Below are 57,671 nucleotides of genomic sequence, written 5' to 3'. Positions count from 1 at the left end.
CGGTGACGTTCAGGCTGCGCGCGGCGGCCAGTACGGCGGCGCGGCCCTCGGTGAAGCCGTCCAGCGGCGTCAGGTACTCGGTCAGCGCCTTGTAGACGATCCGGTCGGCGAGGGTTTTGCCGAGGTCCTCGCGCAGGTCCCACAGAGCGCCCGAGAAGATCGTGGAGTTGAGGTGGACGCCGCCGTTGTCGACGGCGAAGGACACGCCGAGGAAGGACTTCGAGGTGGTCCGCCCGTCGTTGAGGTCACGCGTGGCGCACTCGCGCGCGGGCTTGTTCCGGCACAGTGTCTCGCCCAGCAGCCCGGAGTCGGGACTGTCCATGGGGATGCCGTAGGTGTCCGTCTCGACGGCGTTGCCGAAGTAGTCGGCGACGGCCTCGTTCAGGGCGCCCGACTGGCCCGCGTAGACCAGGTCGGCGGAGTGCTCCACGACGCCGTGGGTCATCTCGTGCCCGACGACGTCCAGACCGGCGGAGAGCGTGCGGTACTCCGCGTCGCCGCCGCCGTAGACCATCTTGGTGCCGTCCCAGAAGGCGTTGATGTACGGCTGTCCGAGCTGCGTCACGCCCACCAGCGAGTTGACGGTCATGCCCCGGCCGTCCAGGCTGTCGCGCCCGTGCCGCTCGCGGTAGTAGTCGTAGACCTTGCCGGCCGACCAGTGCGCGTCGACCGCGCCCGCCTCGGTGGCGTCCGGCCCGAAGGCCGGGGCCGGCGAGCCGAATTCCAGGATGTCGTACGGCCAGGTCCCGGCGACGTCGCTGACGTCCTTGCCGCGCGCGTCCCAGGTGGACAGCGTGTTCTTGGTGCTGTCCGCCATACGGGTGTGGTCCCGCATCACGTACGCCTTACGGGACTCCTCGTACGCCAGGGGCAGTTCGACGGTCTTCCCGTCGTACTTGACCCCGGACCCTTTGACGCCCGGCTCCTCGGCCGCCGCGCGGCCTGCGCCCGACCGGGTACGTCCGCTCTCCGGCGCGCGGGCCGCCGTGCCGTTCCCCGGCGTGCGGAACGTCTTGATGCCGCTGTACTGGAGCACCGGGTAACCGGCGCGGGCGTCGACGTAGACCTCGTGCAGCACCGGCACGCCGGTGACCGGGTGGGTGCCCCGTACGGTCACGTGCCGGGTGAGCAGGCCCGCGCCCCTCGGGATGACGACCAGCCCGCGGTCGGTGCCGGTCAGCGGCTGCGCATCCTCCCGGGGCAGCCGGTCGGCCAGCAGCTGGTCGGTGGCCGCGTCGACGGCCCGCTCGACCGCCGGCGCCTCGTCCACCTCGGGTTCGACGCCGGTCGTCAGCCCCGTGAAGTACTTGCCGGAGGTGCCGGTGACGATCCGCTCGCCGCCCTGGCGTTCCATCCGTACCACGTACTGCCCGCCCAGGACGTCCACGCCCCGGTGCTTCTGCTGGAGCCGTACCGTCTCGTGGCCGCCGGCGGCCACGGTCCCCACCGGCCGCAGGTCACGCCCCGGATCGCCGATGTGGTACCGGCTCTCCTTCGCCGCGAGGTGCCCGCGCGCCGCGTCGGCCGCGCTGTCCGTACCCTTCGCCGCTTCCCGGACGCCCTCCACCAGCGCCGGCGTGGCGGTGCGCTGCCCCGGCACCACCTCACCGGGGCCGGGCGGCGCCGCCGCGGGCGCGGCTCCGGCGGGCACCGCCGAAACCACCAGTGCGGCGGCGCCCAGCAGCGCCGCCGCACTGGTGAAACCTTTCCGCACACCGGCCGCCGCACGCGGCCCGCGTAACCCGCCCGGGCCGTCCGGGCCGTCCGGGCCGTCCGGACCGATCGAACTGTCCGGTCTCTCCCGTCCCGCTCTCCCGTCGTACGCTCCGCGCTCGCGCAAGGCGGCTCCTTCCGTTCCGTGCCACACGCCTGGCACCTGTCACCGGGGTGAACGGGGACATGCAAGCGGCCGCCTGTCCACCCCGACAACGGACCCGGCAAGTCGGTGGACGACTTCCGGACGCGGGGTGGGCGGAGCGGGACGGGCGTGGCCGTGCGGGGAGGGGTCCGGTCCCCGGGAGGAAGGACGCGTCAGTCGACGGTGATCTTGAATGTGGAGGTGGTGTTGCGGATGTTCTGCGCGTTGTCGCGGAGCGTCAGGCGGTGGAAGACGGCCTGGCCCACGGCCGGCCCGCCGGCCGCTTCGTTGGCCCAGATGCCGAAGCCGGACCGGTCGTTGTACTCGTCGCCGCTCTTCCTCGCGCCGGAGACGGTCACGTCGGACAGTTCGGTGTCCTGCACCGGGTTCTGCGGCTGCTGTCCCACGTGGTTCGTCTGGAACATGATGCCGTGGTACGTCGGGTCGGTGATCGTGGCGCCCTTCACCCGGATCGCCCGGAAGGGCTTCGACGCCGAGTAGAGCCAGATGCCGGGGAAGGTCTGGCCGTTCCAGAAGTGGCCGCCCGCGCGCTCGATGCCGAGGTTCTCGAACGTGGACTGTCCGGGCCCGAAGCCGTTCATCGGGATGCCGAAGTCCAGGGAGGAGATGGTCACCCCGGAGTAGACCAGGGTGTCCACGACGCGGATGTTGCGGAAGGTGTTGAGCTGCCCGCCGTACACGGCCAGGCCGGCGGCCCGCCAGGTGAGCTTGGCGGTGAGGTTCTCGTAGACGTTGTGCGTCTGTTCGCCGCCGCCCGAGTCGAGCGCGGAGAACAGCGCGAAGGAGTCGTCACCGGTGGCCCGCGCCTCGTTGTTGCTGACCAGGTTGTCGCTGGAGCCGTTGGTCATGTTCAGGCCGTCGGCGAAGGTGTTGCGGACACGGTTGTTCCGGATCGTCGTGCGGTCGGTGTTGGCGCCCCAGTAGAGGCAGACCATGTGCTCGGCCCAGATGTTCTCGATGGTGATGCCGGAAATGTTCTGGAAGTCGAAGACCTTGCCGGGGCCGTCGATGCGCGAGGTGTAGTTGCCGAAGTACGCGAACCCGGCGAACGTCGAGCCGCCGGCGCCGTCGGCGGCGCGGAAGCCCACGTCGGTGTTCTGCTGGCCGGCCGGGGCGTGGAAGCGGGTGAACCACGGCCCGGCGCCGATCACCTTCACCGGCTTCAGGTAGACCTGGAACTTGCTGGACGTCCGGTAGTCGCCCGGCGGCAGATAGACGCCCTTGATCTTTCCGGTGGTGTCCATCCGGGCCCGGTCCAGCGCGTTCTGCACATCCTGGTGGCCGAAACCGGCCGGCTCCACGAACGCCTGCCGGTCCGGGTTGGGCGCCGCGGCCGTCTTCTCGAAGTCGACGAAGTCGATGGCGTACGTGGAGGGGTTGTCGGCGTCCTTCTGGAGCCGGATCTTGCTGCCCGCCGGAACGGTGCGGCCGAGGTCGAGCTGCGCCTCGTCGTAGATGTGCCGGGCCGGGCCCGCGCCCGGGTCGTTCACCGGGGCCGCCTCCGGGCCGTACAGCCAGGCGTACTTCGACGTGAGGTCGAAGGGCTTCGTCTTCTGGCCGTTCACATAGACGTCGAGTTTCGCGTTCGTCCCGCCGCCACCCGGTGCGTCCGGAATGGAGAAGCGGGTGACCAGGGTGTTGGTCTCCACCGGGGTGGTGAACTCCACGTACTGCCCGGTCTGCTTCAGGGTCACGGCCTTGCGCCCCGACGCCTCGCCCGCCAGGTCGCCGATCCTGCGGTTCGGGCCGACCACCTGCGCGCCGCCGCCGGTGGCCCCGGACTCCGCCTCGACGGTGGTGTACGGCATGGTCGCGCCCGTCGTGGCCCTGGCCCCGGCGCGCCGGGGCTGCGGTGCGGGCTTCGCGGGCGACGGGGTGAAGGCCGCGCGGGACGAGCCCTGGCCCGCCGCGAGGGTCCGGGTGGCCGTACGCCCGTCGGGGGACTGGTTGCCCGCCGCGTCCCGGGCCCGCACGGTGTAGGTGGTCCGGTGCGTGGTGCCGCCGGGCGCGGTGGTGTCCTCCCAGTGCGTCGCCGTCGTGGGCAGTCCGGTACGCAGCCGGCCGTCGGCGTAGACGTCGTACCCGGACGCGCCCGGTACCTGCTCCCAGCGCAGCGTCGCGCCGTCCAGCCGGACGTTCCGTGGCGCCTCGGGAGGCGCCGTGTCGCCCGATGCCGCGGGGAACAGGGAGAGTTCGCCGACCCGCTGTGCTCCGGCCACCCGGACGTACCGTACCGGCGCGCCGTCCAGGCGCAGGGTGACGTTGCCCTGGCGGGCCCGGAAGTCGGACAGTTCGACGAAGTCGCCGCCGTTGACCGAGCCCTGGAGCTGGACCTGTTGGGCCTTGCCGGGCAGCGCGAGCTCGACCCGGTCCAGGCGGCGGGTCGCGCCGAGGTCGGCCTGCACCCAGTGGGCGGCGCTGCCCTTCGCGTAGGTGTCCGGGTCGCCGTCGTGGGCGCGGGCTGCCCCGTCGCCGCTGAGACGCGCCGTGAGAGGGCCGGTGCCGGAACCGGCCGGTCCGGTGGCGGCTTCGGCGGAGAACGCCTGCCAGCTGGTCGCCAGCAGGCCGCTGCTGAGCACGGCGGCCAGTACGGGCCGCCAGGCCCTTCTGCGTACGGGGGTGGTGGGTTGCGTGGTGCCCATGACGTTCCCTTCTGTGGAGAGAGGGCGGCGGCCGGGCCCGGGTCAGGCCCGCAGCCGGACCGCCGTGTCCTGCGGCAGCGTGCCCAGTGGTGTCAGCGGGCCGTAAGCCGGCAGGAGTTCGGCGTGCGGAGGGAGCGTGATGCCGGCCGTACCTAGGCTGACCAGGCACGGCACGCTGCCGCCGGCCGGCAGCACCGGGGTCGGAAGGGCGCGATATCGCGTCCGTGCTCTGCGAATTGTCGACAGTGCTTTGACCGGCTCGTTACTCACGCTGCCGACGCTTCCGGCGGTCGCCCGGCGGTCGTCCGGGCTACCGTGCGGCGCGCGGCCCCGTCGATCCCCGTACGATCAGCTCCGGTTCGAGCAGGATCTCGTCACGGACCACCTCCCGGCCGTCGATCTGCGCCGTCAGCAGCTGGACCGCGGTACGGCCCAGCGCGTCGATCGGCTGCTGCCGCACCGTCGACAGCGGCGGCTCCGTCAGGGTCATCAGCGGCGAGTCGTCGTACCTCACCACCGATACGTCCTGCGGCACCCGCAGCCCGCGCCGGCGCGCGGCCCGCACCGCGCCCAGCGCGATGATGCCGGTCACCCCGGTGCCCAGCAGGCGGGAGGCCGCCGCGTGGCCGCCCTCCATCGAGTACATGCCGCGCACCACGTGCTCCGGCGGCGGCCCGGGGCCGCCTGCGGCCCGTGCCACCGCCTGCCCGGCGGCGGGCTTGCGCCGCGAGGGCACGTGGTCGGGCGGGCCGAGCGCCAGGCCGATCCGTTCGTGCCCGAGCGAGGTGAGGTGGCGCCACGCCTGCTCCACCGCGACCGCGTCGTCGGTGGAGACGCAGGGGAAGCCGAGGGCCGGGATCGGCGCGTTGACCAGCACCGCGGGCAAATGCCCGGCGTGCAGCAGCCGGTAGTGGTCGTGCGGCGCGTCCGCCTGCGCGTACAGCCCGCCCGCGAACACCACGCCGGAGACCTGCTGCTGGAGCAGGAGGTCGACGTGGTCCGTCTCCTGGATGCCGCCCGGTGTCTGGGCGCAGAGGACGGGGGTCAGCCCGCGCCGGGCGAGCGCGCGCGAGGACGAGCGGGCCCGAGGGCAGGCGCGGCGGCGCGAGAGCGCACCGGTGCCCGTCGGACCCGCCCCGCCGCGGCCGTCGCCGTCACGTCAGGACGGCCGGCCGCGGCCGGTTCAGCGGACGAACTTCCAGCTGACGTTCGGGACCATGTCGGTGCCCGCGGGCACCAGCTTGCGGAAGGCGGCCTGGCTGAGGTCGATGTGGGTCGGGGCGCAGGACGGGCACTTGTCCTTGACCGGCACGGTGATGGTCCTGCCGTTGTACGACACCTGCACCTTGATGCCGGCACAGAGCGGGTCGTTGTTCGGGTTGGGCGAGGTCCAGTAGGAGGCCGAGACCGCGACCAGGTCCTGCGAGGTGGCGTCGATGGGCGTGCCGCAGGCGCCGTAGCCCCTGTCGTTGTAGTAGGTCATCTTGCCGTTCATGGTCTGGCCGATCGGCACGGCGTGGGCCGTGCCCGTGCCGAGGGCGATGCCGGTGACGGCTATCACACCGCAGACCGTGGTCTTCCAGCGTCTGGATGCGCGCATGATGTCTCCTCATCCGAGTGGGACCGGGTAGGTGCCGGGAGAGGTCCCGGGCAGCTGCCGTTGCCGGGCGGCGGTGCGCCCGGCGCTGCGCAACGGCAGGGAGCGGCCGACGCGTTGCCGTCGTCGGCGCGCGCTCGGTGCACCGGCGCTCGGGCTTCAGGGGCGGCGGCTCACGGAGCACTCCCGAGCACATGAGTGTCACGGACCGCGGCTGCCTCACAACCCCCAATGGACTCAGATGTCCTGAAGTCGCGCAAAATGTACGCCGTGTTGGCCCGGAACGGACGGTTGGCATCCGCTGCCGGGGCCGGGCGCGCGGGTCTGGTCCCCGGGTGGAGAAGGGGTCGGGGGTAAGTGGCTCAGGCCGGGTGCGCGTGTGACTCGTACGATGATGCCGGATCTGATCGTGAATTTTCGGGAGGGACCGGATCGTGCCGAGTGGGACCGGTGGAGGACGCGGGCGGCTGCGGGGAGCGTACGGCGTCGACGCCCCGTACGCGCTGTTCGGCCTCGGCTGCGGAGCGGTGGGGGCGGTGCTGGCGGGGCTCGGCACGCTCTCGGGGCCCGGAATCGGGGTGGCCTGGCTGCCGTTCCTGTGTGCGCTCGTGATGGCGGTCGCCTTCGTGCTGTACGCGCATGCCACCCGGCGGGGCAAGTTCACCGTCTGGGAGGGGCTGCTGGACGGGTTGGAGCTGCGCGGGAACGAGCGGCTGCTGGACCTCGGTTGCGGGCGTGGCGCCGTGCTGCTGGCGGGCGCCCGCCGGGTGCCGGAGGGCCGGGCGGTCGGGGTGGACCTGTGGCGTGGCGTCGATCAGACGGGCAACGCGGCGAGCGCCACGGAACGCAACGCGCGGGCCGAGAACGTCCAGGGCCGGGTGGAGCTGCGCACCGGCGACCTGCGGGACCTGCCCTTCGGCGACGGCGAGTTCGACGTGGTGCTGTCCAGCCTGGCCATCCACAACGTCAAGGACGCCGAAGGACGGCGCCGGGCGGTGGCCGAGGCGGTCCGCGTCCTGCGCCCCGGCGGCCGGCTGGTGATCGCCGACATCGGCGGCTCCGTGCCCTTCTACCGCGACGTCCTGGACGGGCTGCCGGTCAGCGGGGTCGGCGTCCGCTCGGCGGGCTGGCGTATGTGGTGGGGCGGGCCGTGGATGCGCACGCGCGTGGTCACCGCGACCGGCTGACCGGCCACGCGTCCCTGAGGAAGCGGGCCGGCCGGCCGGGCCGTGCGGCACCGGCTCTCAGCCCGAGAGGGCGACGTCGGTCACATGCCGGCCCAGGAGGTCGTGCAGCAGGGCGGTGGCGGGCAGGGCGTGGTGCAGGTAGACGTGCTCACGGCGGTGTTCGATGACGGCGAGCATCTTGCGGAGGGTGGCCGTGGCGTCGTCGCGGTGGCCGGCGTGATGCTGGGCCTGGGCGAGCAGGCCGAGGTGCAGGGGGAGCCGCAAATGGGAGCGTGAGGGACGGAGTTCGGCGAGGCTGGCCTGCATCTGGGCGACGCCCTCGTCGTCGTGGCCCAGGTGGGTCAGGGACCAGCCCTCGGTCAGGCGCAGCATCGCCTTCCAGTACAGCAGCCCGTGTTCCCCGGCCAGCCGCGCCCCTTCGGCCGAGGAGGCCCGCGCGGTCTCGGCGTCGCCTTCCCAGGCGGCGAGGACCGCGTCCACGTACAGCGCGAAGGACCGGTCGGACGGCCTGCTCTCGTACGCCGTCAGGCCCTGCAGCTGGCTCCGGCGGGCGCGGGCCGTGTCCCGGTCGCCCAGGATCCAGTGGGTGAAGGCGTCGTAGGACCGGCAGGAGACGCGCGGGTCGTGCTGGAACGTACGGGCCAGGGTGCGGCCCTCCCGGGCGCACCGGTCCGCCAGTCCGACGCTCCGCTCCAGTTCCGCGAGCGCCTCCGGCAGCCGGCCGCGTACGTGCAGCGCGACGCCCTTGCCGTACGCCGCGCCCAGCAGGGCCACCGGGTGGCGCGTACGGCTGCCGATGTCCCGCAGCAGCCGGGAGAACCGCCGCGACTCGTCGTACCGGCCGGTGACCAGGAACGCCGAGCACAGCGCCCACAGCACCGAGGGGTCCTCGGGGGCCCGGGTGACCGTCCCGAGGGCGCGGCCCCGGGTCAGCGCCGCTTCCGCCTCGGCGTCACCGTACCCGCGGACGATGGCGAGCGACTGCCCGAGCTGGATGTACAGCCGCTGCTCCAGCGCGCGGGCGGACGCGTCGTCGCGGGGCAGCAGGCCCGCGAGGTGCACGGCCCGGCGCAGCCACGTCTCGACCTTCTCGTACGCCAGGTGCTGCTCGGCCTGCTCGGCGGCGCGTAACAGCCGGGGGAGGGCCTGCCGGGCGGGCAGCGCGTCCTGCGCGTGCCAGGTGTGGTGGGCCAGGCGCTCGAACTCCTCGTCGCCCACCTGGGCACCGCCGCGCGTGCACAGCGATTCGGCCACCCGGGCGTGCAGCCGGTGGCGTTCGTCGCGCGCGAGCACGTCGATCAGCGTCTCGCGGACCAGCGCGTGCACGAAGTGCAGCCGCCCGGGATGGTGCGGGTCCTCGCCGAGCAGCCCCGCCCGGATCGCCTCCGCCAGGGAGGATGCCACCGGCTCGTCCTCGGTGGCGGTGCAGTGCAGCAGGTCCGTGTCGATCTCGGTGCCGATGACGGCACACAGCCGCAGCACCCGCAGGGCGGGCTCCGGCAGGGTGGCGAACCGCTGGCGCAGCGCCTCCCGTACTCCGGTCGGCACCTGCGCCCGCAGGACGTCGGTGGCGTCCGCGTCGTGCAGGCGCCGCGCGTCGCCGAGCAGCGACAGCAACTGCATGACGAAGTACGGGTTGCCCTTGCTGCGCTCGTGCAGCGCGTCCACGACGTCCGCGCCGACCCCGCGCCCGGCCTGCGCCTCCACCAGGGACGCGACGGCACCGCGGGACAGCCCGCCGAGCCGCAGCGTCTCGGTCCTGGGGCCCCGCAGGATGTCGGCCAGCACCCGGCGGATCGTGGCGTCGGAGTCGGCCTCGAAGTCCCGGGCGGTGAGCACGATGCTGATCCGGTGCCCGTGGCGGCGGGTGCCGAGCAGCCGCAGCAGGTCGAGGGAGGCGGCGTCGGCCCAGTGCAGATCCTCCAGGAGCAGGACCAGCGGCCGCTCGGCGGCCAGCGCGAGCAGTACCTCGCACACCGCGTCGTGGGTCAGGAACCGGGCCTGTGCCCAGTCGTCCTCGTGCGCCTGCCCGCCGGACCCGGCCGACCGCTCGGGCATCACCGGGGCGAGCAGTGTGTCGAAGGGCGCGGTGGCGGTGCGGAAGGCGTCCGGCCGGGTGGCCGACAGGTGGCGCAGCACCTGGGTCCACAGCCAGTACGGCGGTACGCCCTCACCGGGGAAGCAGTGGCTCCAGACCACGTCGAGCGCTTCTCCGGCGGTTTCCAGCGCCGGCGCCAGCTCCATCAGCAGCCGGGTCTTGCCGACCCCGGCGGCGCCGAGTACGCAGGCCAGGTACCCGTGGCCGGTGATCGCGCCGGCTGACGACGTGGTCAGGCGGTGCAGCTCCTGGTCCCGGCCGGTGAACGGCCAGGGCGGCCCCGCCCCTTCCGGCCCGGCGCCCGGGTGCTCCGGGGCGGTTGCCGGGCGGGCGGGCAGCCGGCCGACGCCGTGCAGGCGCCGCGGCCCGGTCGCCCGTGCGCCTCTCGCCGGTCCCTGCACCGGCAGACCCCGGTCCGCGTTCCGCGCGGACCGGCGGTTCCTCACGGCACGGGCGGGCGCGGCGGCTTCCTGCGGATGCGCGGCCGCGTCCGGCGCGGGGTGCTGCGCCGGAAAGTCCGCTCCCCGTGGCGGGCCGCCCTGCTTCGCGGTGGAGGCGGCCGGGCCTTCGGGGGCCGGCGCGGCCGCGAGGCGGGCCGCCGGACCGCCGTCGTCCAGCTCCTGCCGGAGGATGGCGGTGTGCACCCGCTGGAGTTCGGCGGCGGTGTCCACGCCGAACTCCTCCACCAGGTGGCAGCGCGTCCGCTCGTACACCTCCAGCGCCTCGGCCTGCCGTCCCAGCCGGGACAGCGCCGTCATCAGATGCCCGACGAGGCGTTCGCGGGCCGGGTTGCGGCGTACCTCCAGGCCCAGTTCGGCCGCCACCTCCTCGGCGGCGCCGAGCGCGAGCCGGGCCTCCGCGCAGGACTCCAGGGCGGTGAGCCGGACCTGCTCCAGGCGGGCGGTCTCGTCGGAGAGCGGCGGCTGGGCGCCGAACTCCGTGTAGGGCGCGCCGCGCCACAACTCCAGGGCTTCTGTGAGCCGGTCGCGGGCACCGCGCGGGTCGCGCCGGTCCAGGAGCTGCCGGCCGTCGGCGACCATCCGCTCGAAGCGGAACGCGTCGACCTGCTCCGGGTCGAGCTGGAGCACGTATCCGGGCGCCTGGTAGCGCAGGACGGACGAGGTGCCCTGGCCTGCTGCCGGGGCGAGCACCCGGCGCAGGTGGGAGAGGTGGCTCTGGAGGGTGGCGACGGGGTGCCGCGGCGGCCCTTCGCACCAGAGCTCCTCGACGAGCAGTTCGGTGGGGACGACTCTGCCGAGGCGGACGAGGAGCAGGGCGAGCAGGGCCCGCCGCCGTGGCGGGCCGAGGGGGAGGTCGGCACCGCCGAGCCGGGCCGACATCGGGCCCAGGACGCGCAGTACGGGCTCGGGGGCGGGCCGGGGCGCGGCGGTGCCCGGGGGCTCCGGCAGGGGGGTGGGGGGCGGGGTGTGGGGTGTGCACATGTCGGTCCCAATCGTTCTCACGCCGGCGGCTGTGCAGGGGACGTGCCGGACCGTAACCGGATCCATCCGGAAAGTGATCATGGCATATGTGGCGAGGCGTTCAAAGATCGGCAACCAGCCATAGGCAATCGTCCGGCAAGCGGAACGACAAGAAAGCGGAAAGCCACTGCGGGGTGGCCGGCAGGCGTCCGCCAGCGGCCGGACCAGGGGGTCGCAAGGGGAGTGGCACACGATGGCGCCGGCCGCCCGCCGGTCCGGCCGGCGACCGTCGCCGGACCCGGGAGGGCGCGTCGCACCGGACCGAAGCAACCACCTCGCGAACAGGGACGACATGCTCACAGAAGGCCACGACAGCAGCGCCGGGCGCCGTCCGGCGCACCGCGGTACGGACCGCACCGGCTCCCCGGCCGCCCGCCGGCCCGCGACCGCCTGAGGGGTGCCGTGCGCTCAGCGATCCTCTTCCCCGGCCAGGGGGCGCAGTTCCGCGGTATGGGTGCGGACGTCTTCGGACGGTATCCCGGTCTCACCCGGTTCGCCTGCGACCTCCTGGAATACGACCTCGTCGCACTGTGCCGCGACGACCCGGACGGACTGCTTTCGCAGACGCGGTACACCCAGCCCGCCCTGTACACCGTCAACGCGCTGCACACCTTCGAACGCACCCGGCGCGAGGACCGGCCGGCCGACTGCTGTCTCGGGCACAGTCTCGGTGAATACAACGCCCTTCTGGCGGCGGGCGTATTCGATTTCGAGACGGGTCTCAGGCTCGTCAAGAAGCGTGGCGAACTCATGGCCGCGGCGAGCGGCGGCGGAATGACCGCCGTTCTGCACACGACCGCCTCCCGGCTGGCCGAGATCATGGCGCAGGACGGCATCGACGGCGTCGACGTGGCGGGGTACAACACCGACGAGCAGATCGTCGTGGCCGGTCCCGCCGGACCGCTGAGCTCCCTCCATGCCGCGCTGCAACGCAGGAAGGTCCGCTTCGCGCCGCTCCGGGTCAGCGCGCCCTTCCATTCCCGTTACATGGCGTCCGCCCGCGCCGAATTCGAGGAGTACCTCCGGAAATTCACCTTCGCCGACCCGGACGTGGACGTCATCGCCAACGTCACCGGAAGGCCGTACGAAAAGGGCGCCGTCGTTTCCACGCTCAGCGCGCAACTGGTCGAACCGGTGCGCTGGACGGACAGTGTCCGCCACCTCCTTTCCGCCGACCCCGAAACGGTCTGCGAAGAGGTGGGCGGAAAGTCACTGCTGCGCATGGTGGAAAAGATCCGGACCGCCGCCACCCCGCCCTCTCTCCCCGACCCCAGGACCTGAGTCATGAACAGAACGCAGAAGATCCAGCAATTCATCGAAGAGCGCTTCCTCGTCGAGTTCGGCGGTGAGGTGACGGCCGAGACGGACCTCTTCAAGGCGGGAGTCATCGACTCCTTCGGCTACATCCAGCTCATGTCCTTCATCGAGGACGAGTTCGCGCTGCGGATCTCCGACGACGACCTGCTCGCGAACGTCTTCGTCTCGCTCGCGGACCTCGACGCCTTCGTCGCGGGGGTGGCCGAAAAGAGCGCCCGGGCGGGCGCCGGACAAGGAGGCGTACCGTGTGCGGACTAGCCGGCTTCATCGCCCCGGCGCTCCCGGCCGACGACGTGCCCGGGGTCATCACCGCGATGCTGGGACACATCCGGCACCGCGGCCCGGACGAGGCCGGGTACTACCTCGACGACGGCGTCACGATGGGAGCCGTACGCCTGTCGATCGTCGGGCTCGCCACCGGCGCGCAGCCCATGGCGGATCCCGACGAGCGGTACTGGATCTGCTTCAACGGTGAACTGTACAACCACATCGAACTGCGGGAGGAGCTGCGCCGGCTCGGCCGGCCGTTTCGCACCGACTCCGACACCGAAGTGGCGCTCCAGGCCTGGATCCAGTGGGGCGAGGCGTGCCTGCCGCGCTTCAACGGGGCCTTCGCCCTCGCGATCCGGGACGCGCACTCGGGCGACCTCGTCCTCGCGCGTGACCGGTACGGCAAGCGCCCGCTGTTCTACACCGACCACGGTGGCGCCTTCCTCTTCGCGTCCGAGATGAAGGCGTTCCGCGCGTTCCCCGGCTTCGGTTTCGCCCTCGACCCGCGCGAGCTGGCCTCCGTCTACGCCCTGTGGACCCCGCTGCCCGACCGCACCCCGTTCCGGGGCATCCGCCAGCTCCCGGTCGGCGGCGTGCTGACCGTCCGCGGGGACCGCCGCAGCCTGCGCACGTACGAGGAACTGCGGGTCGACGCCCCGGCGTTCACCGGCACGGAGGCCGAGGCCGCCGCCCACGTCCGGGAGGCGCTGCGCACCAGCGTCGGACTGCGCCTGCGCAGCGACGTCGAGGTCGGCGTCTACCTCAGCGGCGGCCTCGACTCGTCCATCGTCACCAAGCTGGCCACCGACCTCTCGCCGCACCAGGTGCGCACCTTCTCCGTCCAGTTCGAGGAGGCGTCGTTCGACGAGTCGGACAGCCAGCGGGTGGTGGCCGATCACCTCGGGACACGGCACTCCGCCATCTCCGTCACCGGCGCGGACATCGCCGAGGGGTTCGAGGCGGCGGTGTACCACGCCGAAGTCCCTGCCTTCCGCACCGCCTTCGTGCCGATGTATCTGCTGTCGCGCCACGTACGGGACGCCGGGATCAAGACGGTCCTCAGCGGCGAGGGGGCGGACGAGGCGTTCCTCGGCTATTCGCTCTTCCGCGAGACGCTGCTGCGCGCCTCCTGGGACGACCTGGACGAGGACGAGCGGCAGCGCCGGCTCGCGGGCCTCTACCCGGAGCTGGAGCATTTCGGCCCCGCGCACCGCAAACACCTCACCGGCCTGTTCCGCCAGTTCTCCACCGAAAGCCTGCCGGGCCTCTTCTCCCACGAACTCCGTTACCAGAACGGCCGTTTCGCCGTACGGCTCCTGAAGGAACGCGACGAACCGTTCGCGGACCTCCTCGCCATGGTGCGCTCGGACCCCCGGTACGCGGCCCTGTCGCCGGTGCAGAAGGCGCAGTGGCTCGAATACAAGACGCTGCTGGCCGGCTACCTCCTGTCGACGCAGGGGGAACGCATGAGCCTGGCCCACAGTGTCGAGAACCGCTGCCCGTTCCTCGACCCGGCCGTCGTCCGCGCGGCCGCCTCGGTGAATCTGCGCTTCGACGACGGATTCGAGGAGAAGGCGATCCTCAAGAAGGCGTTCCGCGGCGAACTGCCGGAATCGAGCCTGACCCGGCCCAAACAGCCCTATCGCGCGCCGGGGGCCGCCGTCTTCAAGAAGCAGCGCCCCGACTATCTCGACCTGCTGCTCTCCGACGCGGAGCTGGACAGGCTCGACTGCGTCGATCCCGTCTTCGCGAGAAAACTCGTCAACAAGATCATGACCACCCCTGACGAGCAGATCAGCACCAAAGAGGACCAGGCGTTCGTCTACCTGCTCTCGACCGCCGTCCTCAACCAGCAGTTCGTCCTCGACCGGGAAAGGTATATGGGAACCCCATCCGAAGCCGCGCTCAACCTGCGTACGACCGTGGACCACCGCCGGGCGCGGCTGAGCGCCGGAGGAACCCGATGAGCGACCCGCAGTCCCCGCACCCGGACGACGTGGCGGTCATCGGCCTCGCCCTCCGCTTTCCCGGCGCCGAGAACCTTCCGGAGCTGTTCGGCCATCTCGTCGAGGGACGGTCACTGATATCCGAGGTACCGCCCGAACGCTGGTCCAAGGAGCGCTATTTCGGCGAGCCGAAGAGCGGCACCGACCGCACGAGCAGCGTCTGGGGCGGCTTCATCGAGCACGCCGACCGCTTCGACGCGTCGTTCTTCGGCATCTCGCCGCGGGAAGCCGAGAGCATGGACCCGCAGCAGCGGTTCGCGCTGGAACTCTCCTGGCAGGCGATCGAGGACGCCGGATACCGGGCGAGTGCCTTCGCGGGCACCCGGACCGGTGTCTTCATGGGCGTCTGCCACGCCGACTACGCGGAACTCATGGAGCGCGAGAAGGCGCCCACCGACGTGTACTTCCCCACCGGTACCGCGTATTCCGTCATCGCCAACCGCGTCTCGTACTTCTTCGACTTCCAGGGCCCGAGCATCACCAACGACACCGCGTGCTCCAGCTCGCTGGTCTCGGTCTACGAAGCGGTCTCCGCGCTGCGCAACGGTGAGTGCGGCCTCGCCCTGGCCGGCGGCGTCAACCTGGTCTGGTCGCCGAAGCACTTCGTCGCCTTCAGCCAGGCCGGCATGCTCTCGCGCACCGGCCGTTCGCGCGCCTTCGACCAGGACGCCGACGGGTACGTACGGGGCGAGGGCGGCGCGGTCCTCGTGCTGAAGCCGCTCGCCCGGGCGCTGGCGGACGGCGACCAGGTGCACGCCGTGATCAAGGGCATCGCCACCAACCACGGCGGGCGCACCAGCTCCCTGACCGTCACCAACCCGGCCGCGCAGGCGGACCTCGTCGAAGGGCTCTACACGAGCGCCGGCATCCGCCCCGACTCGGTGACGTACATCGAGGCCCACGGGCCGGGCACCCCGGTCGGCGACCCGATCGAAGTGGTCGCGCTCAAGCGGGCGTTCCGCGCCCTGCATGCCGCGCACGGCACCGAGCCGCGGCCGGAGAGCTGCGGCATCGGGTCGGTCAAGACCAACATCGGGCACCTCGAAGGGGCCGCGGGCGTCGCCGGGATGGTCAAGGTGATCGGCGCCCTCGCCTGCCGGACGCTGCCCGCGACGGTCAACTTCACCCGGCAGAACAAGCTGGTCAAGCTCGACGGCAGCCCGTTCCGCATCGTGCGCGGCACCCAGCCCTGGGACGCGCCGCCGCCCGCGCCCGACGGCGGCGCGGCGCCGCGCCGCGCGGGTGTCAGCTCCTTCGGCTTCGGGGGCACCAACGCGCACGTGGTGCTGGAGGAACACCTGCCCGCGGCCGACGACGCGCCGGACGCCGAACCCGGCGGCCCGCACCTCGTACCGCTCTCCGCGAAGACCCCCGACCGGCTGCGCGCCGTCGCCCGCGCCCTCCTCGGCCACCTGCGCGCGCAGGAGGAGGAAGACGAGGACGGCCCCACCGCCGGGCTGCGCCCCGCACAGCGGCTCGCCGACATCGCGTACACCCTGCAGACCGGCCGCGAACCGATGGCCGCACGCGTCGCGTTCCTGGTGAGCGACCGCGCCGAACTGGCCGCGTCCCTCGACGCCTTCCTGGACGGCACGCTCGCCGACTCCGCCGTGCACACCGGCGCCGGGACGGCGGCCGACGAGGCGACCGCGCTCCTGGAGACCGCGACGCGCTGGGCCGAAGGCGGCCCGGACGAGGACTGGGCGGCGGAGTACGCCACGCGGGACGAGAACGCCCGCCCGCGACGCGTACGGCTGCCCGTCTACCCGTTCGCCCGCGAACGCCACTGGTTCCGCGTCCCCACGGAGGACGGCGCGCCGGACACGGGGGCAGGCCCGGCGCTGCACCCGCTCCTCCACCGCAACACCTCCAGCCTCTTCGAGCAGCGCTACACCTCCGCCTTCACCGGCGACGAGCCCTTCCTCGCCTCCCACCAGGTACGCGGCGCCCGCGTGCTGCCCGCCGCCGCGTACCTGGAGATGCTCCGGGCCGGGGTGGCGGCGGCCGTCGGACACGGCGCCGGCCCGGGTCCGGCGGTCCGCCTGCGCGACATCGCGTGGCTGCGCCCGCTGGTCGTGGCCGACGCCCCCGCCGAGGTGCAGGTGGGACTCTTCCCCGGGGAGGACGCCGACGGCACCGTCTCGCTCACCGTGTACACGGGCCCCTCGGCACACGACCCGTCGGCCGTCGTCCACTGCTGGGGCACCGCCGAGACGGACGCCCCCGAGGAGCCGCCGGCCCTCGACCTCGACGCGCTGCGCGCGGCCTGCCCCACCCCGCACGACCCCGCGGACGCGTACGCCGCACTGCGCGCACAGGGCCTCCAGTACGGCCCCGCGATGCGCGGCATGACCGAACTCCGGCTGGGTGACACGGAACTGCTCGTCCGGATCGAACAGCCGCGCCCCGGCGACGAGGGCACCGGACACGTCCTGCCGCCCAGCGTGCTGGACGCGGCCCTCCAGGCCACCCTGGTCCTGATGGCGCACACCGCGCCCGGCCCGGCCGCAGGCCCGGCGCTGCCCTTCACGCTGGACCAGGTGGACATCCACCGGCCCTGCGCTTCCGGCACCTGGGCCTGGATACGGCGCAGCGGCGACAGCGGCTCCGACACCTTCGACATCGACCTGTGCGACGCCGAGGGCGTCGTCGGCGCCCGCCTGCGGGGACTGGTGCAGCGCACCGCGCCGGCCGACGACGTGTCCGCCCGGCCCGGCGCCCCCACCGCCGACGGCTCGGCGCCGCGTGTCGTCGCGGGCACCTGCCGCTGGGCGGACGCGCCGCCCGCCACGGACGGGCCCGGCACCACCACGGACGGGCCCGGCACCACCACGGTGCACGGCTTCCTCGCGGGGCGGGCCGCCGGCCACGCCGCAGCGGTCGCGACCGCCGCCGGAAGCCCCGTGACCGCACTGCCCGCCGTCACCGCCGACCGGGTCGCCGACGGCGTGGACGCCGTACTCGGCCTCCTCGTCGAACAGCTGCGGGACGTACTCGGCGCCCGTCCGGACCGGCCGCACCGCTTCGTCGTCCTCGTGGACGACCGGGTGCCCCGGCACTTCCACGCGCCGCTCACCGGCCTCTTCCGGACCGCCGCCCTGGAGAACCCGCTCGTCGGCGGGCGCCTGGTACGCGTCGCCGGACTCGACACCGCCACACCCGAGCGCATCGCCCGCCTCCTCGCCGAAGAAGGCGCCGACCCGTACGGCGCCTGCGAACTCCGGCGCACCGAGGAGGGCACCCGCCAGGAATGGCGGCCCGAGGACGTCGCGCTCGGCGAGGGGCCGCGCGTGCCGCCGCTGAAGGAAGGCGGCGTCTATTGGGTGACCGGCGGCCTCGGCGGGCTCGGGCAGCACCTGGCGCGGTACTTCGCGCGCCGCCCCGGCGTCACCGTCGTACTGAGCGGCAGGACGGAACTCCCGGAGACGGACGACACCACCCTCGCCGCACTCCGCGAAGCCGGTGTCGACGCGCACTACGTGGCCGCCGACATCGCCCGCAAGGACGACGTGGAGCGCGCCGTCCGCACCATCACCGGCGAGCACGGCCGGCTCGACGGCGTCGTGCACGCCGCGGGCGTCCTGCGCGACGCGTACCTGCTGCACAAGGACGCCGCCGACGTTCCCCTGGTGACGGCGCCCAAGGTGCGCGGCGCGCTGCACCTCGACGCCGCGACCCGCGACCTCGCGCTCGACTTCTTCGTCGTCTTCTCCTCCGTGGCGGGCGTGTACGGGAACTCCGGACAGGCCGACTACGCCGCGGCCAACGCCTTCCTGGACGCCTTCGCGCAGCACCGGCAGGCCCTCGTCGGCGTCGGGGAACGCTCCGGCCGCACCGCCGCCGTGAGCTGGCCCCTGTGGGCCGACGGCGGCATGACGGCCGACGCCGTGACGCGCGCGACGATGCGGGCGGAACGCGGCTGGGAACCCCTGCCGACCGAGGACGGGCTGCGTGTCCTGGGACGTGTCCTGGACGACGACGCCCCGAGTCACGTCGTCGTCGCCTTCGGTGCGGACGCCACCGTCGGCCTTGAGCGCCGCCTGCCCGCGGCCGAGGCGGCACCGGTCACGTCCGGTGAGCCCGTGACCGGCCCGGAGCTGGACGAGGGCGTACTTCTGGAGCGCACGGCCGACCTGCTCAGGCACCACCTGAGCGAGGTGCTCCACCACGACCCCGCCGCGATGGACCCGGCGGTCAACCTCGTCGAGTACGGGATCGACTCGCTCAGCATCCTGGAGATGACCGCGCGCCTCGAAGCGCTCTTCGGACAGCTGCCGAAAACGATCTTCTTCGAGTACCTCACGATCGAAGGCGTCGCCGGGTACTTCGCCGGGACGCACCGCGACAAGCTGCTGGCCGTACTGAAAGCGGCGGACGGCCCGGAGGCCGGAGACGGCACGCAGGCGACAGCGGCCGCCGCACCGCCCGCCCCGCGCGCCCGCTTCACGCGCCCCGCACCGGCCCGGCCCGCCGCGCCCGCCCGCGACGGTCGCGACGGTCGCGACGGCGGTGCGGCCCGCGACGACCGCCACGACATCGCCGTCATCGGCATCTCGGGCACCTACCCGGGCGCGGACTCGCTCGACGAGCTGTGGACGCTCCTCGAAGAAGGCCGCCACACCTTCGAAGAAGTCCCGCGCGACCGCTGGGACCACGACGCGATCTACAGCCCCGACCGCGAGGTCCCCGGCAAGAGCGCCATCCGCACCGGCACGTTCCTGCGCGACATCGACCGGTTCGACCCGCGCTACTTCCGCATCTCCAAGCGCGACGCGGAACTGATGTCCCCGGAGGTGCGCCTCTTTCTCCAGACCGGCGTGGAAGCCCTGGAGGACGCGGGGTACTCCCGTGAGACCCTCCAGCGGCAGTACGACGGTGACGTGGGCGTGCTCGTCGGCGCCATGAGCAACCACTACGGGCTGCACGGCTTCCAGAACAGCCTGCTGCGCGGCTCGCCCGCCAGCGGCAGCTACACCGGGACGCTGCCCAACATGCTGTCGTACTTCTACGGGTTCACCGGCCCGTCGATCTTCCTCGACACGATGTGCTCCGGCTCGTCCACCTGTGTGCACCAGGCCGTCCAGATGCTGCGCGCCGGCGAGTGCCGGATGGCCGTGGCCGGCGGCGTCAACCTGCTGCTGCACCCCTACAACCTCGTCACCTCCTCGCACGAGCACTTCACCACCGCCACCTCCGACGTGATCCGCAGCTTCGGGCTCGGCGCGGACGGCACGATCCTCGGCGAGGGCGTCGGCGCCGTCGTCCTCAAACCGCTCACCGAGGCCGAACGCGACGGCGACCACGTGTACGGCGTCATCAAGGGCACCGCCCTGTCCAACGCGGGCGCCCGCAACGGCTTCACCGTCCCCAGCCCGCACGCCCAGGCCCGCGCGATCGACAAGGCGGTCCAGGACGCGGGGATCGACGCCCGCACGGTCAGCTATGTCGAAGGGCACGGCTCGGGGACGTCGCTCGGCGACCCCATCGAGGTCAAGGCGCTGACCACCGCCTTCCGCAAGCACACGGAGGACTCCGGGTTCTGCGCCCTCGGCTCGGTGAAGTCCAACATGGGGCACCTGCTGCACGCGGCCGGCATGGTCGGCCTGGCGAAGGTGCTCCTCCAACTGGACAAGCGCACCCTCGTCCCGTCGCTGCACAGCGCGGAACTCAACCCCGACATCGACTTCTCCGGCACGCCCTTCCGCGTGCAGCGCGAACTCGCGCCCTGGGAACCGGCCGTCACCGAGGACGGCGGACGCACCGTCGTGCACCCGCGGCGCGCCGGACTCACCTCCATCGGCGCGGGCGGCATGAACTCGCACATCATCATCGAGGAGCACGTCCCGGACCCCGCCGCGCGCCCGTACGACACCACCGACGGCCGCGACGAACTCCTCGTCTTCTCCGCGATGACCGACAGCGCGCTGGAGTCGTCCCTCGTCCGCTTCCGTACGTATCTGGAGCAGGCCGACCCGGCCGATCTGCCGTCGATCGCCCACACCCTGCGCGTCGGCAAGAACGAACTGCCGCGCCGCTGGGCCTTCTTCGCCAAGGACGTCCAAGGAGCGCTGCGGGCCGTCGAACGCCGGCTCGCGGGGGACGACGACCTCGACGCGGCCCTGGCGAGCGACGACCCGCGCGCCGCGGAGGCCCGCGAACTGGCCGTGACCTGGACCGGCGGCAAGAGCGTCGACTGGGCCCGGCTGACCGGGACGCGCAGGCTGCGGCGCGTCCCGCTGCCCGCCTACCCGTTCGAGCGGGTGCGGTGCTGGGTGCCGCAGGAGGACGGCGCGCCGTCCGTCCTCGCGCCGCTCGCCCTGCGCGACAAGCTCCACCCGTTCCTCGGCCGCAACGAGTCCGATCTCGACGGCCTGCGGTACGGCCTCGACGTGCACCTGGACGACCTCGGCGACTACGGCTACCAGCGGGACAAGGAACCCCGCGTCGTCCCCACCTTCGCCCTCGACCTGGCGCTCGCCGCGGCGAAGGTCTCCGGCTTCGCGGCCGACCCCGTGGTACGCGGCCTGCGGATGCCCGCCCCGGTCGCCTGGGACACCACCGAGCGGCTGGTCACGACGGTGATCGAACCCCCGGGCGAAGGCGCGGCGACCGGCGCGGTGTTCGCGCAGGACGCCTCCGGCGCCCGTACGCTCGTCGCGGCCTTCGAGGCGTACGACGCACAGGAGGCGGGCCCGCCCGAGCGCGGCGCGTCCCCCGCCGGCCTGCGCGGCAGCGCGGTCCGTGTGCTCGACGCGGACGAGGTCCGGGCGGAGTTCGCCGACGGCGGGCTCGTCCACCCGGCGCTGCTCTCCGGGGTCACGGGCGCGTACTGGCTGCCCGACGGACGGCTCGTCCTGGACGTCACCGCGCCGGAACTGCGGCGCGACACCGTACGGCGCAACGTCACCCTCGCCCCGCACGTCCTCACGGCCGTCACCCAGGGCCTGCGGCTGGACGCGAAGCACCGCGGCCTGCCGGACTGGCGGGAGACACGGCCGCACCGGATCGCGGAAGTGCGCGTCCTCGGCGCGGCGGGCGACGGCGAGGCGGCGCACGTCGTCCTCGTACCGGACCCCGCTCCGGCCGGCGACGGGCCGTTCGAGGGAACGATCCGGCTGCTGGACGGCAGCGGCGCGGTGCTGGCGGAGTGCGGGGGCGTCAGCTGCGCGGACGACGGCGGCGCACGTGACGACGTACCGCACGCACCGCGCGAGCGGCAGCGTGTTCCACGCGCGAACCCCGGGGCTCCCGGCGACGGCCTCACCGCCTTCGTCGTCGCCGGGCTGCGGACCCTGGCGTCCGGCATCCTCAAGTACGAGCCGGCCGAACTCGACGCCCACACCGGCTTCGACGCCTTCGGCTTCGACTCGATCTCCTTCGTCACCTTCGCCCGGCTCATCGGCGAACGGTTCGGCGCCGAGGTGACGCCCGCCGCGTTCTTCGACGTGAACACCTTCGACGCGCTGGCCCGCCACCTCGTCGCGGAGTACGGGGAGCCCGTGCGGGCCGCGTACGAGCGGTCGGGGAGCACGGCGGAGAGGACCGCCCCGGCGGCCACCGTCACCCCTGAGCCGACGGCTTCGGTACGGACCGCACCGGCTCCCGCCCCCGCGTCGCCCGCGGACTTCCCGCAGCCCGTCGCCGTCATCGGCGCCGCGGGCCGCTTCCCCGGCGCGCCCGACCTCGACACCTACTGGGCCAACCTCGTCGCGGGCCGGGACTCGGTCACCGCCTTCCCCCTGGACCGCTACGACGCCACGTACCGGCGCATCGCCGAGGCCGCCGACTTCCCCCGGCACGCCGGCGTCCTGGACGACGTGGACGCCTTTGACGCGGAGTTCTTCCGCGTCTACCCGCGCGAGGCGGAGCTGATGGACCCGCAGCACCGCCTCGCCCTCGAAACGGTCTGGAGCGCACTGGAGGACAGCGCGTACACACCCTCCGACCTGCCACGGAACACCGGCCTGTTCCTCGGCGTCTCGGGCACCGACTACGCGACGCTGCTCACGACGTACGGGGTGGAGCCGGACGCGTTCACCTCGACGGGCAACGCCCACTCGATGCTCGCCAACCGCATCTCGTACGTGCTGGACCTGCGCGGGCCCAGCGAGCCGGTCGACACCGCCTGCTCCAGCTCGCTGGTCGCCGTCCACCGGGCCGTCGAGGCCATCCGGTCGGGCGCCTGCGAGGCGGCCGTGGCCGGCGGGGTCAACCTGCTGCTCAGCGTGGACACCTTCGTCAGCGCGCACCGCGCCGGGATGCTGAGCCCGGACGGCCGGTGCAAGACCTTCGCGAGCGACGCGGACGGGTACGTGCGCGGCGAAGGCGTCGGCGCCGTGGTGCTCAAGCCGCTGGCCGCGGCCGAACGGGACGGGGACGCGATCCTCGCGGTGCTGCGCGGCAGCGCGGAGAACCACGGCGGCCGGGCCAACTCGCTGACCGCCCCGAACGCCGACGCCCAGGCCGAACTGGTCACCACGGCGCTGCGCGGCACCGACCCCGACACCGTCGGCTACATCGAGGCGCACGGCACGGGCACCGCACTGGGCGACCCCGTCGAGGTACGGGCCCTGCAGACCGCGTTCCGCAGGCTCGGCGCCACCGGCCGGGCCGCCTGCGGACTCGGATCGGTCAAGACGAACATCGGACACCTGGAGGCGGCCGCCGGTATCGCGGGGCTCCTGAAGACCGTCCTCGCGATGCGGCACGGCGTGCTCCCGGCGACGCTGCACTGCCGCGAGATCAACCCGTACATCGAACTCGACGGCGGCCCGTTCCGGATCGTGCGCGAGAACGAGCCGTGGCCGCGCCCGCGCACGGCGGACGGCCGGCCCGCGCCCCGGCGCGCGGGCGTGAGCAGCTTCGGCTTCGGCGGCGCCAACTGCCATGTCGTGGTGGAGGAATACGTGCAGGACGATGCCGGTACCGAGGCCCCGGAGGCCAGCGAGACAGTGGACGCCACCGACACCACCGACACCACCGACGTGATCGTGCCCCTCTCGGCACGGACGCCGCAGCAGCTGACCGAGGCGGCGGGAAACCTCCTCGCGTACCTCGAAGGCCCCGACCCGGCCGGCCTCCGCTCGGTCGCCTGGACCCTCCAGGCGGGACGCCAGGCGATGGCCGAGCGGGTGGGCTGGGTGGTCCGCTCGCGCGGCGAACTCATCGGCAAGCTGCGCACCTTCGTCAGCAGCGGGGAACGGCCGGAGGGCGAGGCGGCGCGCAGTCAGGTGCTGGCGCGCTGGACCGAAGGTGCGGCCGTCGACTGGCGCGCGCTGTACGGGCCGCGCGTACCGAAGCGGGCCCACCTGCCCACGTATCCGTTCGCCCGCGGGCGCTACTGGATACCCGGAACCCGTTCCGAGGCAGCTGCTGAGGTGGCTGCCCCTGAGGTGGCGTCCTCTGAGGTGGCACCCGACGACAGCCCCGTGATCGGTACGACACTGCTGACGCCGCGGTGGACCCCACGTCCGGCCCCGTCGAGCACCGACGCCGGCGGTGCCGCCGACCACCGCGTCGTGATCCTGTGCGGCGCGCTCACCTCCGCGCGCGGTGCGGTCGAGCGGAGCGTGCCCGGTGTGCGCTGCTTGACCGTCGAGTCGGCCAAGCAGCGCTTGGACAGCCGCTTCAGGGACGTGTCACAGCAGGTCTTCGCGATGGTCCGGGACATCGCCGCCGACGCGCCCGGAGGCCGCACCACCCTCGTCCAGGTCGTGACACCGGCGGACGGCGACGAGGCGGTCAACCTGGCGCTCGCCGGGCTGCTCCGTACTGCCTCCCTCGAAATCCCGGCTCTGAGAGGCCAGTTGATCGCCTTCCGTGGCGTCCGTACGGATGACGCCGTGGCCGCCGCCGTCGTCGCGGACGCCCGGGAAACGGACGCCGGCCTGGTCCGCCACGAGGGCGCCGAGCGCTCCGTACGGACCTGGCACCCGGCAGCGCCCCCGGCGGACGCAGCGGACCTGCCGTGGCGCGCGGGCGGCGGATACCTGATCACCGGCGGCGCGGGCGGTATCGGCGCGGCCGTGGCCCGCCGCATCGCGCGGGACGTCGAACACCCGGTGCTCGTCCTCGTCGGCAGGTCGCCGCAGGACGACCGCATCGAAGCGCTCCTGGGCGAACTGCGCGCCGCCGGTGCCGCCGCCCGCTACGAGAGCGCGGACGTCTCGCGCTGGGAGGAGGTACGCCACCTCCTCACCCGGGTCCGGGAGCACGCCGGAGAACTGTCCGGGGTCGTGCACGCCGCCGGCGTCCTGCGCGACGCCTCGCTCACCGGCAAGACGGCCGAGGACTGGGAGGAGGTGCTCGCACCGAAGACCGACGGTCTGGTCCACCTCGACCGGGCCACCCGGCACGACCCGCTCGACTTCTTCCTCACCTTCTCCTCGGGCGCCGCGGTCACCGGCAACCCGGGCCAGGCGGACTACGCCACGGCCAACGCCTTCCTCGACGCGTTCGCCGCGCTCCGCGACGCGCGGGTCGCGGTGGGGGAGCGGGCGGGCCGCACCCTGTCGGTCGCCTGGCCGCTGTGGAAGGACGGCGGGATGACCGTCGACGCGGGCACGCTCGCCCACCTGTGGCGCAGCCGCGGCCTGGCGCCCATGGAGACGGCCGACGGACTCGCGGCGCTCACCCGCGCCTGGCGCCTGGGCGCGGAGCAGGTGTGGGTGTACCACGGTGACGCGGCACGGGTGCCGGAGACTTCGGGCCGTACCGCCGCCGCGCAGGCGCCGGCACGGGCCGGAGCAGCGGCAACGGCCCCGGTGGACGGGCGCCTCGCGCGCGAGACCCTGCGCCTGCTGGTCGCGCTCTTCGCCCGGGTCACCAAACTCCCCGCGCGGGCCGTGGACGCCGACGGGGAACTGGGCGCGATGGGCCTCGACTCGATCCTGATCGTCCAGTTGAACAAGGAGCTGGCCGCCGTGTTCGCGGACGTACCGACGACGCTCTTCTACGAGTTCCCGACCCTGCGGGCGATCGCCGGACACCTGGCGGCCGAGCACCCGGAGACGGCCCGCGCCTGGGCCGGTGCGCCGGCGACGGCCGGCCCGGAGCCGTCCGGTGAGGCGGTGACGGACCGTACTCCCGCGCCGTACGCCGCCCCTGCGCCCAGCTCCGCCGCCCCCGCGCCCAGCTCCGCCACCCCCGCGTCCCGCTCCGCCGCCCCCGCGGACCGCGAACCCATCGCGATCATCGGTATGAGCGGCCGCTACCCGCAGGCCGCCGACCTCGCCGCCTTCTGGGAGAACCTGAAGGCCGGGCGGGACTGCGTCGGGGAGATCCCCGCCGACCGCTGGGCGCTGGACGGTTTCTTCGAGCCGGACCGCGAGAAGGCGGTCGCCACCGGACGCAGCTACAGCAAGTGGGGCGGCTTCCTGGACGACTTCGCCGCGTTCGACCCGCTGCACTTCCGGATCGCACCGCGGGACGCCTACGCCATGGACCCGCAGGAGCGGCTGTTCCTCCAGGCGGCGTGGCAGGTGTTCGAGGACGCCGGGTACTCCCGCGAGGAGATCGCGCGCCGGCACGGCAGGCGCGTCGGCGTGTTCGCCGGGGTCACCAAGACCGGCCACGGGCGGCACGGCGCGGGACGCCTCCCCTCGGGGGAGACCGTCGTCCCCGCGCTGTCCTTCGCCTCGCTCAGCGCCCGCACGTCGTACGTCCTGGACCTGTGCGGGCCGAGCCTGACCATCGACACCATGTGCTCGGCGTCGCTCACCGCGATCCACGAGGCGTGCGAACACCTCCACCAGGGGGCCTGCGAGATGGCCGTCGCCGGTGGCGTGAACCTGTACCTCCACCCGCTCGACTACGTCGAACTGTGCCGTTCCACGATGCTGTCCACCGACGCCCGCTGCCGGAGCTTCGGCAGCGGCGGCGACGGCTTCGTCCCCGGCGAAGGCGTCGGCTGCGTCCTGCTCAAGCCGCTCTCGCGCGCCCTCGCCGACGGTGACCACATCCGCGCGGTCGTCCGGGGCACCAGCATCAACCACGGCGGCCGGTCCAACGGCTACACGGTGCCCAGCCCCCGCGCCCAGGCGGAACTGCTGCGCGACGCCCTGGAGCGCGCCGGTGTCACGGCGCGGGACGTGAGCTGCGTCGAGGCGCACGGCACCGGTACGGAACTGGGCGACCCGATCGAGATCAAGGGCCTGACCAGCGCCTTCGAACAGGACACGGCGGACCGGCAGTTCTGCGCGATCGGCTCGGTGAAGTCGGCGATCGGCCACCTGGAGGCCGCGGCGGGCATCGCCGGGCTCACCAAGGCCGTGCTCCAGCTCCAGCACCGGCAGCTCGTGCCGAGCCTGCACGCCGAGGAGCCCAACCCGAACATCGCCTTCGAGAAGACGCCGTTCTTCGTACAGCGCGAGCTGACACCGTGGGAGACGGCCGGAGGGCCGCGGATCGCGGCGGTCTCCTCGTTCGGCGCGGGCGGCTCGAACGCCCACGTCGTCGTGGAGGAGTTCGGCGAGCGGTACGGCGCCGGGCCCGCACCGGCCACGGCCGCCGGCCGCGACCAGCTCTTCGTCCTGTCGGCCCGCACCCCCGAGCACCTGCGCCGCTCCGCCGAACGCCTGGTGGCCCACCTCGGCAGCGACAGTGCTACGGACACCGACCCGGCCGCCCTCGCCTTCACCCTCCAGACGGGGCGCGAGGCCATGACCGAACGCCTCGCGGTGGTCGCGTCCTCGGTACGGGACCTGCGCGGCGCCCTGCTGGCCCACCTCGACGGCGCGGACACGGTGCCGGGCGTCCACCGGGGCACCGCCGGGAGCGCCCAAGGCGCCTTCGCGGAGCTGGCCGCCGACGACGACCTCCAGGAACTGCTGATCGAACGCTGGGTACGGGCCGGGAAGCTGGACCGGCTGGCCGCGCTCTGGACCGGCGGGGTACCGCTCGACTGGCGCGTACTGCACGGGCCGGACACACCCCGGCGGGTCGCGTTGCCGACGTACCCGTTCACGCGGGACCGCTACTGGATCGCGGATCTCGACCCGGTGCGCGAGGAGGCCGCACCGGGCGGCCTGCCCGCCGTGCCGCCGCCGGCCTCCGAGCCGGTGATCGCTGAGCCGTCGGGATCCGCAGCATCCCTGGAGCCCTCGGCATCGCTGGAGCCCTCGGAATCCCCGGTGCCTTCGGAGCCCTTGGACGAGCGGGTCGCCCGCGTGGTGCGGGACAAGCTGGCGCGGGCCCTCGCCATGGGCGAGGACGAGATCGACGGCGCGCTCGCCTTCGCCGACTACGGCGTCGACTCCATCCTCGGCGTCCGCCTCGTCCACGAACTCAACGAAGCACTCGCCCTCGACCTGTCGACCAGCGTCATCTACGACCACAGCTCGGCCGACCGCCTCACCGCCCACCTGCTGACCGACCACCGGGACGCCATCACGTTCACCGACACGCCGGTACCGGCCGCCGCCACCCCGGTACCCGCCCCCGCTCCCACACCCGCCCCCGCATCCACAACCGTCCCCGCACCCGCCACCATGACCCGCCCCCGGCCCGGCCGCTCCGGACCCGCCGACTCCCGGCCCCCCGTCGCCGTCGTGGGCATGAGCGGACGCTTCGCCGGCTCCGACACGCTGGACGAGCTCTGGCAGCACCTGGTCGACGGCGACGAGCTCGTCACCGAGGCCACCCGCTGGGACCTGGCCGGCCCCGACCCGGCCGACGCGGCGCGCCGCTGCACCCGGGGCGGCTTCCTCGACCGTATCGACGCGTTCGACCCGCTGTTCTTCAACATCTCGGGCGTCGAGGCCGCCACCATGGACCCGCAGCAGCGGCTCCTGCTGGAGGAGTCGTGGAAGGCCCTGGAGGACGCCGGTTACGCCGGCCGGCAGCTCAGCGAGCGCCGCTGCGGTGTCTACGTCGGCTGCTGGAACGGCGATTACGCCGAACTGATCGGCGCGGACGCCCCCGCCCAGGCGTTCTGGGGCAACACCGCCTCCTTCATCCCGAGCCGGGTCTCGTACTTCCTCAACCTCAAGGGCCCGGCCGTCGCCGTCGACACGTCGTGCTCCAGCTCGCTCGTCGCTCTCGACCTCGCGTGCAAGGACCTCTGGTCGGGCGAGACCGAGTTGGCCCTGGCGGGCGGTGTCTTCGTCCAGTCCACACCGCGTCTGTACGAGCTGGCCGGGCGCGCCAACATGCTCTCGCCGACCGGGCGCTGCCACACCTTCGACCACCGCGCCGACGGCTTCGTGCCGGGCGAGGGCGTCGGTGTGCTGGTCCTCAAGCGGCTCGACGACGCGCTGGCCGACGGTGACCACGTGCACGGGGTGATCCGCGGCTGCGGCACCAACCACGACGGCGCGACCAACGGCATCACCGCCCCGAGTTCCGTCTCGCAGGAGAGCCTGCTGCGCGAGGTGTACGAAGGCTTCGGCGTCGACGCCGGGCACATCCAGCTCGTGGAGGCGCACGGCACCGGCACCAAGCTCGGCGACCCCATCGAGTTCGGCGCGCTGACCCGGGCGTTCCGGGCGAGCACCGACAAGACCGGCTACTGCGCGCTCGGTTCGCTCAAGACCAACCTCGGGCACACCCAGTTCGCGGCGGGCGTGGCCGGAGTACTGAAGATCCTGCTCGCGCTGCGGCACCGGCAGATCCCCGCCTCGCTGCACTTCGAGAAGGCGAACGAGGCCGTACCGCTGGACGGCAGCCCCTTCTACCTCAGCACCCGCACCCACGCGTGGCAGGCGCTGCCCGGCGTCCCGCGCCTCGGCGCCGTCAGCTCCTTCGGGGCCAGCGGCACCAACGCCCATGTCCTCGTCGAGGAGGCACCGCCGGTACCGCGCTCCCGGCCGCGTCCGCGGACCCCGGGCCACCTCGTGGTGCTGTCCGCACACTCCCGCGACCAGCTGGCCGAGCAGCTGACGCGCCTGGCGGCGCACTGCCGTCGCGAGCCGTCGCCGGACCTCGGCGACCTCGCCCACACGCTCGTCGTCGGCCGGGAGCACTTCGCGCACCGCTTCGCCTGCGTGGTACGGGACCGTGCCGAACTGCTGCGGGTCCTGGACGAAGGACTCGACGGGCCGCACGCGTTCACGGGAGGCCCCGGCGCTTCCGGTAACGGCGCGGTGCGTCTCAGCAGCAGCACCGAGGGTGCGCCGGGCCGTACGGACGAGGAGATTCTGGCCGGTCTGAAGTCCCTCGCCGAGCACTACGTACGGGGCCAGGACCTCGACCCCGGCGCGCTGTTCACGCCCGGCGCCTACCTGCGCGTGCCCCTGCCGACGTATCCGTTCGCCAAGGAGAGCCACTGGGCGACGGACACCCCGCCCGCCCGGGCCGAAGCGTTCCGGCCCGCGCCGGCGCGGCCTGCCGTTGCACAGCCCGCCGAGCCCGCGCCGGGCTCCCTCACGGCGGGCACGCCGTCGCCCGTGCCCGGCACGGCCGGCGCGGTGCGCACCGTGACCGTCCTGACCGGCGAGGAACCCCTCCTCCGCGACCACTCGGTGGGCGGCCGGCGGGTCCTGCCCGGCGTCGCCCACCTGGAGATGGCCCGCGAGACGGCCCGGCACGCACTCGGCGCCGACGCCGCGACACCGCTGTGCATACGGGACATCACCTGGGTCCAGCCGCTCGTCGCCGACGGCACGCCCACCGAGGCCGAAGTCCTCGTCACCCCGGTGGACGAGCACACCGTCTCCTTCCGCGTCACCTCCGGGACCGCCGGCCCCGCCGTCTGCTCCGAAGGACGCGTCAGCCGCTCCGACACACCGCGCCCGCCCCGTACCGACCTCGCGGCGCTCCGCGCGCTGTGCCCGACCCCGGTGACCCCCGAGCGCATCAGCGCGGCGCTGGTGGCGATGGGCATCACCCACGGCCCGTCGCTGCGCGCGGTCCGCGCGGCCTACGCGGGCGACGGCGTGGTCCTCGCCGAACTGCGCATGCCCGACGCCGCCGACCGGCCCGCCACGCCGTACGTCCTGCACCCGGCATTGATGGACTCGGCCGTGCAGGCGTCGATCGCCCTGCAACTGGCCGGGGGAGAGGCGTCCCGCGAAACGGTGGTGCCGTTCGCGCTGGAGCGGTTGGAACTCTTCGCGCCCTGCGCGGACTCCATGTGGGCCGTCGTCCGCGTCGCCGACGACGGCGCGGCGAGCGCCCTCAGCAAGCTCGACATCGACCTGCTCGACGCCGACGGGGCGGTGTGCGTCCGGATGACCGGCTACACCTCGCGCCGGGTGAAGGAGCCGCTGCCGTCCCTGTTCGCGCCCGTGTGGGAGCCGCTGCCGGGTACGGAGACGGACGGCGGCGAGGAGACGGCCGTCCCGTCCCGCACCGACCGGGTCCTGGTCGTCGGCGGTACGGCCGCCGAGCGCGCCGCGGTGGCCGTCCGGCACCCGCGTGCCACGGCCTGGCCCCTGGCCCCGTCCGCGCCGCTCGACGAGGTCACCTCGTTCCTCGCCGCCGCCGGGCCCGTCGGCCACCTCCTGTGGCTCGCCCCCGGCACCGCGCCCGCACTCACCGACGCGCCCGCCGTCGTGGCCGCCCAGGAGGACGGCGTCGTCGCGGCCTTCCGCATGATCAAGGCCCTGCTCCGTACCGACCACGACGCCCGGCCGCTCGGCATCACCCTCGTCACCCGGCGCGGCCTGGCCACCCACGCGGCCGAGGACATCCGCCCGGCCCACGCGGGCCTGCACGGCCTGTTCGGCTCGCTCGGCCGCGAGTACACCAACTGGACGGTCCGGCGCGTCGACCTGGACGAACCCGACGGCACCCCGGAGGAGCCGGACGCCTGGCTCGCCTCCGTCGCCGCGCTCCCGGCCCACTCCGGAGGCGACACCTGGGCACGGCGCGCGGGTCAGTGGCTCGTCCGCCGCTGGGCCCCGTGCGACGCCGGCCCCGCGCCGGCCGCCCCGTACCGCGAAGGCGGCGTGTACGTCGTGATCGGCGGCGCCGGGGGCGTGGGCACCGCGTGGACCCAGCACCTGGTCGAACGGTACGGCGCCCACGTCATCTGGATCGGCCGCAGCCCGCACGACGCGTCGGTGGACGCCAAACTGCGGACCGTCAGCGGCCGTGGCGACGTGCGCTACATCTCCGCCGACGCCGCCGACCCCGTGGCGCTGCGCCGCGCCCACGCCGAGATCAAGGCCCGCCACCCGCACATCCACGGCGTCGTGCAGGCGGCCCTCGTCCTGCGCGACCAGAGCTTCGCCAAGATGGACGAGGCCGCCCTGCGGACGAGCCTGGCCGCCAAGGTCGGCGTGAGCGCGGCCATGGCCGAGGTGTTCCACGGCGAGCCCCTGGACTTCGCGGTGTTCTTCTCCTCGGTCCAGTCCTTCACGACCGCGGCGGGACAGGGCAACTACGCGGCCGGCTGCACCTTCGCCGACGCGTACGCCCACCAGCTCTCCCGGCAGTGGACCTGCCCGGTCAAGGTGCTGAACTGGGGCTGGTGGGGCAGCCTGGGCAGCGCGTCCTCCGACTACCACCGGCGGCGCATGACCGGCTGGGGTTTCGCCTCGATCGAGCCGCCCGAGGCCATGGACGCGCTCGGCACCCTCCTCGGCGGCCCGCAGCCGCAGCTCAGCTTCACCAAGCTGACCCGGTCCGACGCCCTGGAGGCCGTCGACCCCACCCTCCGCACCACGGTCTACGGACGGTCCCCGGCGGCCCGCGTGACCGTCGGCGCGGCGGACGACCTGGCGGGTGACGCCGCGAACCTGCGCGCGGTGGCCGACTGGCGGCGCACCGCACGCGACCCGCTGCTCGGCCGCATGCTCCGCGGTCACCTCGAAGCGCTCGGCGCCGTCGGCCCGGACACCCCGCCCCCCGGCGGCGTCACCCGCGACGACGCCCGCCGGATCGCCCGGCAGGCCGGCCTCCTCGACCGCTACACGACCTGGCTCGAACACGCCCTGCGCGTCCTGCCCGACACCGCCCCGCCGCTCACCACGCTCTTCCGCGAGTGGGACGACCGTCGCGCCGCCTGGTCCGCCGACCCCGACAAGAAGGCCGAACTGGAACTGGTCGACGCCACCCTGCGGGCCCTGCCCGACATCCTGACCGGCCGCACCCGCCCCACCGACATCCTCTTCCCGCGCGGCTCCGTCGAACTGGTCGAGGGCTGCTACCGGGACAACCGGGTCGCCGACACCTACAACCGCGCACTGGCCGGCGCCGCCGTGGACATCGTCGCCCAACGGCTGCGCCAGAACCCGGACGCGCGCCTGCGCATCCTGGAGATCGGCGCGGGCACCGGCGGTACGAGCGTCGGCCTGTTCGCCGCGCTGCGCCCGTACCGGGACCACATCGAGACGTACACCTACACCGACCTGTCCAAGGCGTTCCTCAACCACGCACGGACCGCCTACGGACCCGACGCGCCCTACCTCTCCTGCACCCGCTTCGACGCCGAACAGCCCCTGTCCGGACAGGGCATCGAAGCCGGCAGCTACGACCTGGTCGTCGCCGCCAACGTGCTGCACGCCACCCGCGACACCCGCAACACCCTGCGCAACGCCAAGGCCGCCCTGCGCGACGGCGGCTGGCTCCTGCTGAACGAACTGGTGGCGTTCGACGTCTTCAGCCACCTCACCTTCGGCCTGCTGGAAGGCTGGTGGCTGTTCGAGGACGCCCCGCTGCGCATCCCCGGATCGCCCGCCCTGTCGCCCGAGAGCTGGCGCGACGTGCTGCACAGCGAAGGCTTCCCGGAGGTCGTCTTCGTCCTGCCGCAGGCCCGGGAGCTGGGGCAGCAGATCATCGCCGCGGAGAGCGACGGGATCGCCCGGCAGCGGGTGGTGGGGGCGGAGCGCCGTTCGGCGGCGCCGGTGGCTGCCGTGACACCGGCGGCATCCGTGACGGAGACGGCTCGTACGGTGGACCGGGCAGCGCCCGAGACCGCGCCCCAGCCCGAGCTCGTCCGTACGGAGTCCGTCCGTGAGGAGCCGGCCCGTACGGAACCCGTCCGTGAGGAGCCGGCCCGTACGGAACCGGCCCTCCCCGCCGCGGCAGCTCCCGCCCCCACCGGGGCCGACCGCGCCGCGGTCCTGGCCGCCTACCTCCGCGACAAGGCCGCCGAGACCCTCGGCGTTCCCGCCGAGCGCATCGACGCCGCCCAGCCGCTCAGCACGTACGGCATGGACTCGATCCTCGTCCTGCAACTGACCAACGCGCTCCGCGAGGACCTCGGCGAGGTCTCCTCCACGCTGCTGTTCGACGCCGAGTCCGTGGACCAGCTGTGCGCCCACTTCCTGACCGCCTCGGCCGACCGCGTGGACGCGCTGGTCGCCGGGCTGCGGCCGGAACCGGCGGCGGAGGAGACGACCACCGGGCCCGCGCCCTCCGCCACCGCGCCCGCCCCCGCCGCCCGGGAAGCGGCCCACGCCACCCCGGAAGCGGCCCCCGCCGCGCATTCCGTCAGCGCCCTCTTCCAGGCGGCCTCGCGGGACGGCAGCCTCAAGCAGGGCAGCGAACTGCTGACCGCGGCGGCCCGGCTCCGGCCTCGGTTCACCTCCGCCGAGGCCGGCCACGAGCCGGAGATCCTGCGGCTGGCGGACGGCGTGGAGCGGCCCGCGCTGGTCTGCCTGCCGTCCCTCATCGCCCCCACGGGCCCGTACCAGTACGTCAAGTTCGCCGCCGCGCTCCGCGGCCGGCGTGCGGTGTGGACCGCCGGGCAGCCCGGCTACGGGACCGGTGACGCGCTGCCGCAGACCCTGGCGGACGCGGCGGCGGCACAGGCCGACGCCCTGCTGCGGCGGTTCGCGGGACAGCCGTTCGCCCTCGCGGCGTACTCCTCCGGCGCCTGGCCGGCCCATGAGGTCGTACGGCGCCTGGAGGCGGCGGGCGCCCCGCCGGCCGCACTGGTCCTGCTCGACTCGCCCGGCTCGACCGGCGGAGCGGACCTGACCGGCGAGTCCCTGTGCCACCGGATGGCCGGGATCTCGCGCCTGCTGCTCGACCGGTTCCCCCAACTGCCGCTGGACGGCGACCAGCTCACCGCGATGGCCTGGTACGCGGAGCTGCTGGACGGCTGGCGGCCGGGCCCGGTGACCACACCGACCCTCTTCGTGGCCGCGCGGACCCCCGTGGACCAGCTGCTCGGAGACGGCCGCAGGCCCGCCTGGCTGCTGGAGCACGCCCGCGTGGAGGTGGCCGGCGACCACTTCTCGATGCTCGACGAGCACGCGGAGACGACCGCGCTCGCCGTCCACCAGTGGCTCACCGCGCACCTGTGACGCCACCGCACGGCACGCCGGGACGGCCCTGCCCGCAGGGCCGTCCCCGGCACCCGCACGACGCACCACCCGTACCCGGACGTGAGGCACACATGGCAGACATGGCAGACACCGCAGACAGCGCAGGCACGCTCGGCGGCGGCAGCGCCGCCCCGGCGCGGCTCGTGGTCGGCATCACGGGAGCGACCGGCGCCGTGCTCGGCGTACGGCTGCTGGAGCGGCTGCGCGCGCACGGCGGCGTGGAGACCCACCTGGTGATCAGCCGATGGGCGCGCAGCACCATCGAGTGGGAGACCGCGATGAGCGTGCGCGAGGTCGGCGCGCTCGCCGATGTGGTGCACAGCCCGGAGGACCAGGGCGCGGCGATCTCCTCCGGTTCGTTCCGTGTGGACGGCATGGTGATCGCCCCGTGCAGCATGAAGTCGCTGGCCGCGATCCGCATGGGCTACGCCGACGGCCTGATCGCCCGCGCCGCCGACGTCACCCTCAAGGAGCGCCGCAAGCTGGTGCTGGTGCCGCGGGAGGCACCGCTGAGCGAGATCCATCTGGACAACATGCTCACGCTGGCCCGGATGGGCGCGGTGATGCTGCCGCCGGTGCCCGCCTTCTACCAGCACCCGGCCACGGTCGAGGACATCGTGGACCACACCGTGACCCGGGTGCTCGACCAGTTCGGCATCGACACGCCCAAGGCGTACCGCTGGAACGGGATGTACGCGGCGCGGCGGCAGGCCCGCGACGCGGAGGAGCACCGCGCGGCCGCGGTGCCCGCCCCCGGCCTCACCTGACCACCGTCACCACTGCTGTCCTCCCCGCCCCGCCGTGCACGGTTCCGTCCCGCCCCGCCTCCACCCCACCGACAAAGGATGAGCACCCGCCCATGAAGCACCTCACCAGCCTCCGCGCCTACCTGGAAGCCCTGGCCGAACTCGACGACCTGCGCGTGATCGACGACGAGGTGGACCCCGTACTGGAGATCGGCGCGATCGCCCGCTACGCCACCGAGCACCGGGCCCCGGCCCAGCTGCTCTCCCGCATCCGCGGCTGCCGGCCCGGCTTCCGGGTCCTCACCGCGCCCGCCGCTCTGAGCAGCCGCCCGGGAGCGCCCTACGCACGGCTCGCGCTGGCCCTGGGCCTCGACCCGGACACGTCACCGCGGAAGCTGATGGACGGTCTGGTCGCCACGCAGTCGGCACCTCCCGTACCGCCCGTCGTACGGGACTCCGGCCCGTGCCAGGAGAACGTCCTGCTCGGCTCCGACATCGACCTGACCCGGCTGCCGTTCCCGCTGCTCCACCAGGGCGACGGCGGCCGGTACGCCAACACCGTCGGCACGTTCGTGCTGCGCAGTCCGGACCGCAAGTGGACCAACTGGGGCATCGCGCGCGCCATGCTGCACGACGCGCGCCGCATCGTCGCCTTCACCGGCTCGCCGCAGCACATCGGCGTCATCGACGACATGTGGCGGGCGCGCGGCGAGCGGACGCCCTTCGCGCTGGTCCTGGGCGCCGAGCCGGCCGTCCCGCTGGTGTCGACCATGTCCCTGCCCGAGCACGTCGACGAAGTCGCCTACCTGGGCGCCTACTTCGGCGAGCCGATCGAGGTCGTACGGTGCAAGACCGTCGACCTCGAAGTGCCCGCCACCGCCGAGATCGTCATCGAGGGATACATCGACCACGACGAACTCCTGCCGGAGGGCCCGATGGGGGAGTTCGCGGGCTACGTCCCCGAGGGGAGCTGGTCACTGCCCGCCTACCACGTCACCGCGGTCACCCACCGCGACGACCCCGTCATGCCGGTGGTGTGCGCGGGCAAGCCGGTGGACGAGGACCACACCCTGATCGGTCTGACCCACTCGGCCCGCTGGACCCACTACCTGCGCGAGGCCGGCATCCCGGTGGCCGCCGCCTGGATGATCCCGGAGACCGCCGTGCACGTGCTGGCCGTCACCGTCGACCCGGACTGGCGCGAGCGGACGTCGTTCACGTCGTCGCAGGAGCTGTGCCGGGCGGTCGGCGAGGCCGTCGACGCCTTCCCGCACGGCGGCTGGTGGGTCACCCGGATCATGGTCCTGGACAGCGACATCGACCCGACGGACGTCCGTGACGTGCTGTGGGGCTTCGCGACCCGCTCGCACCCCACCGACGGCATCCACGTACTGCCGGACACCGCGATCATGCACCTGATGGTCTGCTACCACGAGAAGGAACGGGCCACCGGCACCGGCCCGACCGTCGTCTTCGACTGCGTCCGCGAGGACGAACTGAACAGCACGGCCTTCGCCGACAACTACCCGGCCGACGTGCAGCGCCGCACCTTCGAACTCCTGGCGGGCGCCCGGCCGCTGTGAGCCCCCGGCGGGCGGACACCGGCCGGCCGCCCGCGCCACCGCGCGCCCGGGGCGCCTACCGCTCCCCGGGCGCCGGGCCCGGCCGCTCCGTACCGCTGCCGGTTCCGGCGTCGCCCGCCCCGCCACCGCGGCACCACCCTTCGAGCACGGTCAGCATCCCGTCCGCGGCGAAGAACGCCCCGGGCAGGGCCACCCGCCGCACGACCGAGCAGGACACGTCGCCTTCGTGCCACTGCTCACCGGTCACCCCCGCCGCCATGGCGGTGTATCCGCGCAGCAGTACGGCCAGTTCACCGGCCCGGTTCCACGGCCGGGCGCGCGGGTCCCCGCCCAGCGCGGCCGCCGCGGAGAGGCCGGACAGGGCCGTCAGCACCTCGTGGTCCAGGGAGCGCGGGTAGACCTGCCCGACGCAGCGGGCGACACGCGAGAAGCCGAGGTGCCGCGCGATACGCCGTTCGACACGGTCCAGCGCGGCGCGGTCGCCGCCGAGCAGGTCGAGCATGTCCTGGGCGGTGCCGACCGGGCCCTTGACGCCCCGCAGCGGATACCCCGCGGCCAGTGTCCGCAGCCCCAGGGCAGCCCGGCGCAGGCCGTGCGCGACGGGCGCGGCGCGGCCCCGGCGGTGCAGCAGTTCCGCGACGGCCGTGGCCCGGCCGGACAGGTGCTCCAGCGACAGCCGTATCCGTACCTGCGTGATGTTGTCGGTGATGTCGCAGGACGTCAGGCCCTTGTGGATGTGCTGATGACCGGCGAGCGCGTTGAACTCCTCCACCCGGGCCTTGAGGTCGTGCCGCGTCCGGCGCTCCCGCTCCGTGATGGAGGCCAGATCCACCCGGTCCACCACCCGCGCGTACGCGGCGGTCACACCGGGCGGTACGGACACCCCCTCCGCCGCCTGCGCCCGCAGCACCGCCAGCCACAACTGCCGCTCCAGCACCACCTTGCGTTCGGCCGACCAGAGGTCCACCAGCGCCGGGGAAGCCCAGTCGCGGGCCAGGACGTCGTCCGGCAGGCACCCGCCGAGACCGCCGGCCGGCTCAGCCGCCGGCGCGGGGGAGCGGCGGGGGCAGGAAGCCGCTGGAGCGGAAGAAGGCGAGGTAGCGGTCGAGGAGGGCGGCGTCGGTGGGCGGGCAGCGCAGTCCGCTGTCCCGCAGGCCCCGGTCGGTGTTGGCGCGTCCGAGCCGTGGGAAGACGTCATCGAGGTACATCTCCTTCACGCTGATGTCGGACTTGTTGCTGCGGTCCACACAGAGCGAGACGAACGGGGCCGTGGGGCTGCCGGGGTTTTCCGCGACGTGCCGTACCAGCTCCGCCACCCAGGCGTCGTACGGCAGCGCGCGGATGCCGTAGCCCGCCGCCCGCATCCGGTCCACCATGTCGGCGAGGCGGGCCGGCCGCGGGTTGGTGAGGTGGTAGGCGCGGCCGTCGGCCGGTTCGTGGGTCGCCAGGTGCACCACGGCGGCGGCCACATGGTCGACCGGCACGAAGTCCAGCGGCAGCGGCACGTCCGGCGCCACGCCCGTCTCCGCGATGACGCGGAACAGCGAGCTGATGGCCGTCTCGGTGTTGCAGATCCCGGTGTGCTCCTCGCCGGTGACCTCGTACGGGCGGTGCACCGCCACCGGCAGCCCCGCCTCCGCGGCCTCCGCGAGCAGCCGCTCGGCCACCCACTTGCTCTCCGCGTACCCCATCGACAGATGGTCGGCGTGGGCCGGCCGGGTGTCCTCGTCCACCTCCCGCACCCCGGCGGTGCCGAAGCCCGCCAGCACCGCGACGGTGGACAGGAAGTGCAGCGGGACGCGCCGCCCGGCGGCCAGCCGGACCAGTTCCCGGGTGCCGCCGACGTTGGCAGCGCGCAGCGCGGCGTACGGGTGCAGGAAGCTGACGTGCGCCCCGGCGTGCAGGATCAGGTCGGCGGTCTCGCCCAGCCGCCCGAACCGCTCTTCCGACAGCCCCAGGCGCGGGACGGTCAGATCGGCCGGGAAGCAGGTCAGACGCTGCTCGTACGGGGACAGGTCCAGGCCGTACCGGGCGGCGTTGGAACACACCCGGCGCCGCGCGTGCGCCGCGTCCCGGGCCCGTACGGGGCACAGCAGCTCGGCACCGGTGACCCGGGCGAGCCGGTCGAGCAGGAACGCGCCTATGTAGCCGGTGGCGCCGGTGACCAGGACGCGCGCCGGGTCACGCGGGCGGGGGACGGGGCCCTGCACCGGCGGAAACCGCAGCCCGAGACGCGCCTCCCGCAGGAAGTCCGCCTCCGAAGCGGGCGCGGAGCCGGTCCGGCGGCCGGCCCGGCTGTCCCGCAGCGCCCGGTCCACCGCCGTCGCGTACGCGCCGAGTGTCGGTGCCCGCAGCAGGCTGCGTACGAGACAGGTGCCGTGTGCCGCGTCCATGTGCAGCGCGGTCATGGTCCTGGTGGTCACCTCGGCGACGAGCAGCGAGTCGCCGCCGAGGGCGAAGAAGTCGTCGTCGGGGGCGGGCCGGACGCGCAGGACGTGCTCCCAGACGCCGGCGAGCACGGTCAGCAGGCCGGAGCCGCCCCCGGCCGTGTCGCCTCCGGCAGCCTCGGAAGCCGGCTCGCCGAGGGGAAGTTGCCCGTTTGCGTTCGTGTCGCCGTTCCCTGTTGCACCCGTTTGCCCGGCAGGCTCCGTCGCCGGGGCGAGCAGGGCGCGCCGGTCGACCTTGCCCGCGCCGGTCACCGGGAAGCGGTCCAGGACGTGGACGAGTGCCGGTACGGCGGGCGCGGGCAGCCAGGAACCCAGGTAGGCACGCACCTGGTCGGCCGGGACCGCCGCGCCGGGGCGGGCCGGCGTCACGAAGGCCACCGGCTGGGCCTGCGCCCCCTCCCCGTCGAGTTCCACGACGGCCTCCCCGACCGCCTCGTGCGCGCGCAGCCGCGCCTCGACCTCGTCCAGTTCCACGCGGAAACCGCGCAGTTTGACCTGCCGGTCACGGCGTCCCCGGTACTCCAGCGTGCCGTCAGGACGCCACCGGGCGCGGTCCCCCGTGCGGTACAGGCGCCCGCCGGGACGGGCACCGAACGGGTCGTCGAGGAAGCGTTCGGCGGTCAGCGCCGGGTCGTTGAGGTACCCGATGGCGATGCCGTCGCCCCCGACCAGCAGCTCGCCCTCCTCGCCCGGGCCGGCGGGAGTGCCGTCGTCGCGGAGCACATGACAGGTCGAGTTGGGAAAGGGACGCCCGATGGGCACGGCGGCCGCGTCGGCGGGCAGGTCCCGTACGACGTACGCGCTGGAAACGACGCTGTTCTCGGTGGGGCCGTAGAAGTTGACCAGGGTGATCCCGGGACAGGCGGACAGCACGCGGCGGCACAGCCGCGGATCGAGCGCCTCGCCGCCCGCCGAGACGAACCGCAGGCTCCGCAGCGCCTCCGGCCGGGTGCGCGCCACATGGTGCAGCACCCCCGCGGTCAGAAAGGCCACCGCCACGTCCTCTTCTTGCAGCAGCCGCTCCAGCGCGCCCACGGACAGCAGTTGCTCCCGCTCGGCGACGACGAGGCAGGCGCCGGACAGCAGCGCCGTCCAGATCTCGATCGTCGAGGCGTCCGAGGAGCAGCTGTACGCGTGCAGCACCCGCTCGCCGGGCGCCGGCGGCGACAGCCAGGGGCCGGAGGCGGCCAGCCGCACGACGCCGCGGTGCGGGACGGCCACCGGCTTCGGGCGGCCGGTCGAGCCGGAGGTGAACATGACGTAGGCGCAGTCCTCCGGGGCGACGGTCACGCCTGGCGGCGCGGGGGCACCGGCCCGCGGGGCGGGGATTCCGGCCGGGACGTCCGCTTCCGGGTCCAGGGCGGCGAGGCGGCCGTCCACACAGGCCCGCAGCCTGCGCACCCGGCTCGTGCTGCCCGGCAGCGCGACGGCCACCCGTACGTCCGCCTCCTCGGCCATGGCACGCAACCGCGCGGGTGGATAGGCGTCGTCCAACGGCACGTACGCCGCACCGCACTTGACGACGGAGAGGAACGCCACCAGCGCCTCGGGGCACCGGCCGCCGAGCACACCGACCGTGCTGCCGGGACGCACCCCGGCGGACAGCAGCCGCCGGGCGAGGGCGTCGGAGTACCGGCTCAGCTCGCCGAAGGTCAGGGTGCGGTCGCCGTGCCGGACGGCGGGCGCCCCGGGGGCGGCCAGCGCCCGCTCCTCGAACAGCTCGTGCAGGCAGCGGTCGCGGGGGTACGGCGTGGCCGTGTCGTTCCAGGTCGCGTGCCGGTCCGGCCGGCCGGGCACCTGGGAGGGTCGCAGCATGGTCAATACCTCGGAACGGTCGGAGTGCCACGGGCGGAGCGTCCGGACGGCCGGGGCGCGCGGTTCCGGGCGGAACCGGGTGGCCCAGGGTCGGCTGACGGGAGTGGGAGAGGGGGCGGAGGCGGCGGTGCGGCACCGCGCGGGCCGCACCCGGACGGTCACGCCGCCGGTGGACCGGTCGGCCTCGTGGCCGGTCCGCACCGGGCCGGACGCCCGGGTCGGCGTGTCCCCGTGCACCCGAAAAAGCGGGTGCACTAGGCAGTTACCCAGCAATCCGCCGCCGCTGTTCACTCTTGCGGATGACGTGGAACGTTCCGGTGAGCAAAGATGAGCCGCGTCGTGAGCGGTGTACCACCCCTCGTACCGCGATGCGCCCCACGGCGGGGGAGGCGCGACCCGGACGAGGGGTTTGCGAACGGTCCCGGATGCGAAGAAATCGTGGCGAACGTGTTCATGTACGGGAGGACGGACCGGCGTCGGCCCCTCGGGAACCGGCCGGCGGCCCCCGGCCCGCCCGCGCTCAGCCGGGCACCGGCACCGCTACGGCAACCGGCTTCGGAACACGCCACGGAACGGGACCCGCACCGATACCGCGGCCGGTCCCGCCGAACCCGCCGCGGCCCCGCACGCCGCCCCCCGCCCCTCGTACCGCTGCCCCTCGTACCGCTCCGTGGAGGCCCCGTATGCCTGATGAGGAGACACCGGCGTCGCCGTGCCCCGGCCCGCCGTCCGTCGGCCGTCCTTCCCGGCCGCCCGACGACACGGACGGGCGGGCACCGTCCCGTGACCCGCGGGCCTTGTGGCCCGCACTCGGCGCGGCACGGGAGGCGCGCCGCTGCGCACTGCTCGCCCCGCTGGCGCGCACGGCAGGACCGCCACCGCACCGGCAGCACATCACCTGGGTGGGAGACCTCCAGCAGGGCGACGGCGGCAAGGGCGCCATGACGGACCGGCTGGCCCCGGCCCACCAGCTCGTCGTCCGGGTGCAGGGCGGGGACAACGCCGGACACACCACGGTCTTCACGAGCGCCGCGAACGAGGTGCGCACCCTCAAGAACCATCTGCTGCCGTCCGGTGTGCGCCATCCCGGCGTGCTCGCCGTCATCGCCAACGGGGTCCTGGTCAACCCGCAGACCCTGGCCGGCGAGATCGCGTCGTCCGCCGCGTACGCACCGGCGCTGCGCCGACGGCTGGTGGTCAGCGACCGGGCCCATCTCGTCCTGCCGCTGCACCGGCTCGTCGACGGCCGGCAGGAGAGCGGCGGCGGACGCTGCTCGGACGTGATCGGCACGACCCGGCGCGGCATCGGCCCGGCCAACGTCAGCAAGGCCAACCGCATCGGCATCCGGGTGCGCGACCTGCGGGACCCGGACCTGCTGCGGCGCCGGATCGAGCAGAACGTGCGCTTCTTCGGCCTGCCGTCCGGCCATGCCGACGCCGACCTGGCCTGGCTGGAGACGTATCGGGATCCGCTGCTGTCCGCGGCGGCGGACACCGTCGCGCTGCTCGGCGAGGCGGCCGAAGCGGGCTACTCGGTCCTGCTGGAAGGGGCGCAGGGACCGGTCCTCGACGTGGAGCACGGCACGTACCCGTACGTGACGACCTCGCCCACCGCCTTCTACTCCGTCACCAGCGGCACCGGCCTGGACGGCTCGCTCGTCGGCCACCGGGTCGGCGTGCTGAAGGCGTACCAGACCATGGTCGGCAACGGCCCGTTCGTCACCGAGGACGCCGGCGGACTCGGTGACCGGCTGCGCCGGACCGGGGAGGAGTTCGGCACCACCACGGGCCGCTCCCGGCGCTGCGGCTGGCTGGACCTCGCGCACGCGCGGTGGGCGGCCGGCCTCAACCGCTACACGAGCGTGGTGGTGACCAAGCTCGACATCCTGGACGGCTTCGACCGTATCGGCGTCTGCGTGGGGTACGTCCTGCCGGACGGCGGGTACGGCGAGTTCGTCCCCGACAACGCCTACCTGGAGCGGTGCCGCCCGCTGTACTGCTGGCTGCCCGGCTGGCGCCGCAGCACGCGCGGCCTGACGCGCCACGACCAGCTCCCGCCCGAAGCCCGCGGCTTCCTGCGGTACGTCGCCGACTTCCTGGGCGTCGAAGTGGCCGCGGCCGGTACCGGACCGGCCGAGCGGGACCTGCTCGTCGACCCCGCCGCCCGCCTGGCCGGCCTGCTGCCGTCGCACGCGGCGGCCGGGCCGCCGCGGGCGGCCCGTGCCGAAGGAGAGACGAGGGCCACTTCATGACACCGGACACCGAACACGGCCATGAGCCCACCGCACGGCCGGACACGCCTCGGCGAGCCGAAGCCGAACCGGCCGGCCACGCGCTGAGGAGCCTGTGCGTGTTCTGCGGCGCGAGCGCGGGTGTGCGTCCCACCCACGTCCAACTCGCCGCGCGACTGGGGCAGACGTGCGCCCGGCGCGGGATCCGCGTCGTCTACGGCGCCGGGGGCGTCGGCGTGATGGGCGCGCTGTCCGACGCGGTCCTCGCGGCGGGCGGCCGCATCACCGGGGTGATCCCGCAGGCCCTGATGGACCGGGAGTACGGGCGGCGCGACCTGACCGAGCTGCGGATCGTCGGCTCGATGCATGAACGCAAGGCCCTGATGCACTCCCTGAGCGACGCCTTCCTCGCCCTCCCCGGCGGCTACGGCACGCTGGAGGAACTCTTCGAGATCACCGCGTGGGCCCAGCTGCGCCTGCACCACAAACGCATCGTGCTGCTGGACGACGGCGGCTTCTTCGACCCTCTCACCAGCATGCTGGACCACGCCCGCGACGAAGGCTTCCTCTCCGACACCGACCGGCAGCTCGTCCGGCACGCCAAGTCCGTGGACGACGCGCTGCGCCTGGCCGCCCTGCCGCCCGGCCCGCCGTCGGAGCCCCCCGCGATCGGCCCCGGACAGACCTGACACACCGTGTGGCGCCCCCTGGACGGGACGACCGGCTCCCGCCGCTCCCGCCAGGCCGAGACAAGGAGCAGCCCATGGCTGACGACGGAAGACTCCCTCGCTACCCCTTCTCCTTCCGGGGCGACCGACTCGCCCCCGAACTGGCCGAGTCGGTGGCCCACCGGCCGATCCTGCGTGTCCGCACCAACACCGGCACCGACGCCTGGCTGGTCACCGGCCACGCGCAGGTGCGCTCGGTGCTGCGGGACCGCCGCTTCAGCCTCACCCTGACCTCCGACCCCTGGATGCCCCGGCAGGACCCCCTCATCCCGCCGCTCACCGTCACCGACATCCGCACCCACTGCGAGAACGCCGGGCTCCTCCACGACCTCTTCCGGGGCGTGGGCCCCTGTCAGCAGTACCTGACACCGGTGCGCGTGCGAGAGATCGCCACCGGCCTGCTCGGCACCTTCCTGGCCGGAGCGCAGCCGGGTGACCTGGTCGGCGGGTTCATCATGCCGCTCTCCCGCGCGCTCACCATGGAGCTGCTGGGCCTGGACCCCGAGGGCTGCCCGGACGACGCCACCCTCTTCACCATCTTCCGCACCGGCCCGGAGAGCCACCCCGCGGTGCCGGACAGCTGGGCGCTGGCCCAGGAGTGGATGCGGGGGCGGCTGCCCGGTCTGCGCGCGGACGGCGGCGGTCTGCTGGGCCGGCTCCTGGCCCTCAGCGACGCGTCCGGCGTGCTCGGCGAGGAGGAGGTCGCCGACCTCTTCGTCTTCCTCCTCATCTCCCAGTTCGGCAACCCCGCCACCTTCCTCGGCGCCGCGAGCGTGGGGCTGATGAGCCACCCGGAGGTGCTGGCCCGGCTGCGGGCGGACCCCGCGCTGCTGCCGCGGGCGGTCGACGAACTGCTGCGCTGGACGGTCTTCCTGGGCGACGCGCTGCCCCGCATCGCCCGCGAGGACGTGCGGCTCGACGACGTCCTCGTACGGGAAGGCGACCTCGTCCTGGTGTCCACCGACGCGGCCAACCACGACCCGCGGGTCTTTCCCGACCCGCACCGCCTGGACATCGACCGGCCGCCCGGACCCCACCTGCGGTTCAGCGACGGACGGCACCGCTGCCCGGGCGGGCCGGTCGCCCGGATGCAGGCCACGGAGACCCTGCGCGTGCTGCTGGAGCTGACCTCGGACCTGCGCCTGGCGGTACCCGCCGACGCGATCGCCTGGCACCGCTACTACGCCGTCACGCTGCCGGTGACGGTGCCGGTCCGCTGGACGGCCCGTGGCGCGGCGGCGGAGCGCGGGCCCGGCCGCGGCGCAGGGTGAGGACGGGGGCACCGGCACGGTGAGCCGGCGCCCCGCAGGGGCCGCTCAGCCCGTGAAGCCCTGCTCCCGCAGGATCTTGTCGATACGGTCCCGATGGGCCGCTTCCCACTGGTCGAGAGTCTCGGCGGCCTCCTTGGCCAGCTTCTTCTCCGCGTCGCGGAGCACCTCGTCCCGGCGGCCCCCGGGCGTGACCACGACGCCCTCCTCGTCGGCCACCACGATGTCACCGGCCCGTACGGTCACGCCGCCGCAGCGCACCGGGCCGTTGAGCGGCGCGACGGCCGCCTTGGTGCCCGGGACGGGGATCACGCCGCGCGCGAACACGGGGAAGCCGGCCTCCCGTACCTCGGTGAGGTCACGGATCACTCCGTCGGCCACGAGCGCCGCGACACCACGGCGCTGCGCCACCGCACACACGTTTCCGCCCGCCAGCGCGTAGTCCAGGTCGCCCGACTCGACCACGACGACCGAGCCCGGCTCGGCGCGGTGGACGGCCGCGTGCAGCATGAGGTTGTCCCCCGGAGGGCACCGCACGGTGAACGCCGGCCCGGCGACGCGCGGGAGCGGGGACCACAGCGGGCGGATACCGGCGTCCATGACCTGCCCGCGCCCCAAGAGGTCGGCGAGGGTCGTCGAAGGGACGTCGCTGAAACCTGAGATGTCGTTCATGCACTCCTTCTCTCGGTCCCGGAGCCCGTGCCGTCGGTTCCGGCCGGGCCCGTCACACACGGAGGACGGGCCGCGCCGGGCCGTCGGGGCCGTACGGGGCCGCACCGGCTCCCGTCGTCCGTCGGCGACCCCCGTTCACAAGCGCTCGCGCCCACCGTAATGTGATCATCCTGCCGCGTGCTCCCCGGGGCGCACCACCGTGTACCGCCTACGGAGACGACTGCCATGCACCTGCGCTGTGCCGTGCTCGACGACTTCCAGGACATCGCCACGACGGCCGCCGACTGGGGCCCCGTCCAGGACCGCGTGGACGTCGTCCCCTTCACCCGGCACTTCGCCACCGAGGACGAACTGGCGGCCGCGCTGGCGGACTTCGACATCGTCGTCACGCTGCGCGAACGGGTTCCCTTCCCGGCCTCCTTGTTCGCCCGGCTGCCCCGGCTCCGGCTCCTGGTCGCCTCCGGCATGCGCAACTCGGTGATCGACTTCGCCGCGGCGAAGGAGCGCGGGGTGACCGTGTGCGGCACACAGAGCGCCTCCACCCCGCCCGTCGAGCTGACCTGGGCACTGCTCCTGGGCCTCGCCCGCGGCACGGTGGCCGAGAGCAACGCGCTGCGCCAGGGCGGTCCGTGGCAGTCCACGGTCGGTGCCGACCTGCACGGCCGGCGTCTCGGACTGCTCGGACTGGGCAAGATCGGCAGCCGGGTGGCCCGGATCGGTACGGCCTTCGGCATGGACGTGGTGGCCTGGAGCCAGAACCTCACCGAGGAACGGGCCGCCGAGGCCGGAGCCGGCCTCGCGGCGAGCAAGGAGGAGCTCCTCGCCACCAGCGACTTCGTCTCGGTCCACCTGGCACTGGGCGACCGCACCCGGGGCCTGCTCGGCGCGCCCGAACTGGCGCTGCTCAAGCCGACCGCGTACCTGGTGAACACGTCCCGGGCGGCCATCGTCGACCAGGACGCCCTGCTCGCCGCCCTGCACGAGGGCCGGTTCGCCGGCGCGGGCATCGACGTCTTCGACACCGAGCCGCTGCCCGCCGACCACCCGATGCGCACCGCACCGCGGCTGCTGGCCACGCCCCACCTCGGCTATGTGTCCTGGGACAACTACCGCACGTACTACGGCCAGGCGGTCGAGGACATCCAGGCGTACCTGGCGGGCGCACCGGTCCGGGTGCTCGGCTGAGGCACCGGGCCGGACCGGCACAGCCGACCGACGGTCCGAGCGATCAGACGATCGAGCGGTGCGCCCGGCAGGCGCACCGCTCGACGGCTTCAGCCGCGACTCGACCCGTGGCTCAGCTCCCGGTCCGATCCGCAGCTCGGCTCAGACCCGCGGCCGGGCCCCCGGGCCCGCAGCCCCTAGACCCCGTCGGCGAACCGCTTGAACGCGGCCTTGGTCTTCGCCCCGGCCTTGCCGTCGATCCGGCCGGTGTAACCCCAGATGTCCTTGAGCAGGCGTTGCAGCGCCTTCACCGTGTTGACCCCGGGCTTTCCGTCGATCTGCCCGGTGTAGCCCCAGTACTTCTTGAGGCAGCGCTGGAACGCCTTCCAGCTCTCGGTACCGAGCGCCCCGTCGATCGCACCGTGGTATCCCCAGTACGTCTTCAGCCAGCGCTGCACCTTCTTGGCCTGCGCGGCGCTCAGGCCGAAGTTCTGCACCGCGAGCGGCGCGACGGCCTCGGCCGCCACCGCGGGCTGGGCGGCCGGCGCGGACGCGGCGAAGCTCGCGCCCGCTCCCGCCAGGCCGCCGGCGAAGATCGCCGCAGCGGCGGTGACACTGACGAGGGTCCTCGTCACAGCATTGGGTCGCATTCCTTTTCCCCCTTCGAGTTCCGGGGTACCGCCTGACACGCCCGGCGCGTACGTCGCCGGACGCCTCGGCGTTACCCCTCATGGCCGTACGGCGCGGGGGTGGCTCCGGTGGTGGTGCTCTCCGTTCGCCCCGGCGCGGTACGGGAAGAAGCTAGCCGCCGGAGGGACGCCCGGCGTCAGCCCACGAGTTGAGACCGGTGCAACCACGAGCTGACATCCGCGCTCCACCGTGCGCCGTAACGGCGGTCAATGTACAACCCTCGCGGTACTGTCCAACTGGTTACGGCCGCCACGGCCCGCCCGGCCGGCGGTCACCGGCCCTCGGCCCACTCCTTGCTCAGCCGGGACCACTCGGGGGTCGCCTCGGCGGGGGAGGCGGCGACGACATGGCGTCGGAAGGCGTCTTCCGCGGTGACGCCGTGCACCGTTTCGACCGTGCTTGCCGCGAGGTGGCACAGCAGGCCGCGGTCCACGGGCTTCAGCCCGAGGCGGTTGAGGTGGACGTAGAGGTAGTTGACCACCAGCCGGAAGGAGGCGAACCAGTGGTCGTCGCGGAGGAAGCCGTCGTGGCCGTGGTCGGTCTGCAGGAGCCGGTGGAAGTCGCTGAGCTGCCGGGTCGGCAGCCGGGGGGCCCGGCCGGCGCCGCTGAGCGTCAGCTCGCCGGACTCCAGCAGCGGATACGCGGCGCGCTGGCACCGGCGTACGGCCTCGGCCCACTCCCGGACGAACGGCACGGTGGCGTCCGCGCCCGTGGCCTCGGGGGAGCCGGGCCGCGCGGACAGGACGGACTCCACCGTACGCAGCCGGGTGGTCAGCGCGTCGGCCTGCCGCCGGTACCGCTCGTCGAAAGCGGCCCGGTAGGCGGCCGGGTCGTGGGTGCGGGACAAGAACGCGTCGGCGTGCGACCGCAGGGACAGGAACCCGCGCGCGATCGGCGCGCTGCCCTCGTCGAACGGGACGGCGGCCACCGACGCGGTGGTCCACATCAGGTCCAGCGCCAGCACGGGCAGGGCGCCGCCGCCCCGCAGGTGCTCGTACATCGCGAACGCCAGGTCGTTCGTGTCGCTCAGGAAATCGGCCAGCACCTCGCTGCCCCGCATCGACCCCAGCACCGGGAGCCGGTGGTCATAGGGCTGTTCGAGGACGGTGTTGTCCGGTACCCAGGGGTGCCGGGGGCCGGTCTCCATCTCCAGTTCCGCCAACTGCTCGTGCACCGGCGCGAGCGCGGCCTCGTCCAGCCGGGCCGTGGAGGGGCGGTCGCGGACGTAGGTCTCCAGCGCGGCGACGACCTGCGGGCGTACCGTCGCGGCCCACTCCTCGTCCGTGGTGCGGAAGTTCAGGCGCAGGTGCGGGCCGCGCAGCCAGTGCCGGCCGAACCAGGCGCCGACGACCGACGCCCGGACGGCCTCGAACGCCGGGCGGACGGCGTCCAGTACGAGCGCGGGCTCGGTGCTCTCGTCGTGGTGGTGGACGTGGATGCTGTGCCACGTGGCGGCCGCCCCGCTCATGAGGCGGTCAGCGCCTCGGGCAGTTCGGCGAGGACCCGGCCGACGAGGAACCGCACCTGGCTCTCCTGCCACAGGGTCAGCCCGAGCCGGTTGTTGACCAGGTGACCGCTGCGCAGCAGCACCAGGCTCGTGGCGGGGTGCGCGGTCTCGGCCAGTTCGAGCGGCCCGACGAGCGGCGAGTCCGTCCACTCGTTGGTGAAGGTCCCCGCGTCCTCCAGCACGTGCAGCGCGTCCCGCAGCCGGCGCAGGGACGCCGTCCAGTACGCGCGGGGGTCCGCGCCCGCGCCGGTGAGCGCCTCCTCGGGCGCGGCCGCCAGCCGCCAGACGCGCCGGGCCCGCTCCTGTAGCTGCGCCTGCTGGGCGCGGTACCGCGGCTCGACGTCCTCGGCCTCGGGGCCGCTGCCGAACGGCAGCGGCGGGCCGCCGTTGCGGGACCACCGGTCGCGGACCTCGTCGAGGAGCGCGAACACCCCCACGACCAGGTCGAACGCCAGCATCGCGCGCTGTTCGACGGTCGCGCCGGTGCCGACGACGGACAGCGCCAGCTCGCTGGACTCGTGGAAGTGCCGCTCCACGGCGGCGATGGCGGCGTCGTACCCGAAGTCGGAGTTCTCCCGCTCGTACGGCCGGAGTTCCAGGAAGTTGTTGGGCCGCACCTCCTCCTGCTGCTCCTGGCCGGACCGGCCCTCCAGGCCGGCCAGCCCCTCGGAGACCTGGGCGAAGCGCGTACGGTCCACGACGTCCGGGGACGGTTCGGCCTCCAGGTACGCGCGCAGGTGCTCGCCGGCCAGCCGCTCGATGCCGGCGCGGTCGGCGGTACGGGCCGGGAGGAAGCGCAGCCGGACGTGCGGGCCGCCCTCCCAGTACCGCAGGAAGAACCACCGCTGGACGAGACCGTCGGCCGTCAGCCGGGCGACCAGCGGGCGGACACCGTCGGTCAGCAGCGCGTCCTGGCCGGTGTCGTAGAAGATGTGCGCGCCCACCCAGTCCGCGCCCTGCGCGGTACCGGGGTCCAGCCGGTCGCTACCGGTCAGCATCTCGCCTCCGTCGATCGATGGTCGCCGGTCCCGGCGGGGCAGGAACCGGCCACCCCGATTCTCGGGCGGCGGCCGGGCGGCGGTCTTCACGGTGCGACCACGGGGTGACCGAAGAACGGACCGCAGTCCACCGAAGAGGCACCGCAGACCACCGCAGAGACACCGCAGGGCAGCACCGAGGCGCCGGAGCCGGCCGCGGGCCGGGCCCGGCCCGCGGCCACGCGGCCGTTACAGCGTCGTCAGCCGCACACACTCCTCGACGACCGCCCGCAGGCTGCCCGTCCGGCGCAGCCGCTCCCGCTGGACGTGCGCCCCGTTGCCGCGGCCCATCAGGGTGTCCAGGCGCTCCTTGGCGAGCCCCAGGTCCCCGTAGTCCTCCAGCGCCTCGCCGACGTGGTCGAGCAGGGCGTGCACCACGGCCTCGGCGGGGGCCGGGGTCCAGGTGAGCGGGTGGACGAGGCGGCCGGACAGCCCGGACCGGCCGGCCCGCCAGGACGCCAGCCGCAACAGGCCGATCCCGGCCGGGTCCGGCGGCTCGCCCGCGCGCCACGCACGGGCGGCGGTCTCCACCAGCCCGCGGGCCAGGGCGGCGATCAGCACCGTGTCGTCGGACCGCAGACAGACGTCGGCCACCCTGATCTCGACGGTGGGGTAGTGCCGCGACAGCCGGGCGTCGAAGTAGATCATGCCCTCGTCGAGCAGGGTCGCCGTCGCGAGCATCTCCCGCACCCGCCGGTGGTAGTTCTCCGCACAGCCGAACAGCTCCACCGGTCCGGACGACGGCCAGCGGCCCCACACCCGGCTCCGGTAGCTGCTGTACCGGGTGTCCCTGCCCTGCCAGAAGGGCGAGTTGGCGCTCAGCGCGAGCAGCGTCGGCAGCCACGGGCGGATACGGTCCAGCACGGCCACGCCCTCGTCGTCCGACTCGACGGACACATGGATGTGGCAGCCGCAGGCGAGCTGTTCCTGCGCGGTGCGGCCGAACTCCTCCGCCAGCCGCTGGTAACGCTCGTCGACGTTGAGGGACGGTACGACGGGCAGCGGCGAGGTGGCCAGGGCCACCAGTTCCGTACCGGCCCGGCGGGCCTGGCGCGCCGCCTCGCCGCGCCAGCGGGTGACCTCCGCGGCCAGGTCCTCCATCAGCAGCCGGGGCCGGGTCGCGATCTCCAGTTGCTCGCGGTGCAGTTCCTTGTCCAGGGTGGAATCGTCCGGGGTCGCGGCCAGTACGGTCCCGGAGGCGGCTCGTGGCTTTCCTGAGTGCGGGTCCACCAGGAGAAGCTCTTCTTCCACTCCCACACTCCGCATACGACAGCCTCTCTCGACCGGCGACGGTCAGCAGGACGGCTTTTTCGTGTCTGCTGACATGGGAAACGCTCGCGCGGCACGGCACAAGGGGTCGGGCGGCCACGGAGTGGCGCGATGCGGGCGGGCGCGGGCGGCCGCGCCCACGGGCCGGTGCGCGGTCGGTCGGACACCCGTACAAGCCGGGCCGGACCTGCTCTGATGGAGGGGCACGACATGAGGGGACGTCGTACGGCGGACGAAGGGGGCGGGCTCATGCCGGTGGTGCGGACCAACGGGATCAGTCTCGGGTACGAGGAGTACGGCGCCGGGGAGCCGGTCGTGATGGTCACCGGGACCGGTGCGCCGGGACGGGTGTGGCGTGCGCATCAGGTGCCCGCCCTGACGGCGGCCGGGTACCGGGTGATCACGTTCGACCACCGGGGGTTTTCGCCGGAGGGCGCGTCCGGGCAGCCCTTCACCCTCGACGACATGGCGGCCGACCTCGCCGGTCTCCTCACCCACGTCAGCCCGGGGCCCTGCCGCGTGGTGGGCTTCTCGCTGGGCTCGGTCGTCGTGCAGGAACTGCTCGTTGCCCGGCCGGAGCTGGTCCGCAGGGCGGTGCTGATGGCGACCATCGGCCGGGCGGACATGCTGGTCCGCGCCATGGCGGCGGCGGAGATCGACCTGTGCGACAGCGGGGTCGCGCTCCCGCCCCGGTACGCGGCGTACGTCCAGGCGTTGCAGTACCTGTCGGCGGAGACGCTCGGCGATCCGGACGGGCTGCGCGGCTGGCTGGACGTGTTCGAGCTGACGGCGACGGGGAGTTCCGCCGGAATGCGCGGGCAGCTCGGGCTTCAGGTGATCGAGGACCGGCGGGCCGCGTACCGGAACATCCAATGTCCGTGTCTGGTCGTCGGATTCGCGGACGACCGGGTCGTCCGCCCGCGGCTGGCCGAGGAAGTGGCCGCGTGCATTCCCGGCTGCCGGTACACCGAGATATCCGGGTGCGGCCATTTCGGCTATCTGGAGAAACCAGGCCCGGTGAATTCCGCGATCATTGATTTTCTCGGCGAACCGGACCGCTGAGGGGCGGTCGGCCGACAGAGCCGTCATACTCGGCCCCGGCCTTCCGGTTGACGGCGGCCGGGACCGAAGCGGGCCCGCGCACGGCCCGTTCACGCGCCGAGTGCGGCCCGGATGCGCTTCTTGTCGGGCTTGCCGACCGGCGTCAGCGGGATCTCGGTCACCAGGTGCAGCCCGGTGGGCGCGTACATCGCGCCCTTGTGGCGGGTGACGAAGTCCCGCAGCCGCTCCAGGTCCAGCGGACGGTCCGGTGCGGGGACGACCGCGACGTGCACCTCCTCGCCGGCGTCCGCGCGGCGCACGCCGAACGCCGCGCAGTGGGCGACGGCCGGGTGGGTGAGCAGCAGATCCTCCAGCTCACCGGTGTACACGTGACCGCCCACCACGATGATCATGTCCTTGAGCCGGTCGACGATGTACAGATAGCCCTGGTGGTCGAGGTAGCCCAGGTCACCGGTGTGCACCCACCCGTCGCGCAGCACCTCGGCGGTGCGGCCGGGCTGCTTCCAGTAGCCGGTCATGGCCTGGCCGGACCGCACCCGGATCTCGCCCACCGCCCCGACGGGGACGGGTGCGCCCTGCTCGTCGTGGAGGGCGACCTCGACGCCCGGGATCACCCGGCCGACCGTGGCCTGCCCCTCCGGGGGCAGGTCCCGGTGCTCGTCCGGTCCGATGACGGTGACATGGCCCGCCTCGGACTGACCGTAGCCGCCGAACAGGACCGGGCCGAAGGTCTCGTGCGCCTGCCGCAGCCGCGCCGGCGACGCGGCGCAGCCGCCGTAGGTGATCCGCCGGATGCTGGACAGATCGGTGCCGGCCAGGCCGGGGTGGTCGAGCAGGCGGTAGATCAGCGGGGGCAGCAGCCACAGGTGGGTGATGCGCTCGCGCTCGACGGCGGCGAGCACCTCACCGGGGTCGAAGGAGTGCTGGAGCACCACGGAGCCGCCGGCCAGGAGGGTGGCGTCGGCGATGTTGCCGGCCACGTGCGCGAGGGTGGTGCAGGCCAGGAAGCGCGGCGGCTCGCCCGCGCCGACGGAGCCGAAGGCGAGCATGTCCCGGTAGGGGCCGTGCGGCATGCGCACCCCCTTGGGGACGCCGGTGGTGCCGCCGGTGTGGCGTATGCACCAGTCGTCCTCGGGACGTGCCGCGCTCCGCACCGGGACCGGCTCGTGCCGTGCCGCGCGTGCCAGCAGGTCCTGGCCGTGCGGGCCGGGGCCGAAGGAGAGCACGTACGGGGGCCGGGCGAGGGCCGGCAGGCTGTCGGCGACGTCCGGCAGGTCCGGGTCGATCAGCAGCAGCGCGGTGTCCACGCTCTCCGTGATGCGGGCGAGCGTCCCGGGGGCCATGCCCTGGTAGAGGAAGACGGCCCGGGCGCCGAGCAGGTTGGCGGCGTAGCGCGCGGTGAGGGCCTCCGGCCGGTTCCCGGAGAGCAGCGACACGGTGCTGCCGCGCCCGACGCCCCAGCCGGCCAGTTCCCGGGCGATCCGGTACACGCTGTCGCGGAATTCCCCGGCGGAGATCTCTTGGCCGTCCGCCGTGGTGACCACGGGGCGGTCCGGAGTTTCCGCCAGGACGGCGAGGACGGATTCCACGTAGGAGCAGAAGTCGTTCGTCGGGGAATTCACCTCTGCGGCGAAGGATTCAAGGGATTCGGTGGTCATGAAGTATGTCTCCCTACTGATGTAGGCGATTACTACTTCTCGGTAAGCTAACAATTGGTTGCCGTATGAAGGTGTCCTGCCGATGAACAGCGTGTGATGTCTGAAAAGTGCCTGGCGCGGCGCGCCCGCGTATGTATGGAGGGCCTGGGGCGCGGTACGGCGTGGTGCGCGCCACCCGGGCCGGGGCCTCCCCTCGGTGGGACGGCGGGGGAGGCCCCGGCCCGGGTGCCGGCGGGGCGGGTCAGCGGGGCGAGAGCCGGTCGCGGAGTGCCTTGAGCTGGGCCACCTGCGCCGACTGGCTCCGCACGACGGAGTCGGCGAGCTGCTTCGCGCCCGTGTCCCGGCCCAGTGTGCGTTCGGTGCGTGCCATCTGGATCGCGCCCTCGTGGTGGCTGATCATCAGCTGGGTGAACTTCCGGTCGAAGGCGGCGCCCTCGGCGTCCATCAGGGCGGTCATGTCCTGGTCGGACACCATCCCGTCCATGTCCGACTCGTCCCGCCCGACCTGCCCGTGGTCCATGCCGTGCGGGCTGTGCTCGGCGGAGGGCGACCCGGGGTCGCCGGAGCCGGTCGCGGCCGCCTCCGGCTCGCCCCAGGACCGCAGCCACCCGCGCATGGTGGCGATCTCGGCGGTCTGTTCCTTGGAGATCGCCGCGGCCAAACTCTTGACCTCCTGGTCGGAGGCGCGGGCACCCGCCGGTTCCGTCATCTCCACGGCCTGCCGGTGGTGCGGGATCATCCGCTGCATGAACCGTACGTCCGCGTCGTTGTGCGCGGCCTCCGACGCGGAGGCGGTCGGGGACGCCGCGGCGGAGCCGCTCGCCGTCCGTGGCCCGCCACCGTCGTCGCTCCCGCAGGCCGCGAGGGCCAGCGCCCCGGCGGCAAGGGCACCGGCCAGTGCGGTACGGCGACAGGGCAGTCGCTCGCCTGGATGCATGATTCGCCCACCTCGATCTCTCTGCGCGCGGAGCGGACCCCCGCGTGCGCGTCGGCCTACGCCCGCATTACCGACACGCGGGGAGAAGCGAAGCGCACGACGGCGCGGCACGCCGCGAAGTGATGAGGGGAGGGGGCGCGTGGTTGACCGGCACGGGGCAGTCGGACATGGCCGCCCGTCCGCCCCGCGCCTCAGGCGCCGCTGTCGCCCCTGAGCTGCATGTCGACGTCGACCACCCCTTCGACGGCGCGGGCGAGGCGCGCCGCCACCGGTATGAGCGAGGTGTCGGTGATGGTCCCGGCGAGGGTGACGATCCCCTGGGACACCTCGACGCTCAACTGCTGCCACCGGGACGCGAAGAGCTGCCCGACGACCGTCCGCCGCACCTCCTCGGCGATGTCCTCGTCCTCGCGGAGGAAGACCTTGAGGAGGTCGCTGCGGCTCACCACCCCTTCGAGCCGGCCGAGGGCGTCCACCACCGGCATCCGTTTGATCCGGTACCAGGCCATGGTGCGGGCCGCCTGCGCGAGGCTGGCGTCCGCGTGCACGGTGACGGCGGGGGCCGTCATCAGCTCGTCGGCCGTGACGCCGCCGGACTTGATCAAGGCGTCCAGGACGCGCATCTGCTCGATGCGCGAGGGGGTGTGGTCGCGGAACTCCTCCTTGGGCAGCAGATCGGCCTCGGACACCACACCGACCACCCGGCCCTCCCCTTCGACGACGGGCAGGGCGCTGACCTTCCACTGCTCCATCGTGCGGACGATCTCCTTGAAGGGGGCGGTACGGCCGATACTGATCACGGTGTGGGTCATCACGTCGCCGACGGTGCGGGGGCTGTTGTTCCCTGGCGTCACGGGCTCCTGCATCACGGACTCCTTCAGCGCGGGCTCCTTCCCCCAGGGTTGTGCATCACGGGCCCGTGCACCACACACCCGTCCACCGTGCCCGGAGCCGGAGCCGGGGCCGGCGGCGTGAGGAGGATCCGCCGGCCCCGACGGCCGCAAACCTGTGCCCGGGCCCCGGGCGCCCGGCCAGGGCCCGGACACAGGTGGTCAGTGCACGCCGCTCCCGTACGGTCCGAAGAGGTCGAGCAGCCGGGTCCGCGCGCACCGCAGCCGGTCCCCGATCACCTGGGAGTACCGGAGCACCAGCGCGTGCCCGAGCGCGGGGTCCTGCGCGCACAGCGCCCGGATCTCCCGCGCGTCGAACTCCCAGGCCCGGACGGGGCTCAGCGTCTCCGCGCCCAGGTGCCAGGTGTACGGCGGGAACAGCCACGACCAGCCCAGCAGGTCGCCCGGGTGCAGGGTCTCGACGACGGCGGCCCGGCGGCCCGGCACCCGGATGTCGAGCTGGACCGTGCCGGTGCGCAGGATCCAGAAGCGGTCGGCCTTCCGGTCCTCCTCGAAGATCCGAGTCCCGGCGGGGAAGGAGACCTCCTGCGCCCGTGCCATCAGCCGCTCACGGTGTTCCGCGGGCAGTGCACCGAGCCGTGCGTTCGTCGTCCTCACCGCGCCACCTCCCCTTCCTGCGCGGCACCGCAGCCCCCGGCCGTACCGGGCGGGCTTTGGAACCGGCGGTTCCCATGTCTTGAGCATCCGCCGTCGGCGGGCGCTCCGGGACGGGCCGAACAGCCCCTGCACCGGGCCGAACAGCCCTTCTTGGCCGGCAGCTCAGGCCGAGGCGGCGCCTTCGCGGCGGGTGGCGGGCCGGACGACGCGCCCGGCCCGCAGGAGGTGGACGGTGTCGGCGCAGTCGGCCACGAGGTCCAGTTGGTGGCTGACGAGGACGAGCGTCAGCCGGCGCTCGGCACGCAGCCGGGTGAGCAGGTCCAGGACCGCGGTGGCGGTCGCCGGATCGAGGGCGGAGGTGACCTCGTCGCACAGGAGGAGGTCGGGTTCGGTGGCGAGGGCGCGCGCTATGGAGGCGCGTTGGCGCTGTCCGCCGGAGAGTTCGTGGGGGTAGCGGCGGGCGACGTCGCGGGGGAGGCCGACGGCTTCGAGGAGGCTGCCGACCCGTTCGGGCCGGTCCGGGGCGGCGACGACACGGTGCAGCCGGAGCGGGCGGGAGAGCGTGGCACCGATGGTGCGGGAGGGGTTGAGGGCGCCCAGGGGGTTCTGCGGGACGAACTGGATGCGCCGTTGCTGGTCCCGGCTGCGCTTGCGGGCGT

Annotated in this window: 28 protein-coding genes and 3 pseudogenes (2 of these 31 cut by a window edge); 12 read left to right on the top strand and 19 right to left on the bottom strand. The window is 73.7% G+C overall.

Annotated elements, in window-relative coordinates; all coding sequences use genetic code 11:
• The 6 genes and pseudogenes from OEIGOIKO_RS03630 to OEIGOIKO_RS03610 all read right to left on the bottom strand — a co-directional run.
• Positions 1–1,681, bottom strand: partial view of a M4 family metallopeptidase gene (locus OEIGOIKO_RS03630; RefSeq protein WP_125058416.1) — the 5' portion only. It extends 1,058 nt beyond the left edge of the window; the window shows 1,681 of its 2,739 coding nt (coding positions 1–1,681); the start codon lies at positions 1,679–1,681; the stop codon falls past the left edge of the window.
• A gap of 350 nt (positions 1,682–2,031) precedes the next feature.
• A pseudogene (locus OEIGOIKO_RS03625) lies at positions 2,032–3,888 on the bottom strand (glycosyl hydrolase); the annotation flags it as partial.
• Positions 3,889–4,095: 207 nt separating this feature from the next.
• Positions 4,096–4,521 (bottom strand): annotated as a pseudogene (locus tag OEIGOIKO_RS43835) (discoidin domain-containing protein); the annotation flags it as partial.
• Between the two features lie 42 nt (positions 4,522–4,563).
• Positions 4,564–4,791 carry a hypothetical protein gene (locus OEIGOIKO_RS03620; RefSeq protein ID WP_125051777.1) on the bottom strand — a complete coding sequence of 76 codons (228 nt, stop codon included), beginning with the start codon at positions 4,789–4,791 and terminating at the stop codon, positions 4,564–4,566.
• Between the two features lie 40 nt (positions 4,792–4,831).
• Positions 4,832–5,587: pseudogene (locus tag OEIGOIKO_RS03615) on the bottom strand (substrate-binding domain-containing protein); the annotation flags it as partial.
• A gap of 117 nt (positions 5,588–5,704) precedes the next feature.
• On the bottom strand, positions 5,705–6,121 hold the full coding sequence (locus OEIGOIKO_RS03610; protein ID WP_125051775.1) for a cysteine/serine endopeptidase inhibitor: 417 nt from the start codon (positions 6,119–6,121) through the stop codon (positions 5,705–5,707).
• 431 nt (positions 6,122–6,552) lie between these two features.
• Between OEIGOIKO_RS03610 and OEIGOIKO_RS03605 the strand changes: the two genes are divergently transcribed.
• Entirely contained in the window at positions 6,553–7,305 is a 753-nt protein-coding gene (locus tag OEIGOIKO_RS03605; RefSeq protein ID WP_246177180.1) for a class I SAM-dependent methyltransferase, read from the top strand.
• Between the two features lie 57 nt (positions 7,306–7,362).
• Here the strand turns inward: OEIGOIKO_RS03605 and OEIGOIKO_RS03600 are convergent, their stop codons facing one another.
• The gene (locus OEIGOIKO_RS03600; protein WP_307721215.1) at positions 7,363–10,866 is read right to left on the bottom strand and encodes an ATP-binding protein; all 3,504 of its coding nucleotides are present in this window, start codon (positions 10,864–10,866) and stop codon (positions 7,363–7,365) included.
• A gap of 420 nt (positions 10,867–11,286) precedes the next feature.
• Here OEIGOIKO_RS03600 and OEIGOIKO_RS03595 point away from each other — a divergent pair, with 420 nt between their 5' ends.
• The 6 genes from OEIGOIKO_RS03595 to OEIGOIKO_RS03570 all read left to right on the top strand — a co-directional run bounded on the left by OEIGOIKO_RS03595 (position 11,287) and on the right by OEIGOIKO_RS03570 (position 37,019).
• Positions 11,287–12,165: an ACP S-malonyltransferase gene (locus tag OEIGOIKO_RS03595; protein ID WP_125051771.1), complete on the top strand. Its 879-nt coding sequence runs from the start codon at positions 11,287–11,289 to the stop codon at positions 12,163–12,165.
• 3 nt (positions 12,166–12,168) lie between these two features.
• A complete protein-coding gene (locus OEIGOIKO_RS03590) occupies positions 12,169–12,459 on the top strand; it encodes an acyl carrier protein (RefSeq protein ID WP_125051769.1) in 291 nt (96 codons plus the stop codon).
• Positions 12,447–14,438 (top strand): asparagine synthase (glutamine-hydrolyzing), encoded by a 1,992-nt coding sequence (gene asnB, locus OEIGOIKO_RS03585; protein WP_125051767.1) that lies wholly within the window; start codon positions 12,447–12,449, stop codon positions 14,436–14,438. The genes OEIGOIKO_RS03590 and asnB overlap by 13 nt, the downstream gene beginning before the upstream one ends.
• Complete coding sequence (locus OEIGOIKO_RS03580; protein ID WP_125051765.1) at positions 14,435–34,669, top strand: SDR family NAD(P)-dependent oxidoreductase; 20,235 nt, start codon at positions 14,435–14,437, stop codon at positions 34,667–34,669. The genes asnB and OEIGOIKO_RS03580 overlap by 4 nt, the downstream gene beginning before the upstream one ends.
• A 101-nt stretch (positions 34,670–34,770) precedes the next feature.
• Positions 34,771–35,457: a non-oxidative hydroxyarylic acid decarboxylases subunit B gene (locus OEIGOIKO_RS03575; RefSeq protein ID WP_125051763.1), complete on the top strand. Its 687-nt coding sequence runs from the start codon at positions 34,771–34,773 to the stop codon at positions 35,455–35,457.
• Between the two features lie 92 nt (positions 35,458–35,549).
• Positions 35,550–37,019, top strand: coding sequence for a UbiD family decarboxylase (locus OEIGOIKO_RS03570; RefSeq protein ID WP_125051761.1), 1,470 nt, complete (start codon positions 35,550–35,552; stop codon positions 37,017–37,019).
• 55 nt (positions 37,020–37,074) lie between these two features.
• Here the strand turns inward: OEIGOIKO_RS03570 and OEIGOIKO_RS03565 are convergent, their stop codons facing one another.
• Positions 37,075–37,986, bottom strand: a complete 912-nt coding sequence (locus tag OEIGOIKO_RS03565) for a lyase family protein (RefSeq protein ID WP_174857116.1) — start codon at positions 37,984–37,986, stop codon at positions 37,075–37,077.
• Positions 37,987–38,056: 70 nt separating this feature from the next.
• Positions 38,057–41,281: an amino acid adenylation domain-containing protein gene (locus OEIGOIKO_RS03560; protein WP_125051759.1), complete on the bottom strand. Its 3,225-nt coding sequence runs from the start codon at positions 41,279–41,281 to the stop codon at positions 38,057–38,059.
• A gap of 683 nt (positions 41,282–41,964) precedes the next feature.
• Here OEIGOIKO_RS03560 and OEIGOIKO_RS03555 point away from each other — a divergent pair.
• From OEIGOIKO_RS03555 to OEIGOIKO_RS03545, 3 genes are all read left to right on the top strand, one after another.
• Positions 41,965–43,533, top strand: a complete 1,569-nt coding sequence (locus tag OEIGOIKO_RS03555) for an adenylosuccinate synthetase (RefSeq protein ID WP_125051757.1) — start codon at positions 41,965–41,967, stop codon at positions 43,531–43,533.
• Positions 43,534–43,631: 98 nt separating this feature from the next.
• The gene (locus OEIGOIKO_RS03550) at positions 43,632–44,201 is read left to right on the top strand and encodes an LOG family protein (protein WP_246177178.1); all 570 of its coding nucleotides are present in this window, start codon (positions 43,632–43,634) and stop codon (positions 44,199–44,201) included.
• 74 nt (positions 44,202–44,275) lie between these two features.
• Positions 44,276–45,511 carry a cytochrome P450 gene (locus OEIGOIKO_RS03545; protein ID WP_125051755.1) on the top strand — a complete coding sequence of 412 codons (1,236 nt, stop codon included), beginning with the start codon at positions 44,276–44,278 and terminating at the stop codon, positions 45,509–45,511.
• A 45-nt stretch (positions 45,512–45,556) separates the two neighbouring features.
• On the opposite strand, the gene OEIGOIKO_RS03540 is transcribed toward OEIGOIKO_RS03545, so the two are convergent.
• Entirely contained in the window at positions 45,557–46,180 is a 624-nt protein-coding gene (locus OEIGOIKO_RS03540) for an RraA family protein (protein WP_125051753.1), read from the bottom strand.
• Positions 46,181–46,405: 225 nt separating this feature from the next.
• On the opposite strand from OEIGOIKO_RS03540, the gene OEIGOIKO_RS03535 reads away from it, so the two are divergent.
• Positions 46,406–47,365: a D-2-hydroxyacid dehydrogenase family protein gene (locus tag OEIGOIKO_RS03535; protein WP_125051751.1), complete on the top strand. Its 960-nt coding sequence runs from the start codon at positions 46,406–46,408 to the stop codon at positions 47,363–47,365.
• Between the two features lie 176 nt (positions 47,366–47,541).
• On the opposite strand, the gene OEIGOIKO_RS03530 is transcribed toward OEIGOIKO_RS03535, so the two are convergent.
• The 4 genes from OEIGOIKO_RS03530 to OEIGOIKO_RS03515 all read right to left on the bottom strand — a co-directional run bounded on the left by OEIGOIKO_RS03530 (position 47,542) and on the right by OEIGOIKO_RS03515 (position 51,844).
• Positions 47,542–47,994: a peptidoglycan-binding domain-containing protein gene (locus OEIGOIKO_RS03530; RefSeq protein ID WP_125051749.1), complete on the bottom strand. Its 453-nt coding sequence runs from the start codon at positions 47,992–47,994 to the stop codon at positions 47,542–47,544.
• A gap of 311 nt (positions 47,995–48,305) precedes the next feature.
• Positions 48,306–49,502, bottom strand: coding sequence for a thiopeptide maturation pyridine synthase (locus OEIGOIKO_RS03525; RefSeq protein WP_125051747.1), 1,197 nt, complete (start codon positions 49,500–49,502; stop codon positions 48,306–48,308).
• Positions 49,499–50,539, bottom strand: a complete 1,041-nt coding sequence (locus OEIGOIKO_RS03520; protein WP_125051745.1) for a thiopeptide-type bacteriocin biosynthesis protein — start codon at positions 50,537–50,539, stop codon at positions 49,499–49,501. Before OEIGOIKO_RS03520 ends, OEIGOIKO_RS03525 begins: the two co-directional genes overlap by 4 nt.
• A 228-nt stretch (positions 50,540–50,767) precedes the next feature.
• Positions 50,768–51,844, bottom strand: a complete 1,077-nt coding sequence (locus OEIGOIKO_RS03515) for a glutamate--cysteine ligase (protein WP_125051743.1) — start codon at positions 51,842–51,844, stop codon at positions 50,768–50,770.
• Between the two features lie 252 nt (positions 51,845–52,096).
• On the opposite strand from OEIGOIKO_RS03515, the gene OEIGOIKO_RS03510 reads away from it, so the two are divergent.
• Entirely contained in the window at positions 52,097–52,909 is an 813-nt protein-coding gene (locus tag OEIGOIKO_RS03510; RefSeq protein ID WP_125058413.1) for an alpha/beta fold hydrolase, read from the top strand.
• A gap of 89 nt (positions 52,910–52,998) precedes the next feature.
• On the opposite strand, the gene OEIGOIKO_RS03505 is transcribed toward OEIGOIKO_RS03510, so the two are convergent.
• The 5 genes from OEIGOIKO_RS03505 to OEIGOIKO_RS03485 all read right to left on the bottom strand — a co-directional run.
• Positions 52,999–54,567 carry an AMP-binding protein gene (locus OEIGOIKO_RS03505; RefSeq protein WP_125051741.1) on the bottom strand — a complete coding sequence of 523 codons (1,569 nt, stop codon included), beginning with the start codon at positions 54,565–54,567 and terminating at the stop codon, positions 52,999–53,001.
• 241 nt (positions 54,568–54,808) lie between these two features.
• Positions 54,809–55,504: a DUF305 domain-containing protein gene (locus tag OEIGOIKO_RS03500; RefSeq protein WP_125051739.1), complete on the bottom strand. Its 696-nt coding sequence runs from the start codon at positions 55,502–55,504 to the stop codon at positions 54,809–54,811.
• A 191-nt stretch (positions 55,505–55,695) separates the two neighbouring features.
• A complete protein-coding gene (locus tag OEIGOIKO_RS03495; RefSeq protein ID WP_125051737.1) occupies positions 55,696–56,370 on the bottom strand; it encodes a CBS domain-containing protein in 675 nt (224 codons plus the stop codon).
• Between the two features lie 186 nt (positions 56,371–56,556).
• Positions 56,557–56,955: a cyclic nucleotide-binding domain-containing protein gene (locus tag OEIGOIKO_RS03490; protein WP_246177938.1), complete on the bottom strand. Its 399-nt coding sequence runs from the start codon at positions 56,953–56,955 to the stop codon at positions 56,557–56,559.
• Between the two features lie 219 nt (positions 56,956–57,174).
• Positions 57,175–57,671, bottom strand: the 3' end of a protein-coding gene (locus tag OEIGOIKO_RS03485) for an ABC transporter ATP-binding protein (RefSeq protein WP_125051733.1). The gene runs 994 nt beyond the window's last position; the window shows 497 of its 1,491 coding nt (coding positions 995–1,491); the start codon falls outside the window, past its right edge; the stop codon is at positions 57,175–57,177.

Origin of the sequence: Streptomyces paromomycinus, assembly GCF_003865155.1 — a bacterium.
GTDB classification, from domain to species: Bacteria; Actinomycetota; Actinomycetes; order Streptomycetales; family Streptomycetaceae; genus Streptomyces; species Streptomyces chrestomyceticus.
The sequence above is the reverse complement of the archived record's forward strand: the minus strand, read 5'-3'. Positions and strand labels throughout refer to the sequence as shown.

Coding starts and splice junctions, on each gene's coding strand:
- OEIGOIKO_RS03610 (WP_125051775.1), bottom strand. CDS start 6,121: ATGCGCGCATCCAGACGCTGGAAGACCACGGTCTGCGGTGTGATAGCC.
- OEIGOIKO_RS03590 (WP_125051769.1), top strand. CDS start 12,169: ATGAACAGAACGCAGAAGATCCAGCAATTCATCGAAGAGCGCTTCCTC.
- OEIGOIKO_RS03580 (WP_125051765.1), top strand. CDS start 14,435: ATGAGCGACCCGCAGTCCCCGCACCCGGACGACGTGGCGGTCATCGGC.
- OEIGOIKO_RS03575 (WP_125051763.1), top strand. CDS start 34,771: ATGGCAGACACCGCAGACAGCGCAGGCACGCTCGGCGGCGGCAGCGCC.
- OEIGOIKO_RS03570 (WP_125051761.1), top strand. CDS start 35,550: ATGAAGCACCTCACCAGCCTCCGCGCCTACCTGGAAGCCCTGGCCGAA.
- OEIGOIKO_RS03560 (WP_125051759.1), bottom strand. CDS start 41,281: ATGCTGCGACCCTCCCAGGTGCCCGGCCGGCCGGACCGGCACGCGACC.
- OEIGOIKO_RS03555 (WP_125051757.1), top strand. CDS start 41,965: ATGCCTGATGAGGAGACACCGGCGTCGCCGTGCCCCGGCCCGCCGTCC.
- OEIGOIKO_RS03545 (WP_125051755.1), top strand. CDS start 44,276: ATGGCTGACGACGGAAGACTCCCTCGCTACCCCTTCTCCTTCCGGGGC.
- OEIGOIKO_RS03540 (WP_125051753.1), bottom strand. CDS start 46,180: ATGAACGACATCTCAGGTTTCAGCGACGTCCCTTCGACGACCCTCGCC.
- OEIGOIKO_RS03535 (WP_125051751.1), top strand. CDS start 46,406: ATGCACCTGCGCTGTGCCGTGCTCGACGACTTCCAGGACATCGCCACG.
- OEIGOIKO_RS03530 (WP_125051749.1), bottom strand. CDS start 47,994: ATGCGACCCAATGCTGTGACGAGGACCCTCGTCAGTGTCACCGCCGCT.
- OEIGOIKO_RS03525 (WP_125051747.1), bottom strand. CDS start 49,502: ATGAGCGGGGCGGCCGCCACGTGGCACAGCATCCACGTCCACCACCAC.
- OEIGOIKO_RS03520 (WP_125051745.1), bottom strand. CDS start 50,539: ATGCTGACCGGTAGCGACCGGCTGGACCCCGGTACCGCGCAGGGCGCG.
- OEIGOIKO_RS03515 (WP_125051743.1), bottom strand. CDS start 51,844: ATGCGGAGTGTGGGAGTGGAAGAAGAGCTTCTCCTGGTGGACCCGCAC.
- OEIGOIKO_RS03510 (WP_125058413.1), top strand. CDS start 52,097: ATGCCGGTGGTGCGGACCAACGGGATCAGTCTCGGGTACGAGGAGTAC.
- OEIGOIKO_RS03505 (WP_125051741.1), bottom strand. CDS start 54,567: ATGACCACCGAATCCCTTGAATCCTTCGCCGCAGAGGTGAATTCCCCG.
- OEIGOIKO_RS03500 (WP_125051739.1), bottom strand. CDS start 55,504: ATGCATCCAGGCGAGCGACTGCCCTGTCGCCGTACCGCACTGGCCGGT.
- OEIGOIKO_RS03495 (WP_125051737.1), bottom strand. CDS start 56,370: ATGCAGGAGCCCGTGACGCCAGGGAACAACAGCCCCCGCACCGTCGGC.
- OEIGOIKO_RS03490 (WP_246177938.1), bottom strand. CDS start 56,955: ATGGCACGGGCGCAGGAGGTCTCCTTCCCCGCCGGGACTCGGATCTTC.